General features: G+C 66.3%; 55 protein-coding genes (1 of these 55 only partly in view). 37 read left to right on the forward strand and 18 right to left on the reverse strand.

All coding sequences use genetic code 11. The features are described from left to right. Window positions 1–43: 43 nt before the first annotated feature. Window positions 44–1984, reverse strand: a complete 1941-nt coding sequence (dnaK, locus tag MK313_RS02745; protein WP_287780016.1) for a molecular chaperone DnaK — start codon at window positions 1982–1984, stop codon at window positions 44–46. A 177-nt stretch (window positions 1985–2161) separates the two neighbouring features. Here dnaK and MK313_RS02750 point away from each other — a divergent pair, with 177 nt between their 5' ends. Next, the gene (locus MK313_RS02750) at window positions 2162–3046 is read left to right on the forward strand and encodes a DUF1848 domain-containing protein (protein ID WP_287780017.1); all 885 of its coding nucleotides are present in this window, start codon (window positions 2162–2164) and stop codon (window positions 3044–3046) included. Window position 3047: 1 nt separating this feature from the next. Here the strand turns inward: MK313_RS02750 and grpE are convergent, their stop codons facing one another. Both grpE and hrcA read right to left on the reverse strand, forming a co-directional pair. Beyond that, the gene (gene grpE / locus MK313_RS02755) at window positions 3048–3695 is read right to left on the reverse strand and encodes a nucleotide exchange factor GrpE (RefSeq protein WP_287780018.1); all 648 of its coding nucleotides are present in this window, start codon (window positions 3693–3695) and stop codon (window positions 3048–3050) included. Between the two features lie 45 nt (window positions 3696–3740). Next, on the reverse strand, window positions 3741–4781 hold the full coding sequence (gene hrcA, locus MK313_RS02760) for a heat-inducible transcriptional repressor HrcA (RefSeq protein ID WP_008943118.1): 1041 nt from the start codon (window positions 4779–4781) through the stop codon (window positions 3741–3743). Window positions 4782–4948: 167 nt separating this feature from the next. Here hrcA and rph point away from each other — a divergent pair, with 167 nt between their 5' ends. The 3 genes from rph to hemW are packed head-to-tail and all read left to right on the forward strand — an operon-like array spanning window position 4949 to window position 7444. Further along, the gene (rph, locus tag MK313_RS02765) at window positions 4949–5668 is read left to right on the forward strand and encodes a ribonuclease PH (RefSeq protein WP_287780019.1); all 720 of its coding nucleotides are present in this window, start codon (window positions 4949–4951) and stop codon (window positions 5666–5668) included. Window positions 5669–5671: 3 nt separating this feature from the next. After that, on the forward strand, window positions 5672–6283 hold the full coding sequence (gene rdgB, locus MK313_RS02770; RefSeq protein WP_287780020.1) for an RdgB/HAM1 family non-canonical purine NTP pyrophosphatase: 612 nt from the start codon (window positions 5672–5674) through the stop codon (window positions 6281–6283). A gap of 3 nt (window positions 6284–6286) precedes the next feature. After that, window positions 6287–7444, forward strand: a complete 1158-nt coding sequence (hemW, locus tag MK313_RS02775) for a radical SAM family heme chaperone HemW (protein ID WP_287780021.1) — start codon at window positions 6287–6289, stop codon at window positions 7442–7444. An 18-nt stretch (window positions 7445–7462) separates the two neighbouring features. Here hemW and MK313_RS02780 read toward each other — a convergent pair whose 3' ends face one another. The 6 genes from MK313_RS02780 to rsmI all read right to left on the reverse strand — a co-directional run bounded on the left by MK313_RS02780 (window position 7463) and on the right by rsmI (window position 13241). Then, complete coding sequence (locus tag MK313_RS02780; protein WP_287780022.1) at window positions 7463–8971, reverse strand: YifB family Mg chelatase-like AAA ATPase; 1509 nt, start codon at window positions 8969–8971, stop codon at window positions 7463–7465. Between the two features lie 276 nt (window positions 8972–9247). Further along, window positions 9248–10213, reverse strand: coding sequence for a glutathione synthase (gshB, locus tag MK313_RS02785; protein WP_287780023.1), 966 nt, complete (start codon window positions 10211–10213; stop codon window positions 9248–9250). Window positions 10214–10283: 70 nt separating this feature from the next. After that, window positions 10284–11117: a SirB1 family protein gene (locus MK313_RS02790; RefSeq protein ID WP_287780024.1), complete on the reverse strand. Its 834-nt coding sequence runs from the start codon at window positions 11115–11117 to the stop codon at window positions 10284–10286. A 3-nt stretch (window positions 11118–11120) separates the two neighbouring features. Further along, the gene (locus MK313_RS02795; RefSeq protein ID WP_287780025.1) at window positions 11121–11858 is read right to left on the reverse strand and encodes a BON domain-containing protein; all 738 of its coding nucleotides are present in this window, start codon (window positions 11856–11858) and stop codon (window positions 11121–11123) included. A 106-nt stretch (window positions 11859–11964) separates the two neighbouring features. Beyond that, a complete protein-coding gene (locus MK313_RS02800; RefSeq protein ID WP_287780026.1) occupies window positions 11965–12342 on the reverse strand; it encodes a YraN family protein in 378 nt (125 codons plus the stop codon). Beyond that, the gene (gene rsmI, locus MK313_RS02805) at window positions 12339–13241 is read right to left on the reverse strand and encodes a 16S rRNA (cytidine(1402)-2'-O)-methyltransferase (protein WP_287780027.1); all 903 of its coding nucleotides are present in this window, start codon (window positions 13239–13241) and stop codon (window positions 12339–12341) included. The genes MK313_RS02800 and rsmI overlap by 4 nt, the downstream gene beginning before the upstream one ends. A 30-nt stretch (window positions 13242–13271) precedes the next feature. Between rsmI and MK313_RS02810 the strand changes: the two genes are divergently transcribed. After that, on the forward strand, window positions 13272–14675 hold the full coding sequence (locus MK313_RS02810; protein ID WP_287780028.1) for a penicillin-binding protein activator: 1404 nt from the start codon (window positions 13272–13274) through the stop codon (window positions 14673–14675). A 3-nt stretch (window positions 14676–14678) separates the two neighbouring features. On the opposite strand, the gene MK313_RS02815 is transcribed toward MK313_RS02810, so the two are convergent. Next, window positions 14679–15875, reverse strand: coding sequence for an NAD(P)/FAD-dependent oxidoreductase (locus MK313_RS02815; RefSeq protein ID WP_287780029.1), 1197 nt, complete (start codon window positions 15873–15875; stop codon window positions 14679–14681). Between the two features lie 146 nt (window positions 15876–16021). Here MK313_RS02815 and MK313_RS02820 point away from each other — a divergent pair, with 146 nt between their 5' ends. The 5 genes from MK313_RS02820 to MK313_RS02840 all read left to right on the forward strand — a co-directional run bounded on the left by MK313_RS02820 (window position 16022) and on the right by MK313_RS02840 (window position 23554). Then, window positions 16022–18943 (forward strand): [protein-PII] uridylyltransferase, encoded by a 2922-nt coding sequence (locus MK313_RS02820; RefSeq protein WP_287780030.1) that lies wholly within the window; start codon window positions 16022–16024, stop codon window positions 18941–18943. 57 nt (window positions 18944–19000) lie between these two features. Continuing rightward, window positions 19001–20548 carry a murein biosynthesis integral membrane protein MurJ gene (murJ, locus tag MK313_RS02825; RefSeq protein ID WP_287780031.1) on the forward strand — a complete coding sequence of 516 codons (1548 nt, stop codon included), beginning with the start codon at window positions 19001–19003 and terminating at the stop codon, window positions 20546–20548. Window positions 20549–20634: 86 nt separating this feature from the next. Then, window positions 20635–21636, forward strand: coding sequence for a tryptophan--tRNA ligase (trpS, locus tag MK313_RS02830; RefSeq protein ID WP_008943104.1), 1002 nt, complete (start codon window positions 20635–20637; stop codon window positions 21634–21636). Window positions 21637–21792: 156 nt separating this feature from the next. Then, the gene (locus MK313_RS02835) at window positions 21793–22344 is read left to right on the forward strand and encodes a NifU family protein (protein WP_008943103.1); all 552 of its coding nucleotides are present in this window, start codon (window positions 21793–21795) and stop codon (window positions 22342–22344) included. Window positions 22345–22447: 103 nt separating this feature from the next. Further along, entirely contained in the window at window positions 22448–23554 is a 1107-nt protein-coding gene (locus MK313_RS02840; RefSeq protein WP_287780032.1) for a glucosaminidase domain-containing protein, read from the forward strand. A gap of 25 nt (window positions 23555–23579) precedes the next feature. On the opposite strand, the gene MK313_RS02845 is transcribed toward MK313_RS02840, so the two are convergent. Together MK313_RS02845 and ddpX are read right to left on the reverse strand one after the other, a co-directional pair. After that, window positions 23580–24644, reverse strand: a complete 1065-nt coding sequence (locus tag MK313_RS02845) for a polysaccharide deacetylase family protein (protein WP_008943101.1) — start codon at window positions 24642–24644, stop codon at window positions 23580–23582. Between the two features lie 125 nt (window positions 24645–24769). Beyond that, window positions 24770–25330 (reverse strand): D-alanyl-D-alanine dipeptidase, encoded by a 561-nt coding sequence (ddpX, locus tag MK313_RS02850; protein WP_287780033.1) that lies wholly within the window; start codon window positions 25328–25330, stop codon window positions 24770–24772. 123 nt (window positions 25331–25453) lie between these two features. On the opposite strand from ddpX, the gene tsaB reads away from it, so the two are divergent. The 23 genes from tsaB (at window position 25454) to MK313_RS02965 (ending at window position 48532) form a co-directional block, all read left to right on the forward strand. After that, window positions 25454–26134, forward strand: a complete 681-nt coding sequence (gene tsaB, locus MK313_RS02855) for a tRNA (adenosine(37)-N6)-threonylcarbamoyltransferase complex dimerization subunit type 1 TsaB (RefSeq protein ID WP_287780034.1) — start codon at window positions 25454–25456, stop codon at window positions 26132–26134. Between the two features lie 39 nt (window positions 26135–26173). Continuing rightward, on the forward strand, window positions 26174–26662 hold the full coding sequence (locus tag MK313_RS02860; protein ID WP_287780035.1) for a GNAT family N-acetyltransferase: 489 nt from the start codon (window positions 26174–26176) through the stop codon (window positions 26660–26662). A 172-nt stretch (window positions 26663–26834) separates the two neighbouring features. Then, window positions 26835–27227: a MucR family transcriptional regulator gene (locus MK313_RS02865; protein WP_416054103.1), complete on the forward strand. Its 393-nt coding sequence runs from the start codon at window positions 26835–26837 to the stop codon at window positions 27225–27227. Window positions 27228–27385: 158 nt separating this feature from the next. Continuing rightward, a complete protein-coding gene (locus tag MK313_RS02870; RefSeq protein ID WP_008943096.1) occupies window positions 27386–27820 on the forward strand; it encodes a Fur family transcriptional regulator in 435 nt (144 codons plus the stop codon). Window positions 27821–27874: 54 nt separating this feature from the next. Next, window positions 27875–28807 (forward strand): GNAT family N-acetyltransferase, encoded by a 933-nt coding sequence (locus MK313_RS02875; protein WP_287780036.1) that lies wholly within the window; start codon window positions 27875–27877, stop codon window positions 28805–28807. Window positions 28808–28825: 18 nt separating this feature from the next. Further along, a complete protein-coding gene (locus tag MK313_RS02880; RefSeq protein WP_287780088.1) occupies window positions 28826–29659 on the forward strand; it encodes a lysophospholipid acyltransferase family protein in 834 nt (277 codons plus the stop codon). A gap of 127 nt (window positions 29660–29786) precedes the next feature. Further along, window positions 29787–31163 carry a tRNA (N6-isopentenyl adenosine(37)-C2)-methylthiotransferase MiaB gene (gene miaB / locus MK313_RS02885; RefSeq protein WP_287780037.1) on the forward strand — a complete coding sequence of 459 codons (1377 nt, stop codon included), beginning with the start codon at window positions 29787–29789 and terminating at the stop codon, window positions 31161–31163. A 12-nt stretch (window positions 31164–31175) separates the two neighbouring features. After that, complete coding sequence (locus MK313_RS02890) at window positions 31176–32222, forward strand: PhoH family protein (protein WP_287780038.1); 1047 nt, start codon at window positions 31176–31178, stop codon at window positions 32220–32222. Then, entirely contained in the window at window positions 32219–32749 is a 531-nt protein-coding gene (gene ybeY / locus MK313_RS02895; protein ID WP_287780039.1) for an rRNA maturation RNase YbeY, read from the forward strand. Before MK313_RS02890 ends, ybeY begins: the two co-directional genes overlap by 4 nt. Before the next feature lie 129 nt (window positions 32750–32878). Then, a complete protein-coding gene (locus MK313_RS02900) occupies window positions 32879–33697 on the forward strand; it encodes a hemolysin family protein (RefSeq protein ID WP_287780040.1) in 819 nt (272 codons plus the stop codon). After that, window positions 33694–35283, forward strand: coding sequence for an apolipoprotein N-acyltransferase (lnt, locus tag MK313_RS02905; RefSeq protein WP_287780041.1), 1590 nt, complete (start codon window positions 33694–33696; stop codon window positions 35281–35283). The genes MK313_RS02900 and lnt overlap by 4 nt, the downstream gene beginning before the upstream one ends. Before the next feature lie 103 nt (window positions 35284–35386). Continuing rightward, entirely contained in the window at window positions 35387–35848 is a 462-nt protein-coding gene (locus tag MK313_RS02910; protein WP_040706271.1) for a helix-turn-helix domain-containing protein, read from the forward strand. 226 nt (window positions 35849–36074) lie between these two features. Next, complete coding sequence (gene metK / locus MK313_RS02915; protein ID WP_008943087.1) at window positions 36075–37235, forward strand: methionine adenosyltransferase; 1161 nt, start codon at window positions 36075–36077, stop codon at window positions 37233–37235. 14 nt (window positions 37236–37249) lie between these two features. Continuing rightward, window positions 37250–37972, forward strand: coding sequence for a tRNA (guanine(46)-N(7))-methyltransferase TrmB (gene trmB, locus MK313_RS02920; protein ID WP_287780042.1), 723 nt, complete (start codon window positions 37250–37252; stop codon window positions 37970–37972). A gap of 150 nt (window positions 37973–38122) precedes the next feature. Further along, entirely contained in the window at window positions 38123–38629 is a 507-nt protein-coding gene (gene rimP / locus MK313_RS02925; RefSeq protein WP_287780043.1) for a ribosome maturation factor RimP, read from the forward strand. A 35-nt stretch (window positions 38630–38664) separates the two neighbouring features. Further along, window positions 38665–40191, forward strand: a complete 1527-nt coding sequence (gene nusA, locus MK313_RS02930) for a transcription termination factor NusA (RefSeq protein WP_287780044.1) — start codon at window positions 38665–38667, stop codon at window positions 40189–40191. A gap of 29 nt (window positions 40192–40220) precedes the next feature. Continuing rightward, window positions 40221–40898: an RNA-binding protein gene (locus tag MK313_RS02935; RefSeq protein ID WP_287780089.1), complete on the forward strand. Its 678-nt coding sequence runs from the start codon at window positions 40221–40223 to the stop codon at window positions 40896–40898. Further along, window positions 40895–43567: a translation initiation factor IF-2 gene (infB, locus tag MK313_RS02940; RefSeq protein WP_416054104.1), complete on the forward strand. Its 2673-nt coding sequence runs from the start codon at window positions 40895–40897 to the stop codon at window positions 43565–43567. Before MK313_RS02935 ends, infB begins: the two co-directional genes overlap by 4 nt. A 47-nt stretch (window positions 43568–43614) precedes the next feature. After that, a complete protein-coding gene (gene rbfA, locus MK313_RS02945; protein ID WP_287780045.1) occupies window positions 43615–44097 on the forward strand; it encodes a 30S ribosome-binding factor RbfA in 483 nt (160 codons plus the stop codon). Then, the gene (gene truB, locus MK313_RS02950) at window positions 44087–45013 is read left to right on the forward strand and encodes a tRNA pseudouridine(55) synthase TruB (RefSeq protein ID WP_287780046.1); all 927 of its coding nucleotides are present in this window, start codon (window positions 44087–44089) and stop codon (window positions 45011–45013) included. The genes rbfA and truB overlap by 11 nt, the downstream gene beginning before the upstream one ends. A gap of 16 nt (window positions 45014–45029) precedes the next feature. Continuing rightward, window positions 45030–45299, forward strand: a complete 270-nt coding sequence (gene rpsO, locus MK313_RS02955) for a 30S ribosomal protein S15 (protein WP_008943079.1) — start codon at window positions 45030–45032, stop codon at window positions 45297–45299. Window positions 45300–45604: 305 nt separating this feature from the next. Continuing rightward, entirely contained in the window at window positions 45605–47737 is a 2133-nt protein-coding gene (gene pnp, locus MK313_RS02960) for a polyribonucleotide nucleotidyltransferase (RefSeq protein ID WP_416054106.1), read from the forward strand. 72 nt (window positions 47738–47809) lie between these two features. Then, on the forward strand, window positions 47810–48532 hold the full coding sequence (locus MK313_RS02965; RefSeq protein ID WP_287780048.1) for a glycerophosphodiester phosphodiesterase family protein: 723 nt from the start codon (window positions 47810–47812) through the stop codon (window positions 48530–48532). 3 nt (window positions 48533–48535) lie between these two features. On the opposite strand, the gene cysK is transcribed toward MK313_RS02965, so the two are convergent. The 5 genes from cysK to irrA all read right to left on the reverse strand — a co-directional run bounded on the left by cysK (window position 48536) and on the right by irrA (window position 52884). Next, a complete protein-coding gene (gene cysK, locus MK313_RS02970; RefSeq protein ID WP_287780049.1) occupies window positions 48536–49495 on the reverse strand; it encodes a cysteine synthase A in 960 nt (319 codons plus the stop codon). Between the two features lie 144 nt (window positions 49496–49639). Next, window positions 49640–50236 (reverse strand): DUF3501 family protein, encoded by a 597-nt coding sequence (locus MK313_RS02975; RefSeq protein ID WP_008943075.1) that lies wholly within the window; start codon window positions 50234–50236, stop codon window positions 49640–49642. Window positions 50237–50272: 36 nt separating this feature from the next. Then, entirely contained in the window at window positions 50273–51610 is a 1338-nt protein-coding gene (locus tag MK313_RS02980) for a heterodisulfide reductase-related iron-sulfur binding cluster (protein WP_287780050.1), read from the reverse strand. A 130-nt stretch (window positions 51611–51740) separates the two neighbouring features. Continuing rightward, window positions 51741–52163 (reverse strand): rubrerythrin family protein, encoded by a 423-nt coding sequence (locus MK313_RS02985; RefSeq protein WP_008943073.1) that lies wholly within the window; start codon window positions 52161–52163, stop codon window positions 51741–51743. A 289-nt stretch (window positions 52164–52452) separates the two neighbouring features. Then, entirely contained in the window at window positions 52453–52884 is a 432-nt protein-coding gene (gene irrA / locus MK313_RS02990) for an iron response transcriptional regulator IrrA (RefSeq protein ID WP_287780051.1), read from the reverse strand. 293 nt (window positions 52885–53177) lie between these two features. Here irrA and fabA point away from each other — a divergent pair, with 293 nt between their 5' ends. The 4 genes from fabA to MK313_RS03010 are packed head-to-tail and all read left to right on the forward strand — an operon-like array spanning window position 53178 to window position 56636. Next, window positions 53178–53720, forward strand: a complete 543-nt coding sequence (gene fabA / locus MK313_RS02995) for a bifunctional 3-hydroxydecanoyl-ACP dehydratase/trans-2-decenoyl-ACP isomerase (protein ID WP_287780052.1) — start codon at window positions 53178–53180, stop codon at window positions 53718–53720. A gap of 3 nt (window positions 53721–53723) precedes the next feature. Then, window positions 53724–54938 carry a beta-ketoacyl-ACP synthase I gene (gene fabB / locus MK313_RS03000; RefSeq protein WP_287780053.1) on the forward strand — a complete coding sequence of 405 codons (1215 nt, stop codon included), beginning with the start codon at window positions 53724–53726 and terminating at the stop codon, window positions 54936–54938. A gap of 5 nt (window positions 54939–54943) precedes the next feature. Further along, window positions 54944–55810: an SDR family oxidoreductase gene (locus MK313_RS03005; protein ID WP_287780054.1), complete on the forward strand. Its 867-nt coding sequence runs from the start codon at window positions 54944–54946 to the stop codon at window positions 55808–55810. Between the two features lie 37 nt (window positions 55811–55847). Continuing rightward, window positions 55848–56636 (forward strand): HesA/MoeB/ThiF family protein, encoded by a 789-nt coding sequence (locus MK313_RS03010; RefSeq protein WP_287780055.1) that lies wholly within the window; start codon window positions 55848–55850, stop codon window positions 56634–56636. 7 nt (window positions 56637–56643) lie between these two features. Here MK313_RS03010 and MK313_RS03015 read toward each other — a convergent pair whose 3' ends face one another. After that, window positions 56644–56669: the 3' end of a DMT family transporter gene (locus MK313_RS03015; RefSeq protein ID WP_287780056.1), read on the reverse strand. 904 nt of this gene lie beyond the right edge of the window; 26 of the gene's 930 nt are visible here — the last part of the coding sequence; the start codon falls outside the window, past its right edge — the gene reads right to left on this strand; its stop codon occupies window positions 56644–56646.

Consider the following 56669-nt stretch of genomic DNA (forward strand, 5'->3'; position numbering starts at 1 on the left):
ATTTCGATAGCGTAACGGAATGTGCCGTTCGCGGTCATCGGTTTCAGGCCGACTTCTTGCGGTCCTCGTCGTCCACTTCCTCGAAGTCGGCATCGACGACCTTGTCATCGCCCTTGGCCGTAGTGTCGCCGCCAGCGGCATCGCCGCCGGACGCACCGCCATCGCCAGCGCCACCATCCTGCTGGGCCTTGTACATGGCCTCACCCAGCTTCATGGCGGACTGCGCCAGCTTCTCGGTCTTCTCCTTGATGACCGCGGCGTCGTCGCCGCCCATGACTTCCTTCAGCGCGGCGATGTCGGCCTCGATCGCCGACTTCTCCTCGGCGCCGATATGGCTGCCATGCTCGGCCAGGTTCTTTTCGGTCGTGTGCACCAGCGACTCGGCATGGTTGCGGGCTTCCACGGCTTCGCGCCGCTTCTTGTCCTCGGCGGCGTTTGCCTCGGCATCCTTCACCATCTGCTCGATATCGGCGTCGGACAGACCGCCCGAGGCCTGGATGCGGATGGCCTGCTCCTTGTTGGTCGCCTTGTCCTTGGCCGAGACATTCACGATGCCGTTGGCGTCGATGTCGAAGGTGACCTCGATCTGCGGAATGCCGCGCGGCGCCGTCGGAATGCCGACCAGGTCGAACTGGCCCAGCATCTTGTTGTCCGCTGCCATCTCGCGCTCGCCCTGGAATACGCGGATGGTCACCGCAGTCTGGTTGTCCTCGGCGGTCGAGAAGACCTGGCTCTTCTTCGTCGGGATCGTGGTGTTGCGGTCGATCAGGCGGGTGAACACGCCGCCAAGCGTCTCGATGCCCAGCGACAGCGGGGTCACGTCGAGCAGCAGGACGTCCTTCACCTCGCCTTTCAGCACGGCGCCCTGGATGGCGGCACCGACGGCGACCACCTCGTCCGGGTTCACGCCGCGATGCGGCTCACGACCGAAGAAGTTCTTCACCGTCTCCAGGATCTTCGGCATGCGGGTCATGCCGCCGACCATGATGACCTCGTCCACCTCGCCGGCGGAGATGCCGGCATCTTTCAGCGCCGCCTTGCAGGGCTCGATGGTGCGCTTCACCAGATCATCGACCAGCGCTTCCAGCTTGGCGCGGGACAGCTTCATGGTCAGATGCTTCGGGCCCGACTGGTCGGCGGTGATGAAGGGCAGGTTGATCTCGGTTTCGGTCGTGCTGGACAGCTCGATCTTCGCCTTCTCGGCGGCTTCCTTCAGCCGCTGCAGCGCCATCTTGTCGCCGCGCAGGTCGATGCCGGATTCCTTCTTAAACTCGTCGGCCAGGTACTGGATGACCCGGCTGTCGAAATCCTCGCCACCCAGGAAGGTGTCGCCGTTGGTGGACTTCACCTCGAACACGCCGTCGCCGATCTCCAGGATCGACACGTCGAAGGTGCCGCCGCCAAGGTCATAGACCGCGACGATGCCGCTGCCCTTCTTCTCCAGACCATAGGCCAGCGCGGCGGCGGTCGGTTCGTTGATGATGCGCAGCACTTCCAGCCCGGCGATCTTGCCGGCGTCCTTGGTGGCCTGGCGCTGGGCGTCGTTGAAATAGGCCGGCACGGTGATGACCGCCTGGGTGACCTTCTCGCCCAGATGGTTCTCCGCGGTTTCCTTCATCTTCTGCAGGATGAAGGCGCTGACCTCGCTCGGGCTATACTTCTTGTCACGGCTTTCGACCCAGGCATCGCCATTGTCCGCCTTCACGATCTTGTAGGGGACGAGGCCCTTGTCCTTCTCCACCATCGGGTCGTCGATCCGGCGGCCGACAAGGCGCTTGATCGCGAACAGGGTGTTTTCCGGATTGGTCACGGCCTGGCGCTTCGCCGGCAGGCCGACAAGGCGCTCGCCGCTCTCGGTGAAGGCGACCATCGACGGCGTGGTGCGCATACCTTCCGCGTTCTCGATGACGCGGGCATTGCCGCCTTCCATCACGGCGACGCAGGAATTGGTCGTACCAAGGTCAATGCCGATAACTTTGGACATGCTCTATTTCCTTTCTTCAGCAGGGCTCACTCGGCCCGTCAAGGCACCGGTCGGAGCCCCCTATTGGGATGGGGTTAAGCTGACCTGACGGAACTGCAAGGGTATATAGGCAGCGAAACTTGGTGCTGCAACGGTGAAAATCCGCCAATTCGGGCACGAAAAACGGCAAAAAGGCACATGATCGTCTCTGCGAGCTACCGAACCGACATCCCGGCCTTCCATGGCGACTGGTTCCAGATGCGCCTGCGTGCCGGCTATTGCCTGGTCGCCAGCCCCTATGGCGGAAAGCCCTACCGGGTGGCGCTGACGGCGGAGGCGGTGGACGGCTTCGTGTTCTGGACGCGCAATGCCGGCCCCTTCCTGCCAGCGCTGGAAGAGGTACAGGCGTGCGGCATGCCCTTCATCGTCCAGTACACCGCCACCGGCTATGGCCGCGCGCTGGAACGCGCCACGCTGCCGGCCGAGGGCGCCATCGCGCAGATGCGCACGCTGGCGGACGTCTATGGCAGGCGTTCGGTGGTCTGGCGCTACGACCCCATCCTGTTTGCGGGTGGAATGGATGCCGACTGGCACCGCGCCAATTTCCGCCGGATGGCCGCTGCGCTGGCCGGCACGGTGGACGAGGCGGTGGTCTCCATCCTCTCGCCCTACCGCAAGGCGGCACGCAATCTGAACCGCATGACCCAGCGCACCGGCCTTGCCTGGCAGGTGCCGGGCCCGGGCCAGTCCGCCGCCTTGCTGGCCGATCTGGCGGAGATCGCGGAAGGTTGCGGCATGCGCCTGACCCTGTGCGCCCAGCCTGACCGGCTGACGGCGGGTGTGTCGCCCGCCGCCTGTATCGATGCCGTGCGCCTGTCGGATATCGCGGGGCGGGATATCACCGCCCGCACGAAGGGCAACCGTCCGGGCTGCCTGTGCGCCGAATCGCGGGATATCGGCGCCTATGATACCTGCCCGCATGGCTGTGCCTATTGCTATGCGGTTGCCGATCACGACAAGGCGCGCAGCACCCACCGGGCGCACGACCCGGCGGCGGAGAGCCTGTCGCCGATGGGAATGTAGCTCAGGCCGAGGTATCGACGCGCCCGGCCGCCTTCGCCTCGCCCTTGGCGACGCCGACCATGGCGGCCTTCAGCAGCCGGTCATGGATGACATAGCCCGGCTGCAGCAGCTGCACGACGGTGCCGGCGGGATGGCCGCTGTTCTCCACCTCGAACATGGCCTGATGGTAGTTGTAGTCGAAGGGGTCACCCGGTTCCGGCGCCACCCGGCGCACGCCATGCTTCTCCAGCGCGGCCAGCAGGGTGCGCTCGGTCATCTCCACGCCTTCCATCAGCGCCTTCACGGCAGGCTCGTGCGCGGCCTCGGCCGGCACGGAAGAAAGGGCGCGGCGCAGATCGTCGGCCACGCCGGCCACGTCCCCGGCGAAATTGGCGATGCCGAACTTGCGGTCCTGCTCGCGGTCGCGCTCTGCACGCTTGCGCACATTCTCGGTCTCGGCGACGGCACGCAGCAGCTTGTCGCGGGTCTCCGCCAGCTCCTGGGCCAGCGCGCGGGTGGCGGCGTCGATGTCCATCGACTCCGCTTCCTCGCCGACGCCGACCTCGTCCAGCGTCTCCTGCGACTCGGTGCCAGAAGCGGTCTCGGGGGCGGTCACCTCCGGTTCCTGGGTGTCTGAGGCATCGTTCTGCGGCTTGGTATTCTGGGTCATGGCTTGCTGCTAGCTTCCGGTTCTTCGGTCTGTCGTCGGGTTCATTTACCCTATCATGCGGCCAATGATCTTGGCCGTGTAATCGACCATCGGGATGATGCGGGCGTAGTTCATGCGGGTCGGGCCGATGACGCCAATGGCGCCCAGCACCTGCTCACGGCTGTTGGCATAGGGGGCGACGATCATCGAGCAGCCGGCCAGGCCGAACAGCTCGTTCTCGGACCCGATGAAAATCTGCACCCCCTCGCCCTTGTTGGTGGCTTCCAGGAGGCGCATCAGGCTTTCCTTGGTTTCCAGCGTCTGGAACAGGGTGCGGATACGCTCCAGATCCTCCAGCGCGGTCACGTCCTCCAGCAGACGGGCCTGGCCGCGCACGATCAGGTAGCCGGCATCGTCGCCGCCGGTCCAGGTCGCCAGCCCAGCCTCCACCACCTTCTGCGACAGCGCATCCAGCTGGGCGCGGTGCTGTTCCAGCTCGTGCTGGATGAACAGCTTGGCCTCCTCGATGGTGCGGCCGTTCAGACGGGCATTCACGTAATTGCCAGCCTCCATCAGTGCCGAGGGCGGCAGGCCGGCGGGCAGCTCGATCACGCGGTTCTCGACCATGCCATTGTCGGACACCATGACGACCAGCGCCCGGTTCGGCCCCAGGCTGACGAACTCCATATGCTTCAGCCGGTCATCCTGCTTCGGCGCCATGACCAGGCCGGCGCAGTTCGCCAGGCCGGACAGGGTGGTGGTCGCCTGTTCCAGCACGTCACCGTAGGACCGGCCGAGGGCCGCGCACTTCGCCTCGATGGCGGTGCGCTCATTCTCGGTCAGCCGGCCAACCTCCAGCAGCCCGTTCACGAACATGCGCAGGCCGGCCTCGGTCGGCAGGCGGCCGGCCGAGGTGTGCGGCGCGAAGAGCAACCCGGCCTCTTCCAGGTCGGACATCACATTGCGGATCGTCGCCGGCGACAGCGCCAGATCGAGCCGGCGCGACAGGGTGCGCGAGCCGACCGGTTCGCCGGTTTCCATATAGGCATCGACGATAAGGCGGAATATCTCCCGCGACCTCTCATTCAGCTTGGTGACGGCTGACATCGGTGAAGGCGTTGAAATTCCGTACAAATCCATTTGCTTTCGGGTTGTTCGAAGCCTTCCGAATCTAGGTACGCCCTGGCACAGCGTCAATGTGTCCTCGACGCAGCGCGCGCAGGGGGCTAGCTTGCGCGCCGAAATGCGAACCAGCCATCCCCATGGAGGATACCATGCGACCTTCGGGCCGCGCGCCGGACCAGATGCGCGCCGTTACCCTGGAACCGGGCGCCAGCAAGTACGCAGAAGGCTCCTGCCTTGCCCGGTTCGGCGACACGCATGTGCTGTGCGCCGCCTCCATCGAGGACCGGGTGCCGCCCTTCCTGCGCAATACCGGCAAGGGCTGGGTGACGGCGGAATACGGCATGTTGCCGCGTTCCACCCACACCCGCACCGACCGCGAGGCGGCCAAGGGCAAGCAGAGCGGCCGCACCCAGGAAATCCAGCGGCTGATCGGCCGCTCGCTGCGCGCCATCGTCGATCTGGAAAAGCTGGGCGAGATCACCATCAAGGTCGATTGCGACGTGCTGCAGGCCGATGGCGGCACCCGTACGGCGGCGATCACCGGCGCCTATGTGGCGCTGCATCAGGCCTGCCAGCACCTGCAGAAGCTGGGCATGGTTAAGGCGCTGCCCTTCACCGATTCTGTGGGCGCCATCTCCTGCGGCATCTACAAGGGCCAGCCGGTGCTGGACCTCGACTATGCCGAGGATTCCGACTGCGATGCCGATGCCAATTTCGTGCTGACCGGCACCGGCGGCATCGTGGAGGTGCAGGGCACCGCCGAGGGCGCGCCTTTCAGCCAGGCGCAGCTGGGCGAGCTGCTGGACCTCGCCAATAAGGGCATCGGCGAGCTGGCCCTCCTGCAGCGCAAGGCGCTGGGACTGGACTGAGCCATGGCGCGCCGGTTCACCGAGGGCAAGCTGGTCATCGCCAGCCATAATCCGGGCAAGGTGCGGGAGATCGGCGATCTGCTGCGCCCCTTCTCGGTTGAGGTGGTCTCCGCTGGCGATCTCGGCATCTCCGAGCCGGAGGAGACCGGCCTGACCTTCCGCGCCAATGCCGAACTGAAGGCCCGGCATTCGGCGGAAGCCTCCGGCCTGCCGGCGCTGGCCGACGATTCCGGCCTTGCGGTCACCGCGCTGAACGGCGATCCCGGCATCTATTCGGCGCGCTGGGCCGGCCCGTCGAAGGATTTCGGTTTTGCCATGCGCAAGGTCGAGGACGCGCTGGCCGGCAAGACGGACCGGTCGGCCCGCTTCGTCTGCGCGCTGGCGCTGGCCTGGCCGGATGGCCATGTCGAGATTTTCGAGGGCACGGTCGAGGGCGACCTCGTCTGGCCGCCGCGCGGCGACAAGGGCTTCGGCTATGACCCGATGTTCCGTCCGGCGGGTCAACCCACGGGCGAAACCCTGACCTATGGCGAGATCGACCCGGATCAGAAGCACGCGACCAGCCACCGGGCGGCGGCGTTCCGGCAGCTGGTCGAGGCCTGCTTCAAGGCCTGACACATGACCGCGCCGGACAATCTGGCGGTCTATGTCCACTGGCCGTTCTGCCGGTCGAAATGCCCCTATTGCGACTTCAATTCCCATGTCTCCGCCAGCATCGATCATGCGCGCTGGCGGGCCGCCTTGCTGCGCGAGATCGACCATTATGCCGACCGCACGCCGGGACGCATTGTCACCTCGGTCTTCTTCGGTGGCGGCACGCCCTCGCTGATGGAGCCGGCGACGGCGGCGGCAGTGATCGAGCATATCGGCAAGCGCTGGCGCCTCGATAAGGGTGTGGAGATCACGCTGGAGGCCAACCCGACCTCGGTGGAGGCGGCATTGCTGGCCGGGTTCCGCAACGCCGGGGTGAACCGCGTCTCGCTGGGCGTGCAGGCGCTGAACGATGCCGACCTGAAGTTCCTGGGCCGCGAGCATTCGGCGCGCGAGGCGCTGGAAGCGGTCGATATCGCCGCCCGCCTGTTCGATCGTTTCAGTTTCGATCTGATCTATGCCCGGCCCGGCCAGACGGTGGCGGCCTGGGAGGCCGAGCTGCGCCAGGCGCTGTCCCATGCGGTCGGCCATATATCCGCCTATCAGCTGACCATCGAGGAGGGCACGCCCTTCCATCTGCGCCATGCGCGCGGTGAGTTCCGTATTCCCGACGAGGATACCGGTGCCGCCCTCTATGAGGCGACGCAAGATCTGCTGGAACAGGCCGGCCTGCCTTCCTACGAGATTTCCAACCATGCACGGCCGGGCGAGGAATCGCGGCACAACCTCGCCTATTGGCGCTATGTCGACTATGTCGGCATCGGCCCCGGCGCGCATGGCAGGCTGACCATAGACGGCGAAAAGCTGGCGACCCGCCAGCACCGCGCGCCGCAGATATGGCTGGAACGGGTGGAGCGCGACGGCAACGCGACACAGGCCGAGCTGCCGGTGTCGGTCGAGGAGCGGCTGACCGAGATGCTGATGATGGGGCTGCGCACGGTGGAAGGCGTGCCGGTGGAGCGCTTCATCCGCGAGACCGGCCAGCCGCTGGAATCGGCGCTGGATTCTACCCGCCTTGCCCGGCTGACTGAAGGTGGTTTCCTGATTACCGATGCCGCCGGCCTGCGCGCCACTGCCGAGGGCCGTCAGCGGCTTAACGCCCTGCTGCCGGCGCTGCTGGGCTGAAACTCTACCGTCCCCTTTTTACCGTCCGGGCGCAACGCGGCGGTAGCTGAGCGCCTCGGCGATCTGGATACGGCCCACCTGCTCCACCCCGGCAAGGTCAGCCAGCGTGCGGGCCACGCGCAGCACCCGGTGATAGCCGCGCGCCGACAGCTTCATGCGCTCCGCCGCCTCGGTCAGCAGCGCCTTGCCGGCGGCATCGGGTGTCGCGACCTCCTCCAGCAGCGTGCCATCGGCCTGCGCGTTCACCCTGATTTCCGTGCCGTCATAGCGCGCCCGCTGAACCGCCCGCGCCGCCGCGATGCGCGCCGCCACCTCCGCCGATCCCTCGCGCGGGCTGGGCAGCGCCAGATCGGCGGGGCTGACCGCCGGTACCTCGACATGCAGGTCGATGCGGTCGAACAGCGGGCCGGAAATCTTCGACTGGTAGTCCAGCGCACAGCGCGGCGCGCGCCCGCAGGTCAGCGACGGATCGTCGAGATGGCCGCAGCGGCAGGGATTCATCGCGGCCACCAGCTGCACCCGTGCCGGATAGGTCACATGCGCATTGGCGCGGGCGACGACGGCGCGGCCGGATTCGAGCGGTTGCCGCAGGGATTCGAGGGTGCCGCGCGCGAATTCGGGGAGTTCATCTAAAAATAACACGCCATTGTGGGCCAGACTGATCTCCCCCGGCTTCGCCCTTATGCCGCCGCCGACCAGGGCGGGCAGCGAGGCGGAATGATGCGGGTCGCGGAAGGGTCGCCGCCGTCGCATCCGCCCACCCTCCAGATGGCCGGCGATGGAATGGATCATGCTGACCTCCAGCGCCTCCGCCGGGTCGAGCGGCGGCAGCAGGCCCGGCAGGCGTTGCGCCAGCATCGACTTGCCGGAACCGGGCGGGCCGATCATCAAGAGGTTGTGGCCGCCGGCCGCCGCCACCTCCAGCGCGCGCTTCGCCGTCTCCTGCCCCTTGATGTCGCGCAGATCGGGATAGCGCTCCTCCTCCGCGGCCAGTCTGGCCTCGGGCGGAGTCAGCACCTGCGTTCCCTTGAAATGGTTGATGAGCGAGAGCAGCGTCGGCGCGGCCAGAATCTCGATGCGCCCGGCCCAGGCCGCCTCGCCGCCGCAGGCCGCCGGGCAGATCAGCCCGCGATCCTCCGCACTGGCGCCGATGGCGGCGGGCAGCACCCCGGCGACGGATGTTATGGAGCCGTCCAGCCCCAGCTCGCCCAGCACGGTGTAGCCGGCGATTTCCTCGCCCGGCAGCACGCCCATGGCGACCAGCAGCCCGACCGCGATGGGCAGGTCGAAATGGCTACCTTCCTTCAGCAGGTCGGCGGGGGCGAGGTTGACCGTGATGCGCTTGGGCGGCAGGGCCAGACCCATGGCGCCAAGGGCGGCGCGCACCCGCTCCCGGCTTTCGCCGACCGCCTTGTCCGGCAGTCCGACGATGGTGAAGGCGGGCAGGCCGGCCGCCATCTGCACCTGGACATCGACCGGCAGCACCTCGATGCCCTGGAACGCGACCGTGTTGACCCGCGCGACCATCCGCCCTCCCCGCTGCTACCTGCGATGGTATGGGGTGGACAGAGTTCGGGCCAGAAGAAAGTTTGCAGGTGTCAAATATACCCTCGCCCCGGAAGGGGAGAGGGATGTCGAGGCTTGGCGAGGAACGAGCCTAGCCGAGGCTGGGTGAGGGGAGATTGGCACTGTCCTTGGCCTTACCCCCTCACCCAGCTCCGCCTAGTTCGCTCCGCTCACAAGGCTACACAACCCTCTCCCCCAAGGGGGCGAGGGTCTTTAAATATGGCAGGAAACCAGCTTTTAAGCCGAAGCAACCCCGGTGCGGCCGGTCAGCTTGCCCTCGATGGCGTCCCAGATCTTCGCTTCCAGGCTGACGCTGTCATAGCGCCCGATCTCCTGCAGGCCGGTCGGCGAGGTGACGTTGATCTCGGTCAGGTAATCGCCGATCACGTCGATGCCGACGAACAGCAGCCCGCGCTCGCGCAGGGCCGGGCCGATGGCGGCGCAGATGTCGCGCTCGCGGCTGGTCAGCTCGCTCTTCACCGCCTGGCCGCCGGCATGCATGTTGGCGCGCGCCTCGCCCTCGGCGGGGATGCGGTTGATGGCGCCCGCCGGCTCGCCGTCGATCAGGATGATGCGCTTGTCGCCCTGGCGGATTTCCGGCAGGTAGCGCTGCACGATGACCGGCTCGCGGTAGAGCTGGGTGAAGGTTTCCAGCAGCGCAGAGAGATTCTCGTCATCCGGCTTCAGGTGAAACACGCCGGCCCCGCCATTGCCGAACAGCGGCTTCACGATGATGTCCTTGTGCTCCGCCCGGAAGGCCAGGATCTCCCGGCGGTCGGTGGTGATCAGCGTCGGCGGCATCAGCTCGGCGAAATGGGTGACGAACAGCTTTTCCGGCGCGTTGCGGACATGCACGGGGTCGTTCACCACCAGCGTCTGCGGATGCACATGCTCCAGAATGTGGGTGGTGGTGATGTAGCTCATATCGAAGGGCGGGTCCTGGCGCAGCAGCACCACATCGACGGTGGCGAGGTCGATGCTCTCCGCGTCGCCCAGCGTGGCGTGGTTGCCCTTCTCGCGCCGCACGGTCAGAGGCCGGGCGCGGGCGATGGCGCGGTTGCCCTTCAGCGACAGGTCCTGCGGCGTGTAGTGGAACAGCGCGTGGCCCCGGCGCTGGGCTTCCAGCGCCAGCACAAAGGTGCTGTCGGCGTCGATGTTGATCGGCTCGATCGGGTCCATCTGGATGGCGACGGCAAGGCTCATGGCCGGCATAACTCCCAAAGAGGAATGGTTTTGCCGGCACTATAGCGGTGCTTGTCCGGCCGCCCAAACGCTAGTTGAGACGCCCCCGCCAGGCCTGTAGCAGGGCCGCCGCCTCATGCCGCTCCTCACTGGATGGGGCCAGTTCGACGAAGCGCTCCAGCGCCTCGATGGCTGCCCCCATCCGTTCCAGCCGGGCGTTGACCAGTGCCGCCTCGCGCCACAGCGGCACATGGTCGGGCGCGAATAGCAGCATGCGGTCGATGACCGACAGCGCGCGCTCGAACGCGCCCTGCCGGACCGACCGCAGCAGGATATTGTTTTGCAGGCGTAACAGAATGTCGCGGTCGGTCACCGGTTCATAATAATCCGGCAGCAGGCCGGCATCCTGTCCGGCGATGGCGGTCAGCAGCTGGCGCAGATCGACCGCCTCCAGCATCCGCCCGCCATTGAACGGGTCAAGAATGGCGCGCCCGCCAGCGGCCTGCAGGCGGACCAGGAAATGGCCGGGAAAGTTCAGCCCCTCGGCCTGCCAGCCCTGGCTGCGCGCGGCATGGATATAGAGGATGCCGAGTGCCACCGGCAGGCCGCGCCGGCGCTCGATCACGCGCATCAGGTTGGCGTTCTGCATGTCGTCATAGGTGAGATCGTCGCCGCGATAGCCGAAGCGCTCGGCCATCACCGCGCTAAGCGTCCCGGCGCAGCCGGCGATATCGCTGTTCCGGCTGGCGGCGGTCCCGTGGAGCGCGTCCGCCAGTTCGCCCAGATGCTGGCGGTACCAGCCAAAGCCGACGCCGGGTCGGTCGAAGCTGGCCAGCGCCAGGGCGGCACCGGCAAGGTCCAGAGGCGCTGTGCCAGCCCCGGCGAGGCCGGCAAGGAGGGCGTGCGCTTCCGTGCCGTCCGCCATCGTCTATTGCAGCGGCACGCGCTGGATCGGCGCCGATTGCGTGGAAGGCGCCGGCTCGATGCGCGGCGCGGGCTCGGACTGCGCAGGGGCCGTGGCCGGCACGGGGCCGCTTTCCGGTGCGCTGGACGGCGTGCGTATCTGCGGATCACCCTTCAGCAGCACATGGTTCACGACCTTGTTGACGCCGCTGATGTTGCGGGCGTGGTTGATCACACGCTCCAGCTCCTCGCGGCTGACCGCCACGCCCATCAGATAGACGATGCTGTGGATGGTCTCGACGCTGTAGTTGATGGCGTTGATCTGGCTGTCGAACAGCAGCTTGCTACGCAGCTGCGTGCTGATCCACACATCGGTGGCATAGCTGCCGCCGCGCGAGCCTTCCTCGCCATCGACGCGGATTTCGTTGATCACCTCGCGCACGCCCTGGACCTGCCAGACCAGCCGCACGGCCTCCACCCGATCCTCCGCCTTCGGCACAATGCCGGTTAGCAGCACGCGGCCGTTGGAGACCGACAGGCCGACACGGCGCATCATCTCGATGTCCTTCTCGAACCACAGCCGGTTGATCTGCGCGCGGATGCCGGTGTCGTTGGCAGCGGTGTTCAGCCCGCCCTCCTGCTGCGCGGCAACGCCAGCGGTCGCCCCTGCGCCCACCGCGACGCCAAGCGGCGTGCAGGCGGAGAGGACCGGGACAGAAAGGGCGAAAAGCAGGGAAAGCAGCAGGAAACGAGAGCGGATCATGGAGTCTGTGGTTCCCGAATCGGCGCGTGGGACGGTGATGGGCGGCACTGTGCTTCTGAAATGTCGCAGAAAAAGGGCTGTCTTGCAGCCGGTAAGATTGTGGCAGCTATCCGTCCTCCCGCCAGGCATCCCGGATGTGGCGGGGCAGCAGTCCGCCATCCAGCAGCATGGCGTCGAAACGCAGCGCCAGCCGCTCCCCGTCCGCCTGGCGCTGGGCGAACCAGCCGAGCGCGCGCAGGATGCGCCGGCGCTGGTCCCGGCCGATGGCGTCGGCGGCGTCCTCCAGCGTTCCGCGCCGCTTCACCTCGACGGCGACCAGCGTATTGCCGCGCCGGGCGACGATGTCGATCTCGCCGACCGGGGTCCGCAGGTCGCGCGCCAGGATGCGGTAGCCCTTCAGCCGCAGCAGCCAGAGGCAGAGCGTCTCCGCCGCGATACCCCTGCGCCGTGCCTGCTGGCGATCCTGCCGGCTGCGGGGCTTCATCCTTTCTCCCCGGCGCTTTCCCCGTCTCTCTCCTGGGCGAGTTCGAGGGCGCGGGCATAGACCTGTTTGCGCGGCAGGCCGGTCTCCCCGGTCACCAGGGCGGCGGCATCGCGCGTGCTGTTGCCGGCAAGGGCGCGGCGCAGGGCCGCATCCAGCGTATCGGCGCTGGCTTCCTGTTCCGCCGGCGCGCCGACCACAATGACGATCTCGCCCTTGGGCGGGCCGGCCTCGGCGTAATGCGCGGCCAGCGCGGAGAGCGGATCGCGCCGCACCTCCTCGAACAGCTTGGTCAGTTCGCGGGCGACAGCACCGGGGCGGTCGCCCAGCACGGCCGCCATGTCGGCGAGGCTGGCGGCGAGGCGCGGCCCGGATTCGTAGAACACCAGCGTTGCCGGCACACCGACCAGTTCGCCCAGCGCGGTGCGCCGGGCGCCGGATTTCGGCGGCAGGAATCCAGCGAACAGGAAACGGTCGGTCGGCAGCCCGGCCAGCACCAGCGCCGCCAGCAGCGCCGAGGGGCCGGGGGCAGCGGTGACAGCCAGCCCGGCTTCCGCCGCGTCGCGCACCAGCTTGTAGCCGGGGTCGGAGATCAGCGGCGTGCCGGCATCGCTGACCAGCGCCACCGCCTTGCCCTGCCGCACCGCGTCCAGCAGGGTCGGGCGAACCTTATCGGCATTGTGGTCGTTATAGGCGATAAGCGGACGCTTCAGGCCGAAGGCGGACAGCAGCTTGCCGGTGACCCTGGTATCCTCGCAGGCCACCAGATCGGCGGAGGCGAGAATGTCGCGGGCACGCATGGTAAGATCGCCCAGGTTTCCGATCGGCGTGGCGACGATGTAGAGTGCCGGCGTCAGCGACGCGGCCGATGTGATTTTACGGTCGGTCTGGGAGCGCGACATGGGTTTACCGATGGCAGCTTGGAGAAACAGGTGTTTGGCCTTTCTACGCTAAAGCGTCGCGGCGTGCCGCAAAAGCATGTCACCAGCCGGGCGATTCTTCTCATCTGCGCGCTGGCCCTGCCGCTGCTGGCCGGCTGTGGCGGGTCGCGGGGCGGAGGCGGCAGCACTGAAAGCGGGCCGGTCGTTGCCACGCCCGCCCCCTCTGCGCCGGCGGTACCGCAGACCGCCACCCAGGGGCCATTGTCCACCGTTCCGGCCGCGCCGTCGCTGATCCCGCCGCCGGTCCGCGCGCCCGGCGACAAGATCAAGGTCGCCATCCTTCTGCCGCTGAGCGGCCCGGAGGCGCGCATCGGCCAGTCGCTGCTGAATGCGGCGCAGCTGGCCCTGTTCGATGTGGCCGATGCCGATTTCCAGCTGCGCCCCTATGATACGGGCGGCGATCCGATGGAGGCCGGCACGGTGGCGCAGCAGGCGCTGGCCGATGGCGCGGAAGTCATTCTGGGGCCGCTGTTTGCCGCGGCGACAACGGCGGTCGCCCCGCATGCGCATCAGGCGGGCGTGCCGGTCCTCAGCTTCTCGAATGACGAGGCGGTCGCTGACCGGGGCATCTTCGTGCTGGGCTTCCTGCCGCGCGACCAGGTGGCGCGGGTGGTGCGCTACGCCACAGCGCAGGGCATCACGCGCTTTGCCGCGCTGGCCCCTGACACGCCCTATGGCCGGACGGTCACGCGCGCGCTGCAGGACACGACGCAGGGCGCCGGCGCGGCGACTGTGCGCGCCACCCTGTACAATCCCGGCACCGGCGATTTCACCGCGATTGCCCGGCAGTTCGCCGATTACGACCAGCGCAAGCGCGCGCTGGCGGGAGAGAAGGCCAGGCTCGCCGGGCGCGACGACGAGGCCTCGAAGCGCGCACTGGCGCGGCTGGAGCGGATGGAAACGGTGGAAGAACTGCCCTATCAGGCGGTGCTGCTGCCGGATGCCGGCCAGCGGCTGCGCAGCCTGGCGCCGATGCTGGCCTATTTCGATGTCGATCACCGCAAGGTGCGGATGCTGGGCACCACCCTGTGGGAAGACCCGTCGATTGCCGGCGAGCCGACGCTGGCCGGCGGCTGGTATGCGGCCCCGGCCTCCGATGTGCGGACCAGCTTCGAGGAGCGCTATCAGCAGGCCTTCGGCAGCCGCCCGCCGCTGGTGGCCGGGCTGGCCTATGACGCCACCGCGCTGATGGCGCTGCTGTCGCGCGACCGCGACCAGCCGGATTTCAGCCTGGAAACGCTGACCTCGCCGGAAGGCTTCGCCGGGGTGAACGGCATCTTCCGGCTGAAGCCGGACGGGCTGAACGAGCGCGGCCTCGCGGTCTATGAGATCAATAATGGCCAGCGCCGCGTCATCGATCCGGCACCGCAGAGCTTCCAGCCGCTCATCAACTAGAGGTCAGACGACGTTCAGTTCCAGGATCGGTTCGTCGCGGGCGAAGCGCTCATAGCCGAACCGGGTCAGGTCGATGCTGCGGTAGCCGCCCTGCAGGATCAGCTCGGCGACGGCGCGGCCGACCGCCGGGCTTTGCTGCAGCCCATGGCCGGAGAAGCCGTTGGCGAAAACCAGGTTTGCGATCTCCGGATGGCGCCCGACGATGCCGTTCTGATCGACGATGTTGTAGTCGTAATGCCCGGCCCAGGCGCCGGTCAGCTTGATCGCCTCGAAGGCGGGTACCCGTTCGGCAAGCGACGGCCAGACCGTCTCCTCGAACAGATCGTATTCGACTTCCAGATCGTCGGAATCGGGGTCGCGGTCCTCGGGCGGAGAGACGCCGCCGATGAAGCCCTTGCCCTCCGGCCGGAAATAGACCCCGGACGGGTCGATGGTCAGCGGCGCCAGCGGCTCGATCGGCGTACGGCAGTCGAACACATAGACGAAGCGCTTCTTGGGCACGACAGGCAGGGCGATGCCGGCCAGCGCCGCCACCCGGCCGGCCTGGGCGCCGGCGGCATTCACCATCGTTCCGCAGGCGAGACGACCGCCCTCGCGCAGGGTGACGGCGGTAATCCGCCCGGCGTCGCGCTCAATGCCGGTCACCTCGTCCTTCAGATAGACCGCCCCCAGCGAGCGCGCCTTTCGCTTGAAGGCCTGCAGCAGGGTGAAGGGATCGAACCAGCCCTCGTCGCGCACTCCAAGGCAGCCGAGTGCGATGCCCTCCAGGCTGAGCCAGGGGAAGCGCCGCGCCAGCTCCGCCGGTTCCAGCAGCACCGTGCCTTCAACACCCTCGGCGCGCTGGGTGGCGTGGTTTCGCTCCAGGATCGGGCGGCCGGTCTCGCTCGCCAGGAACAGGTAGCCGCCCTCGACGAAATGGATATCGGGCCGGTCGCCCTCGACCTCCAGCAGCTCCGGCACCTGTTTCAGGAAAGTCGCGCCGAACCGGCCGATGGCGATATTCTCCGGCGTAGAGAATTGCTGGCGGATGCCGCCGGCCGACAGCGGCGTGGAAGCGCGCGCATAGGTCGGGTCGCGCTCGATCACCGTGACCCGCCCTGAAAACACCGGGTCGCTTGTCAGGAAATAGGCGATGGCGCTGCCGATGACGCCGCCGCCGACGATGACGATATCGCTGCTGTTGTGGGGATAGTCGCTCACGATGCGGCGCTTTCCTGAAGGATGGGCCTGAGGGTTTGGCCGGGGGTCATCCCGGATAGGCGTGGTGCGGGGGCCTTAAATCGCTTAGCTTTAGCGCTATCTTATAGCGAGGGAACGGGCTTCCCGAAACGGCTGAAAGCAACAGGATGCTGTCTTCCATTCTCAGCAAGGCGCCGCTTGGCAAGGCCGCGCCGGACAAGAACCAGGGCAAGGCGGCCACCGGCCGGTCCGGCGGCGGCATTGCCGACCGCGGCCAGATCATCGACCCGGCGAAGCTGCGCCGCGACCTGGCCGCGCTGGCGGCCCGCGACGATCTGAAGCCGCAGGAGCTGCGCAACGGCGTGCTGTCGCGCCTGCGTGACGCGCTGGCGAGCGGCCGGGATGAGGTCGAGCGCCGCTTCCTTGGCCATAAGCCGGGCGAGCGCATTGGTGAGAAGACGGTCCGCAGCCTTGCCTATCTGACGGATGAGCTGGTGCGGGTGCTGGCCGACTTTGCCGCCGGCACGGCCTATCCCTCGGCCAATCCGACAGTCGGCGAGCAGCTGGCCGTGGTCGCGGTCGGCGGCTATGGGCGCGGCGAGCTGGCGCCGCAGTCTGATGTCGATCTGCTGTTCCTGCTGCCCTACAAGCAGACCCCGCGCGGTGAGCAGATCGTCGAATACATGCTCTACATGCTGTGGGACATGGGGCTGAAGGTCGGCCATGCCACCCGGTCGGTGGATGAATGCCTGCGCCAGGCCCGCGAGGATGTGACGATCCGCACCGCGCTGCTGGAATCCCGCATGATCTGGGGCAACGAGGCGCTGCATGAGGATTTGCAGCAGCGTTTCTGGGACGAGCTTGCCGACAGCACGGTGCTGGAATTCGTCGAGGCGAAGCTGGCCGAACGCACGACCCGTCACGAGAAGGTCGGCGGCTCGCGCTATGTGCTGGAGCCGAACATCAAGGAAGGCAAGGGCGGGCTGCGCGACCTGCACACGCTCTACTGGATCGGCAAGTACGTCTATCGCACGGAAACGGTGGATGGGCTGGTGGAAGCCGGGGTGCTGACCGCCGCCGAGCGCCGGAAGTTCGCCAAGGCGCAGGACTTCCTGTGGACGCTGCGCTGCCACCTGCACTATCTGACCGGGCGGCCCGAGGAACGGCTGACCTTCGATGTGCAGACCGAAATGGCGCGCCGCCTGGGCTATACCGACCATGCCGGCACCATCGCCGTCGAGCGCTTCATGAAGCACTATTTCGTGGTGGCCAAGGATGTCGGCAACCTGACGCGCATCGTCTGCGCCGCCATCGAAGCGAAGATCCAGCGCCGTCCCAGGCTGCGCCTGCCGTCCCTGCCGTTCCGCAAGCGCACCTATGACGGGTTCGTGCTGGATGGCGAGCGCCTCTCGGTACCGCGCGCCGACCTGTTCGAGACCGATCCGGTGAATTTCATCCGGCTGTTCCACACCGCGCAGCAGCACGATCTGGACGTTCACCCGGATGCGCTGCTGCTGATCACGCAGAATCTGAAGCGGGTCGATGCGGCGCTGCGCAACGATTCCGAGGCGAACCGACTGTTCCTTGACATCCTGACCTCACCCAAGGGCCCGGAGCGCATCCTGCGGCTGATGAACGAGGCCGGCGTGCTGGGCCGGTTCATCCCGGATTTCGGCCGGGTCGTGGCGCAGATGCAGTTCGACATGTATCACGTCTATACCACCGACGAGCACACGATCCGGGCCATGGGCATCCTGCACCAGATCGAATCCGGCCAGCTGGCCCAGGTCGCGCCGGTGGCCAGCGAGATCGTCCACAAGGTGCTGTCGCGCCGGGCGCTCTATCTCGGCATGTTCCTGCACGACATCGCCAAGGGACGCGGCGGCAACCATTCGCTGCTGGGCGAGAAGGTGGCGCATCGCCTCGGTCCGCGCCTCGGCCTCAACGACGAGGAGACCGAGACCGTCGCCTGGCTGGTGCGCAATCACCTCTGGTTCACCGCCTTTGCCTTCAAGCGCGACATCGGCGACCCGAAGACGATCCAGGATTTCTGCGGGATCATCAAATCGCCGGAACGGCTGCGCCTGCTGCTGGTGCTGACCGTGGCCGATGTGCGCGCGACCAATCCGGCGATCTGGAACAACTGGAAGGCCGGCCTGCTGCGCAACCTCTACTACCGGGCCGACGAGGTGCTGTCCGGTGAGGTGTCCGAGGATGCGCTGGCCAGCGGCCAGCAGAATATCGGCCGTGCCGAGCAGGCCAAGGCGGCCTTGCGCGCTGCGTTGCCGGACTGGCCGGAGGCGCAGGTGAAGGCGCATCTCGCCAAGGGCCAGATATCCTACTGGCTTAGCCACGATACCGAGACGCTGGTGCGCCACGCCCTGCTGATGCGCGAGGCAGCCACCGTCGAGCAGCCGCTGCTGATCGACACGCGCATCGATACCCATCGCGGGGTCACCGAAGTCACCATCTGCACGCCCGACCATCCGGGCCTGTTCAGCCGGCTGGCCGGCGCCATGGCGGTGGCCGGCGCCAGCATCGTCGATGCCCGCATCTTCACCATGACCGACGGCATGGCGCTGGATACCTTCTGGGTACAGGATGCGACCGACGGTCCGTTCGACCAGCCGACCAAGCTGGCGCGGCTGTCGGCCGCGATCCACAAGGCGATGTCGGGTGAGTTGAAGACGCGCCAGGCACTGCGCGAGAAGGCGGCGGGCGCGCTGCCCAGCCGGACCCGTGTGTTCAAGGTGCCGCCGCGCGTGCTGATCGACAACAAGGCCAGCGCGACGCACACGGTGATCGAGCTGAACGGCCGCGACCGGCCGGGCCTGCTGTCCGATATCGCGCGGGCCCTGAACCAGCTCTCCCTGCAGGTCTCCTCGGCGAAGATCTCGACCTATGGCGAGACCGCCATCGACGTGTTCTATGTGAAGGATGTGTTCGGGCTGAAGGTCGAGCATGCCAGCAAGCTGGCGGCGATCCGCGAGAAGCTGCTGACCGCCCTGGCCGAGCCGGGCACCGGCTCAGCCTCCGCACAGGCCGGCGAGAAGCGCCGCAAATCCGCCACGGTCCAGGCGGCGGAATAGCGCCGCCCGAGAAATCGGGATCGCCAGACTCCTCCAAATCGGCTAGAGCCTTTCGCCATGTCGATGCTGCGCCACATCGCCACGGTCGGCGGCTACACGCTGGCAAGCCGGTTGACCGGCTTCGCCCGCGATATCCTTATCGCCGCGCTGGTGGGCGCGGGGCCGGTGGCGGACGCCTTCTTCGTCGCCTTCAAGTTTCCCAACTTCTTCCGCCGGCTGTCCGGTGAGGGCGCCTTCACCATCGCCTTCGTGCCGATGGTCTCCGGCCTGCTGACCACACAGGGGCGCGAGGCGGCGCTGGATTTCGCACAGCGCACGCTGGCGGTGATGGCCGTCATCATGCTGGGCTTCCTCGCCGTGATGGAGGTCATCATGCCCTGGGCGATGCATGTCATCGCCCCCGGCTTCGCCGCCGACCCGGCCAAGTTCGACCTGGCGGTGGAGCTGTCGCGCATCACCTTCCCCTATCTGCCGCTGATTTCCTTCGTGGCGCTGATCGGCGGGCTGCTGAATGCGACCGACCGGTTCGCGGCGATGGCGGCGGCCCCCATCCTGCTGAACATCTGCCTGATCCTGTCGCTGTTCGCGCTGGTGCCCTATGCCGAGACGCCGGGCCACGCGCTGGCCTGGGGCGTGCTGATCGCCGGTTTCGCGCAATTCTTCTTCCTGCTGGCGGCGGCGCGACGCAACGGGCTGCCGATGCGCCTCGTGCGGCCACGCCTCACGCCCGACCTCCGCAAGCTGTTCCGCCTGATGCTGCCGGCTGCCGTGGGGGCGGGCGTCATGCAGATCAATCTGCTGGTCGATGTGCTGCTGGCCTCGCTGCTGCCGACGGGCGCAATCTCCTACCTCTATTACGCCGACCGGGTGAACCAGCTGCCGCTGGGCGTGGTCGGCATCGCCATCGGCACGGCGCTGCTGCCGCTGCTGTCGCGCCAGGTGAAGGCCGGCGAGGATGCGGCGGCGCTGGTCAGCCAGAACCGCGCGCTGGAGGTGGCATTACTGCTCACATTGCCGGCGACGGCGGGGCTGGTGGTGCTGGCCGGTCCGATTGTCGAGGTGCTGTTCCAGCGCGGCGCCTTCACGGCGGCGGATGCGCAGGCCACCGGGCTGGCGCTGGCGGCCTATGCGCTGGGACTGCCGGCCTATGTCGCGGTGAAGGTGCTGGCGCCGGGCTTCTATGCCCGCGAGGATACGGCCACGCCGGTGAAGGTCGCGGTCGCCGCGATGCTGGCCAATATCCTTGTCGGTGTGGTGCTGATGCAATTCATCGCCCATGTCGGGCTGGCGCTGGCGACCGCCTTCTCATCCTGGCTGAACGTTGCCCTGCTGGGGACGATCCTGGCGCGGCGTGGTGGCTTCGCGCCAGATGCAAGGCTGCGCGGCCGGGCCTGGCGCATCCTGCTTGCCAGCCTTCTGATGGCGGGGCTGCTGGTCGCCGGGCTGGAGGTCTGGGCAATGAGCCGGGGCGTCGAGCCTGTGCTGCGCGCGGCCCTGCTGGCCGGCCTCGTTGCGTCAGGCGCCCTGCTCTATGGCATCGCCTGCCAGATCACCGGCGCGGCCCGCTGGGGCGAGCTGAAGGGCATGCTGCGCCGAAAGTCCTGAAAGCATGCCGCACTTGACCCTGGCCGTGCGATGCGGGAATAGTCCCCGGCTCTTATCCACAGCTTTCCCCATCAGGGTTCTCGCGCATGTCCAATAATCTGATCTTTTCCGGCATCCAGCCGACCGGAAACCTGCATCTCGGCAATTATCTGGGCGCGATCCGCAACTGGGTGAAGCTGCAGCACGATTTCGACTGCATCTTCTGCGTTGTCGATCTGCACGCCATCACCATCCCGCAGGACCCGGCGGTGCTGCGCTCCAGCATCCGCGAGGTGGCGGCCGGCATGATTGCTGCCGGCGTCGATCCGAAGAAGAACATCCTGTTCAACCAGAGCCGCGTGCCGGCCCATGCCGAGCTTGCCTGGGTGCTGAACTGCATCGCCCGCATCGGCTGGCTGAACCGGATGACCCAGTTCAAGGACAAGGCCGGCAAGAATCGCGACAACGCCACGGTCGGGCTGTATGTCTATCCGAACCTGATGGCCGCCGACATCCTGGCCTACAAGGCGACGCATGTGCCGGTCGGCGATGACCAGAAGCAGCATCTGGAGCTGGCGCGTGATATCGCGCAGGCCTTCAACAGCCAGTTCGGCGTCGATTTCTTCCCGCTGCCCGAGCCGCAGATCTTCAAGACCGCCGCGCGCGTGATGAGCCTGCGTGACGGCACCAAGAAGATGAGCAAGTCGGATGCCTCCGACCAGAGCCGCATCAATCTGACCGACGGGCCGGACGAGATCGCGCAGAAGCTGAAGCGCGCCAAGACCGACCCGCTGCCGCTGCCGGAAACGGAGGCGGAGCTGGAAGACCGGCCGGAAGCCGCCAACCTGATCGGCATCTATGCCGCGCTGTCCGACCGCTCCGCCGCCGAGGTGGTTGCGGAGTTTGCCGGCAAGGGCTTCGCCGAGTTCAAGCCGCGCCTCGCCGAGCTTGCGGTGTCGGTGCTGGGGCCCATCGGGCTGGAGATGCAGCGCCTGACCAAGGACCCCGGCTATGTTGATCAGGTCCTGCGCGAGGGCGGGGAGAAGGCCAATGCCATCGCCGCGCCGATCGTCGATCAGGTGCACGATATTGTCGGTTTCCTGCGGTAAGATTCCCTGATTTTGCCGCTTTCGCGCCGCAATCCGCCGTTACCTGATTACCTGCCATGAGGTGCGTGCGCTTGATCGGCGGGGGAAATCAGACCATATAGGTCCTGAATTGACCCTGCCAGCAAAGCAAAACGCATCTCGCGTGGAGTGATAGCCATGTTCATCCAGACCGAATCGACGCCGAACCCGGCAACCCTGAAGTTCCTGCCCGGGCGCAGCGTGATGGAAGAAGGCACGGCGGATTTCGCCGATGCCGAAGCGGCCAAGCGCTCGCCCCTCGCCAAGCGGCTGTTCGCCGTCGATGGCGTGACCGGCGTATTCTTCGGGGCTGACTTCGTCAGCGTCGCCAAGCGCGACGACAAGGAATGGTACGTGCTGAAGCCGGCCGTTCTGGGGGCGATCATGGAGCATTTCACGGCGGGCGATCCGCTGCTGCTGGCCGATGACTCGGCCGATGCGGCCCCGGCCGGCGAGGATAGCGAGATCGTGCAGACCATCAAGGAACTGCTCGATACGCGCGTCCGCCCGGCGGTTGCCCAGGATGGCGGCGACATCGTCTTCAAGGGTTTCGAAGATGGCGTCGTCTATCTCCACATGCAGGGTGCCTGCGCCGGCTGTCCCAGCTCGACCGCGACCCTGAAGATGGGCATCGAGAATCTGCTGAAGCACTATATCCCTGAGGTGGCGGAGGTGCGTGCCGCGATGTAGCGGCCGCCCCGCCCCGGTTTCCCCGACCGTTCCCGCGTTCGATGGCCGTGCCGAAAGGCGCGGGCGGAAGGGGTTTGTTTTAACAAGACGGAGCGACACGAGGATGCGGAAGCCCGATTTCGCGACTTCTTCCCTCGGCCTGCTGGCCGCCGCCGTGGTTATGCTGCAGGCGACGGCGATCCTCGCCGGACCGACCCTGCCCTATTATCCCGTATCGGGAGACCGGCAGGCCGGCCCGGCGGCGACCGCCACCGCCCTTCAGACCCCGCGCGCGGATGCGATTACAGCCGCTGTCCGGGTCCGGCAGGCCGCCGCCCTGCCGCGGGAGCGGCTGTTCACCGGCACCGGCACCGCGCCGCTGCCGGGGACCGTGACCAGCGTCCGCCGCAGCCATGAAGCGCGCCAGCTGTTCGAGCTGGCCGGCTACGATCTGGCAGCCGTGCGCGCCGGCGAAAGCGCCGTGCCGCGGCTCTTCCTGGCGCAGGTGCCGGTTGATCTGCGCAAGCTGCGCGAGGTTGAGGAACGCAAGACGCTGTTCATCAAGACGGTCCTGCCGCTGATCCTGCGGGTGAATGAGGAAATCTCCGAGGATCGCAGCCGCCTGCTGGCGCTGGATGCGCGGCTGAAGGCGGGTGCCGTGCCAGGCCCGATGGAGCGGCGCTGGCTGGACAGCCTCGCCGCCGCCTATGGCGTCGAGGCGGAGGATGGCGCCCTGCCCGACCTGGCGGCGCTGCTGCTGCGCGTGGACGAGATTCCGGTGGCGCTGGCGCTGGCGCAATCCATTGAGGAGAGCGGCTGGGGCACTTCCCGCTTCGCGCGGGAGGGCAATGCGCTGTACGGCCAGTATGCTTGGAGCGACTCGGCGGGGCTGAAGCCGGCTAATGCCGGGGCGGATGCCGCCCATGTGGTGCGCAGCTTCGACCGCGTCATCGACGCGGCGGCGGCCTACAGCCTGAATCTCAACACCCATCCGGCCTATCGCGATTTCCGCGCGGCGCGGGCCAGGATGCGGGCAGCCGGCACGCCGCTGGATGCCGAGGCGCTGGCTGGCCACCTGCTGCGCTATTCCGAGCGCGGTGCCGATTATGTGCGCACGCTGCGCATCATCATCCGCGCCAACCGTCTGGAGGAGCTGCAGCAGGCCAGCCTCGCCAGCGGCATGGTCGTGGCGATGGCGGAAGAGACTCCGGCGCGACGCGGCGAAAGCTGACGCTCTGAGCTTCAGTTCTCTGGCCTCAGTTCTCCGGCACGTAGAACTGCAGGCCGAACCAGCGCCAGCGGGCCTCCGGGCCCAGCATGGTGCAGTTGATGCGCGACCGGCCCGCCGGCAGGGGTTCCGCCAGCCGGATCTCGATCCGGCCCGCCGGCAGCCTTTCCATATGGGTGCGGCCCTGACGGGAGGCGAAGCAGTCGAGCTGCGCCGTGTCGCCGATTCCCGGCAGGACGGTGAAACCGATAGCCGGCGGATTCCGGCCGGTCAACACCGGGTCGTTCGGCGTCAGGTCACTCACCGGCAGCGGCAGCGCATTGGCGACCAGGCGGAAGCGGTCCAGCCCGCCATAATTCTCGTTCAGCGGGAAGCGCGGCAGCTGGTAGCGGTCCATCTGGCTGTGCGCCACGCCGGAATGCTGACCAAAGGCCGCCTGGAAACCTTCCGCCGCCACGATATCGCGGATCGCGGTCGAATATTCCCCGTAAGGATAGGCCAGGAAGGCCGGCTTCTTGCCGGTCTCCTCCTCAATGCGCGCATTGGCCGCGCGGATATCGTCCCGCGCCTTGTCGAGCGGCAGGGTCGGCAGGTGCGGATGGCTGGCGGTCTGGTTGCCGATCTCGACGCCGCCGCGCGCCAGTTCGCGGATTTCATCCCAGCTCATATAGTCGCCGCCGCGCTGGATCACGTCGGTCGAGACGAACAGGGTGAAGGGAAGGCCGGCGGCGCGCAGCCGCGGCCAGGCCTCCAGATAGACCGAGCGGTAGGCGTCGTCGATGGTGATGGCGACGGCGCGGTCGGGCAGTGGTTTGCGGTCGCGCAGGGCAGCGACGATGCGCGACAGGGGCAGCACCTGGTAGCCGCCGCTCTTAAGCTCCGCCAGATGCGCCTCGAACTGGTCGATGCGGATGCTGGTCGACGGCAGATCCTCCTCGCCGAACCGGTGGTACATCAGTACGACCGCCGAGGCGCCCTCGATGCCGGCCTGACGGTCCTGGGCTGTGGCGAAGGGTGTGGTTGCGGCGAACAGCGCCAGGACGGCACCGCACAGAGAAGTCCTGGCAAGGAAAGCTGGGATCATCCGCGCCATGTCAAGCTGCAGTCCTCATCGGATACTGGGTCGAAGTCCGGGTCATAAAGACCAAGTTTTTCATCTGCTTCCAAGATTAATCATACCATGAAGAACGTTCTGGCGCTTGCGAATCAGCGCACTGGTCAGGGCTGCTTCATCAGGCCGGGCCGCAGGACGCTGTCGCTCAGGATCGGCAGGCGGCGCGGCTGGAACAGCTGATAATGCCACCATTCCTTCTCGTAGAAATCCCAGCCGGCGGCCGACATAATGCCCAGCAGCAGATGGCGGTTGCGCTGCGCCTCAATGGAAACGCCAAGGCTGCCATGCCAGGACAGCGGCGTCGCCGCATCGAAGCCCGTCCCCATATCGAGTTCGGCACCGCTGCCATCGATCAGCGTGAGGTCGATGGCGGCCCCGCGGCAATGCGGCCTTGCGCCGGAGCGCGGGTCGGAGACGAAATCCGGGTCGGGCAGGGCATGCCACAGCGCCCATTGCGCCTCCAGCGGCCGGAAGGCGTCGAGAATCTTGAGGCGGTAGCCGAGGGGCGCTGCCAGCGCCACGGCGCGGCGCAGCTTCGCCTCCGCCTCGGTATGCAGGTAACAGCCGGCACGGCCATAGATCGGCCGGCCCGTGATATTGTCGGCTGTGGCATAGGCCAGCGCCAGCACCACGCCATGCCCAGCCTCGGTGATTTCGACCAGCATCCTGCCTTCCTGTCGCGGTTTGCCTCTTGTGCCGAGGCCGTGTATCTCCATCTGAAAAGGCGTTCTAGCATGCTCCGGCGTGGCGCGGGAGAGTGGCCGGGCGGACGGATCGAAGGGATACCGGTGAATATTCTGGCTCTTGATAGCGCGCTTTCCGCCTGTTCGGTCGCGGTGCTGGCCGATGGCGCTGTCCGCGCGGTGCAGCGTCAGGCGATGGCGCGCGGCCAGGCGGAGGCGCTGCTGCCCATGGCGCGCGCGGCGCTGGAGGAGGCCGGCCTTGCGTTTGCCGATCTCGACCGGCTGGCCGTGACTGTTGGCCCCGGTTCCTTTACCGGCCTGCGTATCGGGCTGGCGGCGGCGCGCGGCCTCGCGCTGGCAACCGGTCTTCCCCTTACTGGAATCACCACGCTGGAGGCGCTGGCCGCCGGCACCGATCCGGCAGCGCGCCGGGGGCGGACCGTCGTGGCGCTGATCGATTCGCGGCGCGGCGATGTCTTCATGCAGGCCTTCGAAGCGGATGCGGTGCCCCTGTCGGAACCGGCTTCGGCCGATCCGGCGGTGCTGGATGCCGTGCTGCCGGCCGGACCGTTGCTGCTGGCGGGCGATGCCGCGCCGGCCGCGCTGGACCTCCTTCTGAAGGCGGGCCGCGATGCCGAGCTGGCGGCAGACAGCGAATCGCCCGACCCGGTGATGGTCGCGCGGCTGGCGGCGGCACGTCCCCGGCCCGATGGTCCGGTCACCGCACTTTATCTGCGGGCGCCGGATGTCAGCCTGCCGCGCGCGCCCGTTCTGCGCGTCTCCTGATTTACGCAGCGAAGGGCGGATCGACGGATGGGCGGGCCGATGGCTGAAGAGGCGAGGGATATACGGGCCAGCGCGGTTTTCGCCGGGCCGTTCGATATCGACCTGCTGGCCCGGCTGCAGGCGCTGTGCTTCGACCAGCCCTGGGGCCGGGATTTTGTCGCCCGCATGTTCGCCGTGCCGGGCGGCTTTTCGGTTCTGCTGAAGGTGAATGCGCGCACTGGCCGCATCCCGGTCGGCTTCGCCATGTGCCAGCTGGTGGCCGGGGAGGCCGAACTGCTGACTCTGGGCGTCGTACCGGATTATTGCCGGCGCGGCCTCGGCCGCTATCTGTTGCGCTCCTGCATGGACAAGGCGGCGGCGCGCGGCGCCACCATTATGTACCTGGAGGTTTCGGAAAAGAATCACGCCGCACAAAGATTATATGAGACCGCCGGCTTTTCCGTCATTGGCCGCCGCCCGAAATATTACAAGGAAATAGATGGAAGCCAAACCGACGCGCTGAACATGCACTGCTCGCTTGTCGGTTAGCGTCTCGTTATGGGCGACTCCATATTTTTGCCATGAATATTGTAGAAAATTTCATCGTGTCGAAGACGTAAGTATTGAATTCCAACAGGACACACTCTAATTTTAGGGCGGTCTTTAATTCGGAGTTGTTTTTATGTCGATTCAAATGACGGACGTTGTCGAAAGGGACGAAATGCTTCGCCTTACGGTCGAAATCGTCTCTGCCTACGTCTCGAATAACACTATTGCGATGCATGACGTGCCGCAGCTGATCGAGCAGGTGCACGGCAAGCTCGGCAATCTGGGCGAAGCTGCCCCGGCGCCGCAGGAAAAGCTGCAGCCGGCCGTTCCGGTGAAGAAGTCGGTGACTCCGGACTTCATCATCTGCCTGGAGGACGGCAAGAAGCTGAAGATGCTGAAGCGGCACCTGAAGACGGCCTACGACATGACGCCCGAGGAATATCGCGAGAAAGGGGGTCTGCCGGCCAGCTATCCGATGGTGGCGCGGGACTGTGGCGAGCGGCGGAGCGAGCTGGCCCGGGCCTGTGGCCGTGGCGCGCGCGGCCGGCGGGGGGGGGCGGAATAAGGCCACTCCGGCCCGCTTTCCGGCCGCCCGCCACAAGGCTGGCGACCCTGTCTGGAGAGGAGCGGCCTCAATCTGTCAGGCGACGTCGCGAACCGCTTTGGTTTGCGGCGTCGTTTTGGTTATAGTCGGGACAGATAAAATTGGAGGCAATCGCACCGATGGAACCGTCTCGCCTTGAGCGCCTGTGCCTGGAAAAGGGCCTGAAGATGACCGAGCAGCGCCGGGTCATCGCCCAGGTGCTGTCCAATTCGACCGATCACCCCGATGTCGAGCTGGTGTATCAGCGCGCCACGGCGATCGATCCGCGTATCTCCATCGCCACCGTCTATCGGACCGTCCGGTTGCTTGAAGAAGCGAATATCCTGGAACGGCACGATTTCGGCGATGGCCGCGCGCGCTATGAAGAAGCACCGGAAGAACATCACGATCATCTGATCGATATCGAGACCCGGAAAGTGATCGAATTCCAGAATGAGGAAATCGAGAAGCTGCAGGAGCTGATTGCCGAGAAGCTTGGCTATCGGCTGGTGGGCCATCGGCTGGAACTCTATGGCGTGCCGTTGAATTCCACGCGCCGGCGCCCGATGAAGTAAGACGTCTTAGGCAAGCAGTTAAGACGGCTGGCATAATTACAGGAACGGCTTTTGATGTCGCACCCAGCGCACCCGCCCCAATCCGTTGCGGCGGCCGCGGACTCTCCCGACGCGGACCAACCGGCCGGGGGTGCCGCCTTTTCGCGCGGCCGGCCAACCCGCATCGCCAGCGCCGGTGGCGATGGACCGGCCGATCTTGGTGATCTGCGCTCGGGCACGCTGGAGGTCCGGCTTGCCCGTAGCGTGGCGGATGTCGAGGCGGCGCAGGCGCTGCGTTACCGGGTATTCTATGACGAGATGAATGCCAAGCCCACGCCGGAGATGGCGGCGGCACGGCGCGACTTCGACAGTTTCGACGATGTCGCCGATCATCTGATGGTCATCGACCATGCGCTGGGTGACGGGCCGGAATCGGTGGTCGGCACCTACCGGCTGATCCGGCGCGAGGCGGCGGCAAAGCATGGCGGCTTCTACACGGCGGACGAATACGATATCGCCAGGATTGTCGCCTTCGACGGGCCGATCCTGGAGCTGGGCCGCTCCTGCACAGACGCCCGCTACCGCAACCGCCCGACCATGCAGCTGCTGTGGAAGGGTATCGCCGCCTATGTCTTCCATCACGGCATCGAGCTGATGTTCGGCTGCGCCAGCCTGCCCGGCAATGATGTGGATCAGCTGGCCCCGGCGCTGTCCTACCTCTATCACAATCATCTGGCCCCGGAGGAGCTGCGGCCGCGCGCCCTGCCGGAGCGGTTCACCGACATGAACCGCCTGCCGCCCGATGGCTATGATGCCAAGCGCGTGCTGGCCGGGCTGCCGCCGCTCATCAAGGGCTATCTCCGGCTCGGCGGTTTCGTCGGTGACGGGGCGGTGATCGACCCGCAATTCAACACCACCGATGTGTGCGTCATCGTAAAGACCGGTCAGGTGACGGAAAGCTATTACCGCCATTATGCCCGCTCGACGCAGGATGCGTGGGGTGAATAGGCGACGGAAGGTGCGGTGATGGGCAATCCCCTGCTTTCCTTCGTGCGGCTGCTGGCCTATCTGGCATTCACCCTGCCGCTGATGCCGGTGCAGGCGCTGGCGGTGGCGCTGCGCCTCGATCTCGCACGCACCCTGCCGGTCTTCTATCATCGCAAATGCCTGGCGATCATGGGCTTCCGGGTGGAGGTGGAGGGCGAGCGGCTGGCCCGTCCGCCGGTGCTCTATGTCTGCAACCACGCCTCCTATCTCGACATCACGGTGCTGGGGTCGCTGATTCCCGGCAGCTTCGTTGCCAAGTCGGAGGTGAAGACCTGGCCGTTCTTCGGCTGGCTGGCGCAGCTGCAGCGCACCGTCTTCGTGGTGCGGCGGGGCAATCATGCCGGCCGTCAGCGAGACAGCATCACCGAACGGCTGAACAAGGGCGGCAATCTGGTGCTGTTCCCGGAAGGCACCAGCAATGACGGCAACCGCGTGCTGCCCTTCAAGAGCGCGCTGTTCGCCGCGGCCGAGACCCGTATCGGGGGCGAGAGGGTGCAGGTGCAGCCGGTTTCCATCGCCTATACGCGGCTGAACGGCATTCCCATCGGCCGGGCGTTCCGGCCGTTCTTCGCCTGGTATGGCGACATGGCGCTGGCCGGGCATCTCTGGCGGGTGCTGGGCCTGGGCATCGTCACGGTCAGCGTCCAGTTTCACCCGCCGGTGACGCTGGACGATTTCCCCGACCGCAAGGCGATGGCCACCTATTGTGGCCGGCAGGTGCTGCTGGGCGTGGCGGCGGCCAATGCCGGGCGCGAGATGCCGGCCCTGCCGCTTCCGGGAGCAGCGCCGGCAGAAGCGACGGAAGCGGCTTGAGGATTCGCACTGGTTTTGTACTGGGGTTTTGCACTGGTTTTCTGGGGCGTGGACGCCTAGATAAGGGCCTTCGAAGATAAAGCCCTGTCGGTAGGCCGGCAGGGAGCGCAGGAGTTGGGACAGAGCGTTGGCGAAGAAGCTTTTCATCCGCACCTATGGCTGCCAGATGAACGTCTATGATTCCGCCCGCATGGCGGATGTCCTGGCGCCGCTGGGCTATGCCCCGGCGGAGGCGCCGGACGGCGCCGACATGGTCATCATCAACACCTGCCATATCCGCGAGAAGGCCTCGGAAAAGACCTTCCATGAGCTGGGCCGCCTGCGCCAGCTGAAGGAGCAGAAGGCCGCCGAGGGCGGGCGCATGGTGCTGGCCGTCGCCGGCTGTGTTGCCCAGGCGGAAGGGGCGGAGATCATGTCGCGCGCGCCCTATGTCGATATGGTGTTCGGGCCGCAGGCCTATCATCGGCTGCCGGAGATGGTGGCGCGCGCCACCCGCGAGGCGGGAAGCGGCGTGCTGGACACGGATTTCCCGGTCGAGAGCAAGTTCGACCACCTGCCCGAGGAACAGGCCCTGCAGGGCCATTCCGCCTTCCTGACGGTGCAGGAGGGCTGCGACAAGTTCTGTACCTTCTGCGTCGTGCCCTATACGCGCGGCGCCGAATTCTCCCGCCCGGCCGGACAGATCCTGGAGGAGGCGCGCCGTCTGGTCCGTGCCGGCGCGCTGGAAATCACCCTGCTCGGCCAGAATGTGAACGCCTATCACGGCGAGGGGCCGGATGGGCGCGACTGGGGCCTCGGCCGGCTGATCCGGACGCTGGCGGAGATCGACGGGCTGGAGCGCATCCGCTACACCACCTCGCACCCGCGCGACATGGATGACGATCTGATCGCTGCGCATGGCGATGTGCCGCAGCTGATGCCCTATCTGCATCTGCCGGTGCAGTCGGGCTCCGACCGCATCCTTGAGGCGATGAACCGCAAGCACAAGGCGGAGGCCTATCTGCGCATCGTCGAGAAGCTGCGCGCGGCGCGGCCCGACCTGGCGCTGTCCTCCGACTTCATCGTCGGTTTCCCCGGCGAGCGCGATGCCGATTTCGAGGCGACGATGCAGCTGGTGCGGGAGGTCGGCTACGCCCAGGCCTTCTCCTTCAAGTACAGCGCCCGCCCCGGCACGCCGGCGGCCCTGCTGGAGTTGCAGATTGACGAGGCGGCGAAGACCGAGCGGCTGGCCGCGCTGCAGGCGCTGCTGGCCGAACAGCAGCTTGCCTTCAACCGCTCCATGGCGGGGCGCACCCTGCCGGTGCTGGTGGAGAAGACCGGCAAGCTGCCGGGCCAGCTGATCGGCAAGAGCCCCTATCTGCAGTCGGTGGTGATCGAGGGCACACCCCGGCTGATTGGCAGCATCGTGCCGGCGGCGATCAGCGCCGGCTACCAGAACTCACTGGCAGGGACGGTTGGGGCAGGAACGGTCGAGCAGGCCGTGCCCGCCGCGCTGGCATCCTGACGAGGAGAGCTTTTGAGCACGCCTGACCTGATTCAGCCGCCGATCCACCTGAAATTCGACGATGCGAGCCTGCTCGCCACCCTGTTCGGCGACCATGACCGCAATCTGGTGCGCCTCGAACAGAAGCTGGATGTCGCCATCACCTGGCGTGGCGACCTGGTCTCCATCGACGGCGTGATCGGCAATGCAAATGCCGCCAAGCGCGCCATCGAGGGGCTGGCGACCCGCATCGGCCGCGCCGGCAAGCGCGCCACCGTGCCGGAATTCGCCGATATCGACGCCGCCGCCAACTTCGCGCTGCGCGACCCGGACGAGCCGGATGCCGATGGCGTGATGGATTTCGCGGATGCGGCGGAGGCACTGCCGACCTGGAAGCGCGCCATCGCCCCGCGTTCGCCCACCCAGGCGACCTATCTGGAGGCGTTGCAGCGCAACGAGATGGTTTTCGGCCTCGGGCCTGCCGGCACCGGCAAGACCTATCTGGCGGTGGCGATGGGCGTTTGGATGCTGAAGCAGCGCCGCGTCGATCGCATCATCCTGTCGCGCCCGGCGGTCGAGGCGGGCGAGAAGCTGGGCTTCCTGCCCGGCGATATGAAGGAGAAGGTCGATCCCTATCTCCGCCCGCTCTATGACGCGCTCTACGACATGATGCCGGGCGATCAGGTGGAGCGCCGTGTCGGCAGCGGCGAGATCGAGGTGGCGCCGCTGGCCTTCATGCGCGGGCGTACCCTCTCCAACGCCTTCGTCATCTTGGACGAGGCGCAGAATACCACGCCGACGCAGATGAAGATGTTCCTGACTCGGCTGGGCGAGAATTCGCGCATGGCGGTGACCGGCGACCTGACGCAGACCGACCTGCCGATGGGCGCCAAGTCCGGCCTGCGCGACGCGCTGGAAACGCTGGAGGGTGTGCCGGGCATTGGCTTCGTGCAGTTCACCCATAAGGATGTGGTGCGCCATCCGCTGGTCACCCGTATCGTTCAGGCCTATGACAAGCGCGAGCGCCCGCTGCTCTCAAACAACGGGGCAAATGGCGGTAAGCCGGAGACTTCGGCATGAGCGCAACCACGGCAGTCGAGATCGCGGTGGATATCGCCGATCCGGCCTGGCAGGCCGCTGTTCCCGGGCTGGAGGAGTTGGTGGAGCGTGCCGCCCAGGCCGCTCTGGCTTCGACCGAAGTGCCTGAGGGACCAGCCGAGCTGGCCGTCCGGCTAACCGACGATGCTGAGCTGCAGGCGCTGAACCGGCAATATCGCGGCAAGGACCAGCCGACCAATGTGCTGTCCTTTCCCGGCGATCCGGAAGACGCCTTCCCGGGCGAACCGGTATCGCTTGGCGACCTGGCGCTGGCCTATGAAACGGTCGCGGGCGAGGCATCGGAGCAGGGCAAGAGCCTGGCCGATCACCTGTCGCATCTGATCGTGCATGGGACACTGCATGTTTTAGGGTATGATCACGAGACCGAGGAGGAGGCTGCCGAGATGGAAGCCCTTGAGGTCCGTATCCTGAGCGGGTTCGGCATCGCCGACCCCTATTTGCCTGGTCCCGCCCTGGAGGCGGGAGCCGGGTTCTTGAAGGAGGCATAGCGCCGCGCTGCGATGAGTGAGGCATCCAGTACCCAGCCCCGTGTGGACGGGGCATCCGAAGACCCTTCGATATGGAGCCGCCTTGGCGGCCTGTTGCGGCTGAAACGCCGGCGCCCTGCCGATAGCGGCATGCGCGACACCATCGAGGGGCTGATTGAGGGCAATGGCGGCGAACAGCACGCCATCGGGCCCGACGAACAGCAGCTGATCGCCAATATCCTGGGACTCCGGGAGATCACGGCCGTCGATGTGATGGTGCCGCGCGCCGACATCGTTGCCGTGCCGGAGGATATCAGCCTCGCCGATCTGGTGAAGGAGATGACCAAGGCCGCGCATTCGCGCATGCCGGTCTATCGCGAGACGCTCGACGATGTTGTCGGCATGGTCCACATCAAGGACGTGCTGCAATATTGGGGCGCGCAGAAGCCGGTCACGCTGAAGAACCTGCTCCGCAAGGTACTGTTCGTCTCGCCCTCCATGCGTGCCCTTGACCTGCTGCTGCAGATGCGCGCGGCGCGCATCCATCTGGCGCTGGTGGTGGACGAGTTCGGCGGCATCGACGGGCTCATCACCATCGAGGATCTGGTGGAACAGATCGTCGGCGAGATCGATGACGAGCATGATGTCATCGAGGCGCCGAAGCTGATCGAACATCGCGATTCCGATGGCACGCGCTGGCTGCTGGCCGATGCGCGCGCCACGGTGGAGGAGTTCGAGGAGATCGTCGGCGAGGTGTTGGACGAGGAGGAGCGCGAGGAGACCGACACGCTGGGCGGCCTTGTCTTTATGCTGGCCGGCCGGGTGCCGGCGCGCGGCGAGGTGCTGCGCCATGACAGCGGCATCGAGTTCGAGGTAACCGACGTCGATCCGCGCCGCATCAAGCGGCTACGCATCCGCAATTTGCCGCAGACGCCACAGGCCATGCCGGCCGACGCCAGCGGCAAATGAGCCTATCCGGCCTGCCGGCCTTTCTGGACCGGCTTGCAGCCCGTAGCGCCGATCTCTCCGGCTGGCGGCGCTATGGGCTGGCGGTGCTGCTGGGCGCGGCCGCCGCGCTGGCCCTGCCGCCCTTCCATGTCCTGCCGCTGCTCTGGGTCGCCTTTCCCGTGCTGCTCTGGCAGATCGAGGGCTGCGCGACAAGACGGCAGGCTTTCGCGCTGGGCTGGTGCTTCGGCCTCGGCTTCTTCGTCGCCGGCCTGTACTGGATCGCCAACGCGCTGACCGTCGATACGGCGCGCTTCTGGTGGCTGATGCCGCTGGCCGCCGTTGGCCTGCCGGCGCTGCTGGCCTTCTTCACCGCCCTTGTGGTGCTGGCGGTGCATCTGCTGCGGTTGCGCAGCCTGGCGCTGGCGCTGGGCTTCGCGCTTTTCTGGCTGATCGCGGAATATCTGCGCGGCCATATCCTGACCGGCTTCCCGTGGAACCTGCTGGGCTATGCCTGGGCACCCTCTGGCGCCATGCTGCAGCTGGCGGCGCTGACCGGCATCTACGGCCTCAGCCTCGTCACCGTGCTGGCGGCCTGCCTGCCGGCGGTCCGGTCGCGCGGTGCCATGGTGGCGGCGGTGGCACTGCTGGTGCTGGTTTGGGGCGGCGGCGCTGTCCGCCTGGCCGGCGCGCCGGCGGCGGACGATCCGGCGATGCGGGTCGAGGGGGTGGTGCTGCGTCTGGTGCAGGCCAACATCCCGCAATATGAGAAATGGGCCGGCCTCAATCCGCGTGAGCATCTGATCCGCCATCTGGAGCTGTCGGCGCGGCCGGCGCCCGGGCCTCGCCCGACGCATGTGCTGTGGCCGGAGACGGCGGTACCCTATCTGCTGAGCGAGGATATCCAGGCGCGTGCGGTGGTCGGCCGGGTGGCGCCGGATGGCGGCGCCGTGCTGACCGGCGCGGTCCGCGTTGAGCGCCCAGCAGGGGGGGGGCCACCACACTATTGGAACAGCCTGCATGCCATCGGCCCCGGCGGCCTGATTCAGGCGACCTATGACAAGGCGCATCTGGTGCCGTTCGGCGAATATGTGCCGCTGCGCGATATCTTTGGCTTCCTGCCGGCGGTTGCCACCAGCCTCGATTTCCAGCGCGGGCCGGGGCCGCGCAGCATCCAGGTGCCGGGCCTGCCGCCGGTCAGCCCGCTGATCTGCTACGAGGCGATCTTCCCCGGCGCCGTCGCCGATCCGGACGATCGGCCCGGTTGGCTGCTGAATGTGACAAACGATGGCTGGTACGGCTTCAGCACCGGGCCGTTCCAGCATTTCCAGATTGCCCGGCTGCGCGCCATCGAGGAGGGACTGCCGCTGGTGCGCGTCGCCAATACCGGCATCTCCGGCGTGGTCGATTCCTATGGGCGGGTCACCGCCCGGCTGGGGCTGGAGGAGACAGGCTTCCTCGATGCCGCCCTGCCGACCGTCCTGCCGCCCACGCCTTATGCGCGCTGGGGTGACGGGCCGCTCGCCGGCCTTGTCCTGTTGCTGGCCGGCCTGTTGGTGGGGCGGTTGCGGGCGGGCGGCAACATTAGGCTTCGGAAGACGTTCGACTAGATGATATGGTTCATGAAACAGCCATCTCCTGGTTGACGGCATACTTACGTATGGTTAATTAGTCATACATATCCTTTGCGGCAGCAAAAAAAGATCAAACAAAATGGCACTGACAGGACGGGGGCGTAAGGCCGGGGGCGCAGGCAGGACCGGGAAACCGAATCCGGTGGACGTTCATGTTGGCGGCAGGGTGCGCCTGCGGCGGACTCTGCTGGGCCTGAGCCAGGAAAAGCTGGGCGAGGCGCTCGGCCTCACCTTTCAGCAGGTGCAGAAATACGAACGTGGTGCCAACCGCATTGGCGCCAGCCGGCTCTATGATCTGAGCCGCGTGCTGGACGTGCCGGTTTCCTTCTTCTTCGATGACATGGCGACCGACTCCGGCCAAGGCGCGCGGGCGGCGGCACTGGCCGAAAGCGCTGGCCCCAGCTACGAGGCCGATCCGATGGCCAAGCGCGAAACGCTGGAACTGGTGCGCGCCTATTACAAGGTCGGCAATCCGGCGGTGCGCAAGCGGCTGTTCGAGCTGGCCAAGGCGCTGGCCAGCAGCGATGGTGAAAAGAGCTGAAGTGCCGCGCGTTTCATCCGCACTGCCGCGATTTTCCACACGCTAATTTTCCTTGACCCTGCCAGGAAAGATTGCAACTAGTTGCCGCTTTCCAGCTTCCGCACGGCCTTGCTTGGCAGGATGCGCGCCGGTGTGACCACGGTGGGCGCAGGCGGAAGACGGTGGCCTCGGCAGGTGCCGGGGCGGCCAGGATTCAGGCGTTCAAGGTTCACAAGCGGGGGCAACGGTGGCGCGTAAGAACTATCTTTTCACCAGCGAATCGGTTTCCGAAGGGCATCCGGACAAGGTCTGCGACCGCGTGTCCGACAGCATCGTCGATCTGTTCATGGCCGGCGATCCGCAGTCCCGTGTCGCGGTGGAAACGCTTGCCACCACCAACCGCCTGGTCCTCGCCGGCGAGGTGCGCGGCCCCGTCACCCATGACGCCATGGTCGAAGCCGCCCGCGAGGCGGTGCGCGCCATCGGCTACGAGCAGGATGGCTTCAGCTGGAAGACCGTGAATATCGACTGCTATGTGCACGAGCAGTCGGCCGATATCGCCATGGGCGTGGACGCCGCGGGCAACAAGGACGAGGGTGCCGGCGACCAGGGCATCATGTTCGGTTATGCCTGCCGCGAGACCGACGTGCTGATGCCGGCGCCGATCCATTTCTCCCACGCCATCCTGAAGTCGATGGCCGATGCGCGCCATGCCGAGGCCAACAGCCCGTTCGGCCCGGACGCCAAGAGCCAGGTGACGCTACAGTATGAGAATGGCCGTCCAGTGCGTGCCACCTCGGTCGTTGTCTCGACGCAGCATGCCGGGCATCTCGACCAGAAGGAAGTGCGCGAGCTGGTGCGCCCGCATGTGCTGAAGGTGCTGCCCGAGGGCTGGATGTGCCCGGAGGACGAGTTCTACGTAAACCCGACCGGCCGTTTCGTCATCGGCGGCCCGGACGGCGATGCCGGCCTCACCGGTCGCAAGATCATCGTCGATACCTATGGCGGTGCAGCACCGCATGGTGGCGGCGCCTTCTCCGGCAAGGATCCGACGAAGGTTGACCGCTCGGCCGCCTATGCCTGCCGCTATCTGGCGAAGAATGTCGTGGCCGCCGGCCTGGCCGAGAAGTGCACCATCCAGGTGTCCTACGCCATCGGCATCTCCAAGCCGCTGTCGGTCTATGTCGAGACCCACGGCACCGGCCAAGTGGATGAGGACAAGCTGTCCGCCGTGCTGCAGGAGATGGTGAATCTCAGCCCGCGCGGTATCCGCGAGCATCTGAAGCTGAACCGCCCGATCTATGCGCGGTCCGCCGCTTATGGCCATTTCGGACGGGCGCCGGAGGCGGATGGTGGCTTCTCGTGGGAGCGGACCGATCTGGCGGATGCGCTGAAGCGCGCTTTCTGACAGGTTTCCCCGACATGAGTTCCGAAGAGGACGGTCGCGCCCGTAAATTCTACGGGCGGCGGCGGGGCCGGCGTTTGCGCCCCTGGCGCGAGCAGCTCTTCGATGAGGCGCTGCCGAACTATGCGCTTTCCCTGCCGGCGGACGATACAGACGTACTTGATCCCGCCGCGCTGTTCGGCGCGCCGGTGGTGGCGCTGTGTATCGAGGTCGGCTTCGGCGGCGGCGAGCATCTGGCAGCCCAGGCCAAGGCCCATCCCGGAACAGTCTTCATCGGGTTCGAGCCCTTCGTGAACGGCGTGGCCAGCCTGCTGCGCTATCTGGAGGAAGGCCGGCTCGGCAATGTCCGCGTGCATGCCGACGATGCAAGGCCGGTGCTGGAACGGCTGCCCGATGCCTCGGTGGACCGGTTCTTCCTGCTGTTCCCCGACCCTTGGCCGAAGAAGCGCCACCATTTCCGCCGCTTCATCCAGCCGGAGACGGTGGGTCTGCTGTCGCGCTTGCTGAAGGACGGGGCGGAGCTGCGCATCGCCAGCGACGATATGGGCGTAGCGCGCTGGATGCTGGCGCATGTCACCGAACATCCCGATTTCGAATGGCTGGCCCGCCGCCCGGCTGACTGGCGCGACCCGCCTGCCGACTGGGTGCAGACCCGTTATGAGGGCAAGGCGCTGGCCCAGGGCCGCCGGCCGGTCTATCTGCGCTTCCGGCGCCGCCCGCGCGGGCCGGCTGTCGGATAAATCTTGAGTGTTGAAGCGAATCGGTATATATCACCGCTCACGTTAATCAGGTTGCATGGCTGAGTTGGTTGGAAGTGGGCGCTGGCCCACTTTTTTATTTCCTGAACCCCAGTTGGCCGTGCCGCCGTTATATCGACGGATACAGGGTTTATGGAGCTGACCGACCGCATTGCCGAGATGCTGGAGCCTTCGCTGCAGGCGATGGGCTACGATCTGGTGCGGGTCCAGCTCATGGGGGGCAACCGGGCCGTGCTGCAGATCATGGCGGACCGGCTGGACGAGGCGCCGATGACGGTCGAGGATTGCGCCGACATCAGCCGCTCGGTTTCGGCGCTTCTCGATGTCGAGGACCCGATCAAGGCCGCCTATACGCTGGAGGTCAGCTCGCCGGGCATCGACCGGCCGCTGGTCCGGGCGCGCGACTTCGAGCGCTATGCCGGCTTCGAGGCGAAGCTGGATGCGAAGGTGCCGGTCGAGGGCCGCAAGCGATTCCGCGGCAAGCTTCTGGGACTGGATTCCGATGGTGCCGTGGTGATGGATACCGATGCTGGCGAACTGCATATCGCCGTTGCCGATATCGCCAGGGCGAAACTGATTTTGACCGACGAGCTGATCGCCGCCACCCAGGCGGCACAGGACGGCTCGAAGGTCGCATGACTGACCGCGTGACAGCCAGGTGAGACGCTGAAAAGATGGAAACCGCTGCAATTCTGCCCCGTACCGAACTTCTCCAGGTGGCCGACATCGTCGCCCGGGAGAAGAATATCGACCGCGAGGAAGTGATTCTCGCGATGGAAATGGCGATCCAGAAGGCGGGTCGCTCGAAATACGGGCATGAGCACGATATCCGCGCCCATATCGACCGGAAGAGCGGCGAGATCGCCCTCACCCGCCACCGCGAGGTGGTCGAGGAGGTGGAGAATGAGGCGACGCAGCTGACGCTCGACGCAGCGCGCGCGATCCAGCCGGCTGTCGAGGTCGGCCAGTTCATCGTCGATGAGCTGCCGCCGATCGATTTCGGCCGCATCGCCGCGCAGACCGCCAAGCAGGTCATCGTGCAGAAGGTGCGCGAGGCTGAGCGCAAGCGCCAGTACGAGGAATATAAGGACCGCGTCGGCGAGGTCGTGAACGGCCTGGTGAAGCGCGTCGAGTTCGGCAATGTGACCATCGATTTGGGCCGCGCCGAGGCGGTGCTGCGCCGCGACGAACTGCTGCCGCGCGAAAGCTTCCGGCAGGGCGACCGCGTGCGCGCCTATATCTACGATGTCCGCGAGGAGCCGCGCGGCCCGCAGATCTTCATGTCGCGCAGCCATCCGCAGTTCATGGCCAAGCTGTTCAGCCAGGAAGTGCCGGAAATCTATGACGGCATCATCGAGATCAAGGCGGTCGCCCGCGATCCGGGCAGCCGCGCCAAGATCGGCGTGATCAGCAAGGACAGTTCCATCGACCCGGTCGGCGCCTGCGTCGGCATGCGCGGCAGCCGCGTCCAGGCGGTGGTGCAGGAACTGCAGGGCGAGAAGATCGACATCATCCCCTGGTCGCCGGACCCCGCCACCTTCGTGGTGAATGCGCTGGCCCCGGCCGAGGTCGCCAAGGTGGTGCTGGACGAGGATCTGCATCGCATCGAGGTGATCGTGCCGGACGACCAGCTCAGCCTCGCCATCGGTCGCCGCGGCCAGAATGTGCGCCTGGCCTCCATGCTGACCGGCTGGGATATCGACATCCTGACCGAGAGGGAGGAATCCGAGCGCCGTCAGGATGAGGTGAAGACCCGCTCCGCGCTGTTCATGGAGGCGCTGGATGTCGATGACGTGATCGCCCATCTGCTGGTTGGCGAAGGCTTCTCCTCCATTGAAGAAGTTGCGCTGGTGCCGATCGAGGAGATCGCCGAGATCGAGGGCTTCGACGAGGATGTCGCAGCCGAGCTGCAAGCGCGTGCCCAGACCTATCTGGAGCAGCAGAACGAGCAGTTCGAGGCGCGCCGCAAGGAACTGGGCGTCACCGACGAGCTGGCGGCGCTGGAAAGCCTGACCCCGGCGATGCTGGTGAAGCTTGGCGAGGCCGGCGTGAAGACGCTGGACGATCTGGGCGATCTGGCCGGCGACGAGCTGCGCGAGCATCTGGGCTCCCTCGCCATGGGCGAGGAAGAGGCCAACGCCATCATCATGGCGGCGCGCGCGCACTGGTTCGAGGATGAAGACGCGGAGGCCAAGGACTGACCGCGCCCGCCGAACAGCTGCCCGCCGGACTGCCGGAGGAGTCCGAGTCGGAACGCGAGGAGCGCAAGGCAACCAGCCGGCGCTGCATCGCCACCGGCGAGGTCCTTCCGAAGACGCGGCTGATCCGCTTCGTCGTCGGGCCGGACAACATGCTGGTCCCCGATCTGGAGGAACGGCTTCCGGGCCGGGGCCTGTGGATCAGCGCCGACAGGGCCGCGCTTGACAGGGCGGTGGCGAAGGGGTTGTTCTCTCGTGCCGCCCGCGCGACAGTGCGCGTCCCCGAGGGTCTGGCAGACCGGGTGGAGGCGCTGCTGGCGCAGCGGCTGGTCCGGCAGGTCGGGCTGGCGCGGCGCGCCGGCAAGGCGGTCGGCGGCTACGAGAAGGTACGCAGCTGGCTGCAGAACGGCACGGCTTGCGTGTTGCTGGCCGCCATGGACGGCGCGGATGAGGGGCGCGGCAAGCTGCGCGCCCTGGCTGGCAGGCTTCCGGTTTTGGAGGTTCTGCGGGCCGATGAAATGGGCGAGGCTTTCGGGCGCGACCGGGCGGTGCATATCGCCATCGCGCGCGGTGGCCTCGCGGAGCGTATTTTGACGGAATCGGCGCGGCTGGTGGGGCTGCGGCGGTTCGAACTGGCTAAGCCTTCGCCGGGCACGACCATGGGGACGGCCCCTGGTACGGCTCAATCGGCGGGCAGGAATGGAACATGAGCGATAAAGAACGGACCGATACGGATATGACCAAGGAGACCGAGCAGGAAGGCAAGAAGGTGCTGAGCCTTTCCGGCCGCGGCCGCATGTCGCTGACCAAGACCGTCGAGGCGGGCCAGGTCCGGCAGAGCTTCTCCCATGGCCGCAGCAAGACGGTCACCGTCGAGGTGAAGCGCAAGCGCGCCATCGGCCGTTCCGACGAGGCCGAAGAGACGGCAACGCCCGAGGCGGCTCCCGCCGAGGCGCCCGCTGCCGCACCGACGCCGGCACCCAGCGAGCCTGAGGCCCCGGCTGCCGCCAAGCCGGCGGCTGCCGCGCCGCGCCAGCTGACCGAGAAGGAGCGCGCTGCCCGCATCCGTGCGCTCGCCGGTGCCAAGCGCAGCGAGGACGAACGGCCTGACGTCGAGGCCGAGCAGGCAGCGCATGCCGCGGAGCCCGAGCCTGAGGCCGAGCCCGAACCCGTCATCGTCGACCGCCGCACGGCCGAGATGGAGGAGCTGCGCCAGATCGCCGAAGCCGAGGCGAAGAAGCGTGCCGAGGAAGATGCGCGTCTGAAGGCCGAGGAAGATGCGCGCAAGGCCGCAGAGGAAGCCGCCCGCCCCGCCGTGGCGGACGAGGATCGTACGGCTGAACGGGCCGGTGCACGTGCCGCTGCCAAGATCGTCGAGGCGGTGCCCGCCGAGGATGATGAGGAAGGCCGTCGCCGCCGCGCAGGCGGTGGGGCCGGCAAGGCGGATGCTCGCCGTCCGGCGCCTGCACCGCGCCGCGGCGAGCAGCGCCGCCGCAGCGGCAAGCTGTCGATCAACGATGCGCTGAATGACAGCGAGCGGCAGCGGTCGCTGGCCTCGGTCCGGCGTCAGCGCGAACGCGAGAAGCAGCGCCAGATGGGCGCCAACCAGGAGCGCCACAAGGTCGTGCGAGACGTCGTCATCCCCGAGACCATCACCGTGCAGGAACTCGCCAACCGTATGGCCGAGCGTGGCACCGACGTCATCAAGGCGCTGATGCGCATGGGCGTCATGGCCACGATCAACCAGCCGATCGACGCCGATACGGCGGAGCTGGTGGTCAGCGAGTTCGGCCATAATATGCGCCGTGTCGCCGAGTCCGACGTCGAGTTCAGCATTCGCCGCGAGGCTGATGCGCCGGAAGCGACGCAGCCGCGTCCGCCGGTCGTCACCATCATGGGCCATGTCGATCACGGCAAGACCTCGCTGCTGGACGCGCTGCGCAAGACTGACGTCGCGGCCCGCGAGGCCGGCGGCATTACCCAGCATATCGGCGCCTATCAGGTGAACCTGCCTTCGGGCCAGAAGATTACCTTCCTGGATACGCCGGGCCATGAGGCCTTCACCTCGATGCGTGCCCGTGGCGCCAACGTGACCGACCTGGTCGTGCTGGTGGTCGCCGCCGATGACGGCATCATGGCGCAGACGGTCGAGGCCATCACCCATGCGAAGGCGGCGAAGGTGCCGATCATCGTGGCGGTGAACAAGATCGACAAGCCGGGCGCCAACCCGCAGCGCGTGCACCAGGAACTGCTGCAGCACGAGCTGGTGGTCGAGGATCTGGGCGGCGACGTGCTGTGCGTGAATGTGTCCGCCAAGGAAGGCACCAACCTGGACAAGCTGGAGGAGGCTATCCTCCTGCAGGCGGAAATCCTGGACCTGAAGGCCAATGCGGACCGTCAGGCCGAGGGCGCCATCGTCGAAGCCAAGGTCGAGCGTGGCCGGGGTTCCGTGGCAACCGTGCTGATCCAGCGCGGCACGCTGAAGGTTGGCGACGTGTTCGTGGCCGGCGCCGAGTGGGGCCGCGTGCGCGCCCTGCTCGACGACAAGGGCAACCAGATCGAGGAGGCCGGCCCGTCCGCGCCGGTCGAGGTTCTGGGCCTGAACGGCACGCCGCAGGCCGGCGACGAGTTCATCGTCGTGGATAACGAGAACCAGGCCCGCGACATCGCCGAATACCGTCAGGCGAAGCTGCGCCAGCAGACTGCCGCCACCTCTGGCCGCGGCACGCTGGAGCAGATGTTCACCCAGCTGGCCGAGGGCGCGAAGAAGGAGCTGTCGGTCATCATCAAGTCCGACGTGCAGGGCTCGACCGAGGCCATCCGCGCCAGCCTGGAGAAGCTGGAGAATGACGAGGTCGCGGTGCGTGTGCTGCAGGCCGGTGTCGGTGCCTTCAACGAAAGCGACGTGACGCTGGCCAAGGCGTCGAACGCCCTGATGATCGGCTTCAACGTCCGCGCCAACCCGCAGGCCCGCGATCTGGCTCGCCGGGACGGCGTCGAGATGCGCTATTACTCGATCATCTACAATGTCGTGGATGACGTGAAGGCGCTGCTTAGCGGCATGCTCTCGCCGGTGGTGCGCGAGACCCATATCGGCAATGCCGAGATTCGCGAGGTCTTCAACATCACCAAGGTCGGCAAGGTCGCCGGCTGTATGGTCACCGAAGGCATGGTGAAGCGCGGCGCCAAGGTCCGCCTGCTGCGCGACAATGTGGTGATCCACGAGGGCACGCTGAAGACGCTGCGCCGCTTCAAGGACGAGGTCCGCGAGGTCAACAACGGCTACGAATGCGGCATGGCCTTCGAGAATTACGACGACATCCGCAACGGCGACGTCATCGAGTGTTTCGAGGTTGAGGAGGTGGCCCGCGCCCTTTAGGCCGGGCCGGCCTCTGGCCGGTCCCGCATGCGCGGTCCGAAATCGTCATGGTGAAGCGAAAGCCTCATAGCGGCGGGAGCCTTGCCGGTCCCAGCCAGCGCCAGTTGCGCGTTGGCGAGGAACTGCGCCATGTGCTGTCCGGCGTCCTGTTGCGCGGACATCTGCGCGATCCGGCCTTGGAGGGCGTCTCGATCACTGTGACCGAGGTGCGCATCAGCCCGGATCTGCGCAATGCCACCGCCTATGTGATGCCGCTGGGCGAGCTGACCAGCGATGCGCCGCACGCGCCGGAGGTGCTGGCCGCGCTGAACCGCTCGGCCGCCTATCTGCGCGGCCAGATCGCCCGCGAGATCACGCTGCGCCATGTGCCGGCGATCCGCTTCGTCTATGATTCGGCCTTCGAATCCTCGGCGCGCATCGACACGGTGCTGCTGCGCCCCGATGTGCGGCGCGACCTCGACAATCAAAGACGCGATAGCGACGAGGACGAGGATAGCGACGAGGACGAGGATAGCGGCGATGGCGCGTAAGCGCCGTGGCGAAAAGGTCGATGGCTGGGTCGTCCTCGACAAGCCGATAGGGCTGAATTCGACCCGTGCCGTCTCCATCGTCCGCCGCCTGTTCGATGCCGCCAAGGCCGGCCATGCCGGCACACTCGATCCGCTGGCGACCGGCGTCCTGCCGATTGCGCTGGGCGAAGCCACCAAGACCGTTCCCTTCGTGATGGATGGCCGCAAGGCCTACCGCTTCACCGTGCGCTGGGGCGAGGCGCGCACCACCGACGATGGCGAGGGGGACGTGTGCGATACCAGCCCTATGCGCCCTGCTGAGGCCGATATCATCGCGGCGCTGCCGGGCTTCCTGGGCGAGGTCGAGCAGGTGCCGCCGCGCTACTCCGCGATCAAGATCGAGGGTGAGCGCGCCTATGATCTGGCGCGCGCCAATGTGGCGGTCGAGATGAAATCCCGCATCGTCACGATCACGCGGCTGGCTCTCTCGCGCATCATCGATACCGATCATGCGGAATTCGAGGTGGATTGCGGCAAGGGTACCTATGTGCGCAGCCTCGCCCGCGATCTGGCGCTGGCGCTGGGCACGGTCGGCCATGTCACGGCGCTGCGCCGCACGCGCAGCGGCCCCTTCACGCTGGACCACGCGATTTCGCTTGATTCGCTGGAGGAATCCGCGCATGGTCCCGGCCTTCAATCGCACCTGTTGCCGATCGAGACCGCGCTGGACGACATCCCGGCTCTGGCCCTGAACGGCAGTGAAGCGAGCCAGCTACGGTCCGGTCAGGCCATCCCGTTGTTCCGGGCGGCCGATATCGGCAGGCTCGGCGATCTGGACAAGGCGGACATCGTCTGCGCCATGGCTGAAGGAAAGCCGGTCGCGCTGACACGGTTCGCCGAGGGCAGGCTTCACCCGGTGCGCGTATTCAACCTCTGACTATGAGGAGTTGACGATGTCGATTACCGCCGAGCGCAAGCAGGAGCTCATCAAGGAATACGCCCAGGGCGAGGGCGACACCGGTTCGCCGGAAGTGCAGGTCGCGATCATGAGCGAGCGCATCCGCAACCTGACCGACCATCTGAACGACCACAAGAAGGACCACCATTCGCGTCGTGGCCTTCTGGTTCTGGTCGGTCAGCGCCGTCGTCTGCTGGACTATCTGAAGCGCAAGGACCAGTCGCGCTACGAGGGGCTGATCGGCCGCCTCGGCCTGCGCCGCTGATCACCGCATCTTCGCATGTACGGAAACGCCGCCGGGAAACCGGCGGCGTTTTTCGTTTGTGGGATTCGTTGCCAGCTTTCGTTGCCGGGGGCTGAACGCCGCTTTCGATTGACCTTGCATGCGTTCCGTGACATAGAACGGGCGCGCAAAGAAGAGAAAGCAAGAACTGGAACCCGACCATATGGGTCGTCGATAAGCTGGGCATCGCCGCCGACAAGGGTCGGCGAGGACGAGCCGGCCCCACCGCCTCCCATAGATCATCAGCTCTTCTGACCGGACGCGCGGGTTCCGCACGACGAGGATATATCCGTATGTTTACCGTTTACCGTAAAGAAATCGAGTGGGGCGGCCGTACGCTGGTCCTGGAGACCGGCAAGATCGCGCGTCAGGCGCATGGCGCCGTGATGGCCACCTATGGCGAGACCACGGTGCTTTGCACCGCTGTTGGCGCCAAGGCCCCCAAGGAAGGGCAGGACTTCTTCCCGCTCACCGTGAATTACCAGGAGAAGACCTTCGCCGCGGGCAAGATCCCCGGCGGCTTCTTCAAGCGCGAAGGCCGGCCGACCGAAAAGGAGGTGCTGACCTCCCGCCTGATCGACCGTCCGATCCGCCCGCTGTTCCACCCCTCCTACCGCAACGAGACGCAGGTCGTCTGCACCGTTCTCAGCCACGATCTGGAAAATGATCCGGACATCGTCGCGATGATCGGCGCGTCGGCCGCGCTGACCCTGTCGGGCATGCCCTTCATGGGTCCGATCGGTGCCGCGCGCGTCGGCTACAAGGATGGTGAGTACATCCTGAACCCGCTGCAGGAAGAGGTTTCGACCTCGCAGCTGGACCTGGTGCTGGCCGGCACGCAGGAAGGCGTGCTGATGGTCGAATCGGAAGCCCATGAGCTGTCCGAGGAGATCATGCTGGGCGCTGTCACCTTCGGCCATGACGCCATGCAGGCGGTGATCGATGCGATCATCGAGCTGGCCGAGCAGGCCGCGAAGGAGCCGTGGGACCTGACCCCACCGGCCGAGGGGCTGGACAAGCTGCAGGCCCGCGTGGCCGAGCTGGGCCGCGCCAAGCTGGTCGAGGCTTACAAGGAGACCCAGAAGGCCGAGCGCTACGCCAAGGTCGGCGCGGTTAAGGACGAGGTGAAGGCCGCGCTGGCGGGCGAGGAAGGCCTGCCGCTGGACAAGCTGGGTGCGGTGCTGAAGGAGCTGGAGGCCGACGTTGTGCGCGGCGCCATCCTCGACACCGGCCTGCGCATCGATGGCCGCGACACCAAGACCGTCCGTCCGATCGTGTCGGAAGTGGGCGTGCTGCCGCGCACCCACGGCTCGGCGCTGTTCACCCGTGGCGAGACCCAGGCCATCGTCGTGACGACGCTGGGCACCGGCCAGGACGAGCAGATCATCGACGCGCTGGAAGGCGAATACCGCGAAAACTTCATGCTGCACTACAACTTCCCGCCCTATTCGGTCGGTGAAGCGGGCCGCATGGGGTCGCCGGGCCGCCGTGAGATCGGTCATGGCAAGCTGGCCTGGCGCGCCCTGCGCCCGCTGCTGCCGGCGAAGGAAGACTTCCCCTACACCATCCGCATCGTCTCGGAGATCACCGAATCCAACGGTTCCTCCTCGATGGCGACGGTGTGCGGCAGCTCGCTGTCGATGATGGATGCGGGCGTGCCGCTGAAGCGCCCGGTGGCCGGTATCGCCATGGGCCTGATCAAGGAAGGCGACCGTTTCGCCGTCCTGTCGGACATCCTGGGCGACGAGGATCACCTCGGCGACATGGACTTCAAGGTGGCCGGCACCGAGCAGGGTGTGACCTCGCTGCAGATGGACATCAAGATCACCTCGATCACCAAGGAGATCATGAAGATCGCCCTGGATCAGGCGAAGGGTGGCCGGCTGCACATTCTGGGCGAGATGGCCAAGGCACTTACCGGTGCGCGCGAAGGCGTGTCCGAGAATGCGCCGCGCATCACCACCATCAACATCCCGAAGGACAAGATCCGCGACATCATCGGCCCGGGTGGCAAGGTGATCCGCGAGATCTGCGAAGTGACCGGCGCCAAGATCGACATCGACGATGATGGTGTGGTGAAGGTTGCCGCCGTCAGCGACGAGTCGAGCCAGAAGGCGATCAACTGGATCCGAGAGATCGTGGCGGAGCCGGAGGTCGGCGTGATCTACACCGGCAAGGTCGTGAAGGTCATGGATTTCGGCGCCTTCGTGAACTTCCTGGGCCCGAAGGATGGCCTCGTCCACATCTCCGAGCTGGCCGAGGGCCGGGTCGGCAAGGTGACGGATGTGGTCGATGTCGGCGCCACCGTGAAGGTGAAGGTGCTGGGCTTCGATGACCGCGGCAAGGTCAAGCTGTCGATGAAGAAGATCGATCAGGAGACCGGCGAGGACCTGTCGAAGAAGGACGATGCGGCCGAGTAAAACCGGCGCTTGTCTGAACGGCATTGGGGCGGCCCCTTCGGGTGCCGCCTCTTTCGTGTGGGGAGTTTGTATATGGAATTTCCGAGGATCGTCGGGCATCGCGGGGCTGCCGCGCTGGCGCCGGAGAACACGCTGGCCGGTTTCCGCAAGGCCGCCGAGGCCGGTGCCAAAATGGTGGAGCTGGATGCCAAGCTGAGCGCCGACGGCATCGTCATCTGCCACCACGACAATGTGCTGGGGCGGACCAATAATGGCGAGGGTCCGGTGGCGGAGCAGAGCTTCGCCGCGATGCGCGCGCTGGATGCCGGCGGCTGGTTCGGCCCGGATTTCGCTGGCGAGCGCATCCCGACCCTGGCGGAAGCTCTGGAACTGATCGCCAGCCTGGGCATGGGCGTGAATGTCGAGATCAAGCCCTGCCCCGGCCGCGAGCGCGAGACCGCCGCCGCGACGGTGAAGATCGTGCAGGAGCATTGGAAGAGCAATGCCCCCTTCCAGTTCTCCAGCTTCAAGCCGGCGGCGCTGGAAGTGGCACTGGCCGAGGCGTCGGACCTGCCGCGCGGCTATCTGACGGACGATTTCAAGGAAGGCTGGCTGGAGGATGCGGCGCGGCTGAAGTCGGTCAGTGTGAACGGCAATTTCCGCCGCTACACGAAGGAACGGATCGACGCGGTCCATGCCGCCGGCATGAAGGCGCTGGCCTATACGGTGAACGAGCCGGCGGATGCCGCCCGCCTGCTGGCGGACGGCATGGATATCCTGGTCACCGACTGTCCAGACAAGTTGCTGAGGCTGTAGCCCTTACAGCCCGTCGAACAGGGCGGTCGAGAGGTAGCGCTCGGCGAAGGACGGGATGATGACGACGATACGCTTGCCCGCCATCTCCGGCCGCTTGCCGACCTCGATGGCGGCGGCCAGCGCTGCGCCGGAGGAGATGCCAACCGGCAGCCCTTCCAGCCGGGCGGCCTCACGCGCCGTCTTCATCGCCGTCTCGTTGCCGATGCGGATGATTTCGTCGATCAGGCCGGTCTGCAGGATGTCCGGCACGAAGCCCGCACCAATGCCCTGAATCTTGTGCGGGCCCGGCTGGCCGCCGGACAGCACCGGGCTGTCCTCCGGCTCCACCGCCACGGTCAGGAAGTCGGGCTTGCGCTGCTTCAGCACCTCGGACACACCGGTCAGCGTGCCGCCAGTGCCCACACCGCTGATGAGCACATCCGCCGTGCCGGCGGTGTCGGTCCAGATTTCCTCCGCCGTGGTGACACGGTGGATCGCCGGGTTGGCGGCATTCTTGAACTGCTGCGGCATGAAGGCACCCGGCGTGGCGGCGACAATCTCCTCCGCCTTGGCGATGGCGCCCTTCATGCCCTTGTCGGCCGGCGTTAGCTCCAGCTCCGCACCCAGCAGCTTCAGCATCTTGCGGCGCTCGACCGACATGCTCTCCGGCATGGTCAGGATCAGCCGGTAGCCCTTGGCGGCGGCCACCAAGGCCAGCGCGATGCCGGTATTGCCGGAGGTCGGCTCGACAATGACTGCGCCCGGCTTCAGCGCGCCCGCCTTCTCGGCGGCATCGATCATGGCGAAGCCGATGCGGTCCTTCACCGAGGCCAGCGGGTTGAAGAATTCCAGCTTGCCGATGATCTCGGCCTGCACGCCATGCGCCTCGGCCAGCCGGTTCACCCGGACCAGCGGCGTCGCGCCGATGGTGTCCAGGATGCTGTCATAGATCTTGCCGCGAAAGGCTGCCTGCTGCCCTGACATAACACACCTCAAATCAGTGAAATTTTAGAATATACGAATTCGTTACGTATTTGAGCATGCGGTGGGCGAATGGCAAGGACAAACAGAAACCCCCGCGGCTGTGCAGCGCGCGGGGGTCTGAATTTCTGTCAGTATGCGGAAGGCTCAGTCGAAATCCTTCGCCAGCGCCTCGCGCACCGCCTCGGGCATCACCGTCATATGCGGGTAGTTCTCGTGGCTGAAGCCCAGCACCACCTCGGCGCCCGGCTTGCGGAAGGCCGCGATCTGCGCCTCGGTGAAGGGGAAATGCACGAACTGTACGGAGGATGCCTTGCCGTCCGCCGTGGTGCGGTCGAGATCGTCCTCGGCAACACCCTTCACGGTCTCGCCACCGACCTTGATGAACATCTGGTGTTCGATGCCGCCGAGGGTGGCCAGCACACGGCGGCGGCGCACCTCGTCATCGATCTCGAACATCACCGTGGCGACCAGCTCGCGCCCCTGCGGGATCAGCGGGTTGTAGGCGCTCAGCTCGTCCTCGACCTGCTCGTCGCCGCCCTTCTCGATGTAGAGCATCTCCTGAACCTGGCTCAGCATCGTCTCGAAATTCTCGAAATAGAAGGTGGCGTGCGGGCCGACCGCCAGGCGCCGGTTCTTCTTCAGCGCGACGACAGCGCTGCGGCGTTCCTTGCGGATCTTCATGTAGTCAGGCAGCGGCAGGATATCCGCGTGCGTGATCTGCTTTGCCGTAGCAGGCATCATGGGACCTCCGTTTGCGTCGTTGCGAGCGGCCGCCGCTTAGAGCCCGTAGGCCTTGGCGACCAGCTCGATGGGGTGTTCGGACTGGCTGGGAATGGCGGCGTCCTTCTCGATCTCCTCCATCCCCTGCAGGATGTGCAGGCCGGCCAGCGGGCATTCGGAGACGACATATTTGTTCGCCTCCTTCAGCGCCTGCCGGGCAACCGGCTTTCCGACCTTCAGGGCGATGTCGAAATTCTCCTTGAAGATACCCCAGGAGCCGCCATGGCCGGAGCAGCGCTCGATCACAGACACCTTCGTGTCCGGGATCAGGCGCAGCATCTCGGCCGCCTTCTGGCCGATATTCTGGGCGCGGGCGTGGCAGGCGATATGCACGGTCACGCCGCCATCCAGTGCCTGGATGCCCTCGGCCAGCCCTTCCTTTTTGGCGATATCGACGACGTACTCGCTGATATCCTTGGTTGCCGCCGACAGCCGCTTCACATCCTCATCGTCCGGCACGATCAGCGGCCATTCGAATTTCAGCATCAGTGCGCAGGACGGTGTCAGCGCCACGATGTCGTAGCCCTTGTCGATCCAGGGCTTCATTTCCTGGGCGACGGCGCGCGCCTTCTTCGCCACGGATTCGATGTCGCCCTGTTCCAGCTGCGGCATGCCGCAGCAGGACGGATAGACCACCTCGGTCTCGACACCGTTCTTCGCCAGCACCCGGCGCGCGGCCATGCCGGTGTCGGGATTGTTGTAGTTCACGAAGCAGGTGGCGTAGAGCGCCGCCTTGCGGCCGTAGGCCGGGGCGGCCGTATTGACCTCCGGCACGTCGCTCTTGGCGGCGCGGGTGAAGGTCTTGGAATGGAACTTCGGCAGCGCGGCGCGCTTGTCGATGCCGCCGGCCTTCTCCATCAGGCCTCGGGTCGTGCCGTTCTTCAGATCGGTCGCCCAGTTGGCGATGCCGGCGACCGGAGCGGCCAGCTTGCCATTGCGGTCGGTCTCGGTGACCTGCTTCTCGACGAAGGGCGTGCCCTGCTTCTTCCGCTCGACGGCGCGGTAGCGCAGCATCAGGTGCGGGAAGTCCAGGTTGAACTCGTGCGGCGGCACATAGGGACACTTGGTCAGGAAGCACATGTCGCACAGCGTGCAGGCGTCCACGACCGGCTTGAAGTCCGCCGAGCTGACGGAATCCAGCTCGCCCGATTCCGATTCGTCGATCAGGTCGAACAGCCGGGGGAAGCTGTCGCACAGATTGAAGCAGCGGCGGCAGCCATGGCAGATGTCGAATACCCGGCGCAGCTCTTCGTCGAGCTTCGCCTCATCATAGAAATCCGGGTCGGTCCAGGCCAGCGGGTGGCGGGTCGGCGCCTCGAGACTGCCTTCCTTCATGCTGCTTCTCCCCTAAGGCGCGCCTGGATCGTTCCGGCGCGGCAATGATTTAAGGAATGCCTTGAAAGAATAATTTGGAAAAGGCGAAGCTCCCCGCCGGTCGCCTGGCGGGGAGCCTCATCCGGACAGCTTAGCTGTTCAGGCTGTCGAGGGCCTTCTGGAAGCGGCCGGCGTGGCTCTTCTCGGCCTTCGCCAGGGTCTCGAACCAGTCGGCGATCTCGTCGAAGCCTTCCTCGCGGGCGGTACGCGCCATGCCCGGGTACATGTCGGTGTACTCGTGCGTCTCGCCGGCGATGGCGGCCTTCAGGTTCAGGTCGGTGGCGCCGATCGGCTCGCCGGTGGCCGGGTCGCCGACGCTTTCCATGAACTCCAGATGGCCGTGCGCATGGCCGGTCTCGCCCTCGGCGGTCGAGCGGAACACGGCGGCGACGTCGTTATAGCCCTCGACGTCGGCCTTCTGGGCGAAATAGAGGTAGCGGCGGTTCGCCTGGCTCTCGCCGGCGAACGCTTCCTTCAGATTGTCGAAGGTCTTGGAACCCTTCAGATTGGCCATGACTCTCTCCTTCCTGCTCTCGCATGTATGAAGCCGGAGCCGATGCCGTGATGTCCGATTGCGGATCGATGGCTGGGGTTCGGCGCCGGGCTGTCGATCACTTCAACGTGAGTGGATATGGAGCGAAGCCAGAGGCAAGTCAATAGATTTGAATTGTTCCAAACGGAATTTTAACCGCTTGTTACAAAATAATATTTTGAATGAAACTCATTCTCACACGGCCCCGACGCTCATGTCTCGCGGGGTAATTAAATACCGCCTTTTTGCGGCCCTCAGCGGGCCGGCCCCCTCAGCGCGCCGCCTGGGGGTCGCGCCGCACGCGGATAATGACCTCGACGCTGTCGATCGCGGTGCCCTCGGGCGGGGCCGGCAGCTCGCCCAGCGCGATATCGCCGGCCGGGATGTCCATCAGGTCACCGCTGTCGGTGACGAAGAAATGATGGTGCCTGCCGGTGTTGGTGTCGAAATAGGACCGGCTGGCCTCCACCACCACCTCGCGCAGCAGCCCGGATTCGGTGAACTGGTGCAGCGTGTTGTAAACCGTGGCCAGCGAGACCGGCACCCTGGCTTCCAGCGCCTCGCCATGCAGCTGTTCGGCGGTCACATGGCGGTCGCCATTGCCGAACAGCAGCTGTGCCAGCGCCAGGCGCTGGCGGGTCGGGCGCAGCCCGGCCGCCTTCAGCCGCTCGATGTTGTGGGTGTGGGTACGGGGTCTGTCCATGCTTCTTTGCCTGCCTGCGGCGCCGTGCCTGCGGGAAATCTGATATATTTATATATAGTCGTTCTAAAAGATGTCCATGCCGCTGCGCAAGGCCCGGCTTTCGGTTCTGTTACACTTCGACGCCGTTTCAATAAACCGGCGGGGGTTGCGTCGTGCCGCCGGGCCTGCCATTTGTGGTTTCGCTGGAACGCGCTGTTCGGCTAGAATCGCTGGCCATGGAGGGCTGGCGGGCGCGTTACGGCGTGCATTGCCAGATATGGCCGCAAGCAAACAGGAAAGAAGCCTCAGCCAACATGGCCGACCGTAAGCAAACATACGATTATCAGGATCTGCTTGCCTGTGCGCATGGCGATCTGTTCGGACCCGGTAACGCGCAGCTGCCGCTGCCGCCCATGCTGATGTTCGACCGCATCACGGAAATCCGCGAGGAAGGCGGCGAGCATGGCAAGGGTATCGTGACCGCTGAATTCGACATCAAGCCGGACCTCTGGTTCTTCAAATGCCATTTCGAGAATGACCCGGTGATGCCGGGCTGCCTCGGCATGGATGCGCTGTGGCAGCTGCTGGGCTTCTTTCTGGGCTGGGGCGGTTCGCCTGGCGCCGGGCGCGCGCTGGCCGTGGGCGAGGTGAAGTTCATGGGCCAGGTGCTGCCGACCGCGAAGAAGGTGGTCTATGCGCTGGACATCAAGCGTGTCATCCGCCGCAAGCTGGTGCTGGGCATCGCCGATGGCCGGGTGATCTGCGACGGCGAGACGATCTACGAGGCGAAGGATATCCGCGTCGGGCTGTTCCAGCCGGAAACCGCCCCGGCGGCGGCTATGGCGGCAGGGAGCTGAGCCATGCGTCGTGTTGTCGTTACCGGTCTCGGCGTCATCTCCTCCATCGGCAACAGCGCCGATGAGGTCTCCAGCGCGCTGCGCGCCGGCAAATCGGGGATCGTCCCGGCCGAGGACTACAAGGAAATGGGATTCCGCTGCCAGGTGCACGGCTCCCTGAAGATCGACCTGGAAGAGACGATCGACCGCAAGCTGCTCCGCTTCATGGGGCCGGGTGCTGCGTACAACTACCTCGCCATGGAACAGGCCATCGCCGATTCCGGGCTGGAGGAGAAGGACGTCGTCAATCCGCGCACCGGCCTGATCATGGGCTCGGGCGGGCCGTCCACCAGCAACATGATGCTGGCCTTCGACACGGCGCGCGAGAAGGGGCCGAAGCGGTTCGGCCCGTACCAGGTGCCTCTCTGCATGTCCAGCACCAACTCCGCCTGCCTCTCGACCTTCTACCAGATCAAGGGCGTGAATTATTCGATCAGCTCCGCCTGCTCGACTTCGGCGCATTGCATCGGCAACGCGGCGGAACTGATCCAGCTCGGCAAGCAGGACATCGTCTTCGCCGGCGGCGGTGAGGAGCTGCACTGGACTATGTCGGTGCTGTTCGACGCCATGGGCGCCATGTCCTCCAAGTACAATGACACGCCGGAAAAGGCGTCCCGGCCCTACGATGCCGGGCGTGACGGCTTCGTGATCTCCGGCGGCGGCGGCGTGCTGGTTCTGGAAGAGCTGGAGCATGCCAAGGCGCGTGGCGCCAAGATCTATGCCGAGGAGGTAGGCGATGGCGCCACCTCCGACGGTCATGACATGGTGCAGCCCTCGGGCGAGGGTGCGGTGCGCTGCATGCAGATGGCGCTGCACGGCGTCGAGGGGAAGGTCGATTACGTGAACACTCACGGCACCGCGACGCCGGTGGGCGACCAGCGCGAGACCGATGCGCTGCGCCAGGTGTTCGCCGAGGACATGCCCGTCATCGCCTCCACCAAGTCGCTGACCGGCCATTCCCTGGGGGCGGCCGGCGTGCATGAGGCGATCTACACGCTGCTGATGATGCGCGACGGGTTCATCGCCGCGTCCGCCAATATCGAGACCATCGACGAGGCGTTTGCCGACCTGCCCATCGCCCGGACGGCCATGGACAAGCAGATCGACCTCGCCCTTTCCAACAGTTTCGGCTTTGGCGGCACCAATGCTGTCCTGGCCCTTCGGCGCTATAACGGCTGACATACATGGCAAGCATCGACAAACCGCTGACCGACTCCGCCGCTCCGGCAGCGGACGGTGCCGCGCCGCAGCCGCTGATGGCCGGCAAGCGCGGGCTGATCATGGGCGTCGCCAACGACCATTCGATTGCCTGGGGCATTGCCAGGGCGCTGGCCGCGCATGGCGCGGAACTGGCCTTCACCTACCAGTCGGACTCCTTCGCCCGGCGGGTCGGTCCACTGGCGGAATCCGTCGGCTCCGACATCACCCTGTCCTGTGACGTGGTGTCGGAAGCCAGCATCGATTCCGCCTTCGAGGGGCTGGCGAAGCGCTGGGACCGGCTGGATTTCGTGGTCCATGCCATCGCCTATTCCGACAAGACGGAGCTGAAGGGGCGCTATCTCGACACCACGCGCGACAATTTCCGCCGCACGCTGGATATCTCCTGCTTCTCCTTCACCAACATCGCCAAGCGCGCCGCCCCGCTGATGAGCGACGGCGGCAGCCTGGTGACGCTGTCCTATCTGGGCGCGGAGCGGGTGACGCCGAACTACAATGTCATGGGCGTGGCCAAGGCGGCGCTGGAGGCGAGCGTGCGCTACCTCGCCGTCGATCTGGGCGAGAACAACATCCGGGTGAACGCGATCTCCGCCGGGCCGATGCGCACGCTGGCGGGCTCGGCGATCAGCGATGCCCGCTATGTGTACCGCTTCACCCAGACCCATTCGCCGCTGCGCCGCAACGTCACGCTGGACGAGATCGGCGGCGCCGGCCTCTATCTGCTCAGCGACCTGTCGGCGGGTGTCACCGGCGAGGTGCTGTATGTGGATTCCGGCTTCAACGTGACGGCGATACCGCAGCCCGGCCGGGAGCAGGCGCCGGAAGAGGCCTGACCGTCCCGCTGACCCCATTACCCTGGGGGAGTGGCCCATGGAACTGAACGACGAGCAATTCCACCGCTATGCCCGCCATCTCATCCTCGATGAGGTCGGGGAGGAGGGGCAGGAGAAGCTGCTGGGCGCGCGGGTGCTGGTCATCGGTGCCGGCGGTCTCGGCGCGCCGCTGCTGATGTATCTGGCCGCCGCCGGTGTCGGCACGCTGGGCGTCGTCGATTACGATGAGGTCGAGCTGTCCAATCTGCAGCGCCAGATCATCCATGGCACCGCCGATCTGGGCCGGTTGAAGGTGGACAGCGCCATCGACACGGTGCGGGCGCTCAATCCCGGCATCGACATCATCGCCCACCGCGAGAAGCTGACGCAGGACAATGTGGCGGCGCTGGTCGCCGACTATGACATCATCGCTGACGGGTCGGATAATTTCGACTGCCGTTATCTGCTGAATGATGCCTGTTATTTCGCGCGGAAGACGCTGGTCTCCGGGGCGCTGCTGCGCTTCGAGGGGCAGATTTCCGTGTTCAAGGCACATGAGGCCGGCTGCCCCTGCTACCGCTGCCTGTTCCCGGAAAAGCCGCCCGCCGACCTGATCCCGCGCTGTTCCCAGGCGGGTATTCTGGGCGCGGTCGCCGGTGTCATCGGCACGTTGCAGGCCACCGAAATCCTGAAGGAAATCCTCGGCCTCGGCGACAGCCTCGCCGGCCGGCTGATGCTCTATGACGCGCTGTCCAGCCGGTTCCAGACGGTGAAGATCCCCAAGGACCCGGACTGCCCGCTCTGCGGGACAGCCCCCAGCATCACGGAGATCCGGCAGGTCGCCTGAAGGCGATTCATCTCAGGCCGGTCCAACGCCATA

Source organism: Oceanibaculum sp. (assembly GCF_022449305.1).
GTDB classification, from domain to species: Bacteria; Pseudomonadota; Alphaproteobacteria; order Oceanibaculales; family Oceanibaculaceae; genus Oceanibaculum; species Oceanibaculum indicum.

Excerpts from the sequence above, each read along its gene's own strand:
- MK313_RS03005 (WP_287780054.1), top strand. The coding sequence starts at position 54,944 with ATGGCAAGCATCGACAAACCGCTGACCGACTCCGCCGCTCCGGCAGCG.
- MK313_RS02860 (WP_287780035.1), top strand. The coding sequence starts at position 26,174 with ATGGCTGAAGAGGCGAGGGATATACGGGCCAGCGCGGTTTTCGCCGGG.
- rsmI (WP_287780027.1), bottom strand. The coding sequence starts at position 13,241 with ATGTCGCGCTCCCAGACCGACCGTAAAATCACATCGGCCGCGTCGCTG.
- irrA (WP_287780051.1), bottom strand. The coding sequence starts at position 52,884 with ATGGACAGACCCCGTACCCACACCCACAACATCGAGCGGCTGAAGGCG.
- MK313_RS02985 (WP_008943073.1), bottom strand. The coding sequence starts at position 52,163 with ATGGCCAATCTGAAGGGTTCCAAGACCTTCGACAATCTGAAGGAAGCG.
- trmB (WP_287780042.1), top strand. The coding sequence starts at position 37,250 with ATGAGTTCCGAAGAGGACGGTCGCGCCCGTAAATTCTACGGGCGGCGG.
- MK313_RS02965 (WP_287780048.1), top strand. The coding sequence starts at position 47,810 with ATGGAATTTCCGAGGATCGTCGGGCATCGCGGGGCTGCCGCGCTGGCG.
- MK313_RS02835 (WP_008943103.1), top strand. The coding sequence starts at position 21,793 with ATGTTCATCCAGACCGAATCGACGCCGAACCCGGCAACCCTGAAGTTC.
- MK313_RS02875 (WP_287780036.1), top strand. The coding sequence starts at position 27,875 with ATGTCGCACCCAGCGCACCCGCCCCAATCCGTTGCGGCGGCCGCGGAC.
- grpE (WP_287780018.1), bottom strand. The coding sequence starts at position 3,695 with ATGACCCAGAATACCAAGCCGCAGAACGATGCCTCAGACACCCAGGAA.
- murJ (WP_287780031.1), top strand. The coding sequence starts at position 19,001 with ATGTCGATGCTGCGCCACATCGCCACGGTCGGCGGCTACACGCTGGCA.
- MK313_RS02865 (WP_416054103.1), top strand. The coding sequence starts at position 26,835 with ATGCTTCGCCTTACGGTCGAAATCGTCTCTGCCTACGTCTCGAATAAC.
- ybeY (WP_287780039.1), top strand. The coding sequence starts at position 32,219 with ATGAGCGCAACCACGGCAGTCGAGATCGCGGTGGATATCGCCGATCCG.
- lnt (WP_287780041.1), top strand. The coding sequence starts at position 33,694 with ATGAGCCTATCCGGCCTGCCGGCCTTTCTGGACCGGCTTGCAGCCCGT.
- rpsO (WP_008943079.1), top strand. The coding sequence starts at position 45,030 with ATGTCGATTACCGCCGAGCGCAAGCAGGAGCTCATCAAGGAATACGCC.
- fabB (WP_287780053.1), top strand. The coding sequence starts at position 53,724 with ATGCGTCGTGTTGTCGTTACCGGTCTCGGCGTCATCTCCTCCATCGGC.
- MK313_RS02840 (WP_287780032.1), top strand. The coding sequence starts at position 22,448 with ATGCGGAAGCCCGATTTCGCGACTTCTTCCCTCGGCCTGCTGGCCGCC.
- MK313_RS02845 (WP_008943101.1), bottom strand. The coding sequence starts at position 24,644 with ATGGCGCGGATGATCCCAGCTTTCCTTGCCAGGACTTCTCTGTGCGGT.
- MK313_RS02900 (WP_287780040.1), top strand. The coding sequence starts at position 32,879 with ATGCGCGACACCATCGAGGGGCTGATTGAGGGCAATGGCGGCGAACAG.
- rdgB (WP_287780020.1), top strand. The coding sequence starts at position 5,672 with ATGGCGCGCCGGTTCACCGAGGGCAAGCTGGTCATCGCCAGCCATAAT.
- MK313_RS03010 (WP_287780055.1), top strand. The coding sequence starts at position 55,848 with ATGGAACTGAACGACGAGCAATTCCACCGCTATGCCCGCCATCTCATC.
- MK313_RS02980 (WP_287780050.1), bottom strand. The coding sequence starts at position 51,610 with ATGAAGGAAGGCAGTCTCGAGGCGCCGACCCGCCACCCGCTGGCCTGG.
- truB (WP_287780046.1), top strand. The coding sequence starts at position 44,087 with ATGGCGCGTAAGCGCCGTGGCGAAAAGGTCGATGGCTGGGTCGTCCTC.
- MK313_RS02750 (WP_287780017.1), top strand. The coding sequence starts at position 2,162 with ATGATCGTCTCTGCGAGCTACCGAACCGACATCCCGGCCTTCCATGGC.
- MK313_RS02820 (WP_287780030.1), top strand. The coding sequence starts at position 16,022 with ATGCTGTCTTCCATTCTCAGCAAGGCGCCGCTTGGCAAGGCCGCGCCG.
- trpS (WP_008943104.1), top strand. The coding sequence starts at position 20,635 with ATGTCCAATAATCTGATCTTTTCCGGCATCCAGCCGACCGGAAACCTG.
- MK313_RS02780 (WP_287780022.1), bottom strand. The coding sequence starts at position 8,971 with ATGGTCGCGCGGGTCAACACGGTCGCGTTCCAGGGCATCGAGGTGCTG.
- MK313_RS02790 (WP_287780024.1), bottom strand. The coding sequence starts at position 11,117 with ATGGCGGACGGCACGGAAGCGCACGCCCTCCTTGCCGGCCTCGCCGGG.
- MK313_RS02880 (WP_287780088.1), top strand. The coding sequence starts at position 28,826 with ATGGGCAATCCCCTGCTTTCCTTCGTGCGGCTGCTGGCCTATCTGGCA.
- cysK (WP_287780049.1), bottom strand. The coding sequence starts at position 49,495 with ATGTCAGGGCAGCAGGCAGCCTTTCGCGGCAAGATCTATGACAGCATC.
- MK313_RS02795 (WP_287780025.1), bottom strand. The coding sequence starts at position 11,858 with ATGATCCGCTCTCGTTTCCTGCTGCTTTCCCTGCTTTTCGCCCTTTCT.
- rbfA (WP_287780045.1), top strand. The coding sequence starts at position 43,615 with ATGGTGAAGCGAAAGCCTCATAGCGGCGGGAGCCTTGCCGGTCCCAGC.
- infB (WP_416054104.1), top strand. The coding sequence starts at position 40,895 with ATGAGCGATAAAGAACGGACCGATACGGATATGACCAAGGAGACCGAG.
- MK313_RS02870 (WP_008943096.1), top strand. The coding sequence starts at position 27,386 with ATGGAACCGTCTCGCCTTGAGCGCCTGTGCCTGGAAAAGGGCCTGAAG.
- rimP (WP_287780043.1), top strand. The coding sequence starts at position 38,123 with ATGGAGCTGACCGACCGCATTGCCGAGATGCTGGAGCCTTCGCTGCAG.
- MK313_RS02800 (WP_287780026.1), bottom strand. The coding sequence starts at position 12,342 with ATGAAGCCCCGCAGCCGGCAGGATCGCCAGCAGGCACGGCGCAGGGGT.
- dnaK (WP_287780016.1), bottom strand. The coding sequence starts at position 1,984 with ATGTCCAAAGTTATCGGCATTGACCTTGGTACGACCAATTCCTGCGTC.
- MK313_RS02910 (WP_040706271.1), top strand. The coding sequence starts at position 35,387 with ATGGCACTGACAGGACGGGGGCGTAAGGCCGGGGGCGCAGGCAGGACC.
- rph (WP_287780019.1), top strand. The coding sequence starts at position 4,949 with ATGCGACCTTCGGGCCGCGCGCCGGACCAGATGCGCGCCGTTACCCTG.
- nusA (WP_287780044.1), top strand. The coding sequence starts at position 38,665 with ATGGAAACCGCTGCAATTCTGCCCCGTACCGAACTTCTCCAGGTGGCC.
- hemW (WP_287780021.1), top strand. The coding sequence starts at position 6,287 with ATGACCGCGCCGGACAATCTGGCGGTCTATGTCCACTGGCCGTTCTGC.
- ddpX (WP_287780033.1), bottom strand. The coding sequence starts at position 25,330 with ATGCTGGTCGAAATCACCGAGGCTGGGCATGGCGTGGTGCTGGCGCTG.
- hrcA (WP_008943118.1), bottom strand. The coding sequence starts at position 4,781 with ATGTCAGCCGTCACCAAGCTGAATGAGAGGTCGCGGGAGATATTCCGC.
- MK313_RS02975 (WP_008943075.1), bottom strand. The coding sequence starts at position 50,236 with ATGATGCCTGCTACGGCAAAGCAGATCACGCACGCGGATATCCTGCCG.
- fabA (WP_287780052.1), top strand. The coding sequence starts at position 53,178 with ATGGCCGACCGTAAGCAAACATACGATTATCAGGATCTGCTTGCCTGT.
- gshB (WP_287780023.1), bottom strand. The coding sequence starts at position 10,213 with ATGAGCCTTGCCGTCGCCATCCAGATGGACCCGATCGAGCCGATCAAC.